Genomic DNA, 54,114 nt, shown 5'->3' on the forward strand with positions numbered 1-54,114 from the left:
GATGGGTGGCTTTTTTGTTGGCATTTCCCGGCTGGCTACTGATTGTTGCTCAGCCCAGTCAATGCTCAGTCCAGTCACTGCTCCCTCGATCCTGGACAGAGCTTCGGTGAGGTTGGCTTTGATCGCATCCGGCCATCCATCCTTTGTCTGCAGCTGCTTAAACTGCCAATCCGTCTGCTGAATCCGGCATGGATTCCTTTCCATGATTCGTTTCAGGCAATGGATTCGGACCGCTTGGCTGGCGTACCGCGTCTGGGACAGGCATGACTGCATTGATCTGAGTGCTGCCTTCGCTTATCACATGCTTCAGTCCATCTTTCCTGTTCTTTTGATTGCCCTTGCTCTGGCCAGCCGAATCCTGGGGCGGGATGAAGGCTTGATTGATCAGATTGCCTCTTTTGCAGATGAATTTCTGCCTGCAGCTGCCTCGCCATTCATTCAAACAACTCTGGTCAAGCTTTACAGCCAGCGTGGTGGGGCCGGTGCCTTCGGTGCCGTTGCCCTGTTGGTGACTGCGAGCAACACCTACCTCACTCTTCAGCGGGGCGCTGACCGCCTCTGGGGTTGGAGAGATGATCCATCCGGGTTAAAACGAAAGCCGGTCTCACGTGTTCAGGCCCTTCAACGTTTCGTGGCCTTGAGACTCAAAGCCTTCGCATTGGTGGCGGTGGCTGGTCTGCTGCTTGCCGTCTCCCAGTTGACCAGCAATCTTGCGGTCATCAACCCCCAGACCTGGGGTTCCTTGTTCCGAGTGCAGATCCCCTGGCTGTTTCGCCTCTCGATGCCGGTCGCTGGCTTCACAGACTTGTTGTTCTCGGTACTGGTGTCTGCAGCCGTTGGCTTTGTTCTGCTGAGAATCATTCCATCGAGGACTGTCCCAGTGCCTGCTTTGTGGCCTGGATCTCTGCTGATCGGTGTGGCCTATACCCTCTTGAACGTGGTTGTTGGCAGGAGCCTTGTTTCGCTCAGCAGCCGGTTTCAGGCCTACGGGGTTGTCAGTGGGGTGCTTGTGCTTACGCTCTGGGTCTGGTTGCTGGGCTTGATCCTGTATTACGGAATGGCCGTCAGCGTTGTGCTCAGCCGCCGAAGCTGGGGGGGGCGATCCACACCTGTAGCGGCGGTCCAGATCTCCCATCCCGGGGGCAGGATGAAGTCCGTTGAGGATTGAACAATGACCCGCTCCGGCCTTTCCCTTCGCCCCTTGCCAGCCAGCCTTCTTCTGCTCTGTACCGGGGTCGGCGCCGTTGCGGTGATCGGTTTTTTCACCTTTGCAGTGGTTCCGGTCGTGCTCGGAGCAGGTTTGCTGATCGCATTCCTGGCTGGAGCTGTTGTTTTTGGTTGGGCTGGCATCGAGGCACTGGCTGCCCTGGAGCGTTGGATGGAAAATGATCCGCACTTCAAGCGCTGATGCCAAAGCGGCTCCCCTGGGCCCTGATCGCTCTGGCTGGTCTGGCGCTGCTCGCCCCTGGTCCGGTTTCGCGGTTGATCCTGGATGTTGTCGGCGGATTGACCCTCACAATCCTCCTCCTGCCCTTTCTTGTGGTGGGAGGTGGCTGGTTGGCCTGGCGCCTCTTGCTCAGCAGAGTGCGAGCTGCCCTGCCTGCGGGATGCCCAGCCTGTCCACCGATGTCTGCCCTGCCTGCGGCACATCGCTCGGGACCCGGGACCGTTCTGGCTCCTCTGGTGAGGGGGAGTTCTCCGGCGCCAGCCGCAGGCGATGGGCTTCCGGCTTCACGATCCTTGGCGGCCCTTTGAACAGTTCCACGGATCCGGCGGAACAATTCCCAGGCCAGGAGATCAGCCCTGATGCCGATGCCCGTGATGCCACGGTTGATGTTCAGGCTCGACAGATTCCTTGAGCAAAGCAGCGATCCATCTCCATCCAGTGACTTGGCCGGGTGATGCTGTTCAGCTGGATGTTGCCTGCTTCCCCGATGAATCGTCGCTGGTTTCTGCCCCCTGGCCAGCCAGCTGAATTTCCCTGAGGCGACGCTCTCGCATCCAGAGAAACAGAGGGGCTCCACAGGCAAATGCCAGTGTTGCACTGCACAACAGTGCTACCCATAAGCCACGCATCTGCAGTCTGCCTGCTTCCACCACCATCCAGATCGTGATCGCGCTGGCTCCGATCAGCAGATCCCGGGAAAGCGACTGGGCCGCGGCATTGGCATTCGCCAAGGCAATGAAACGGCTGAGATCGAAGACGTTGCCGCTCGATTGGATGAAGTCCAGATTGGCCAGCCAGGGAAGGATGGCTCCCGCCACCGCCAGAGCCAGATAGATCCATTCGATCCAGGGATTCCTTGGGCTTGTCGTTCGGGTCATCGCTCCTCTTCCAGGTTGCTGGTGTCCAGCTGAATGATCTCCTGTTCGACCTGCTCAAGCACCTGTTCACATCGGCGGGCATAGCCGAGCGCCAGGCGGTAGAGATCAGCCATGGCTTCCACTTCGAGGTCTTCGGACTGGAGTTGTCCGAGGGCCAGCTCCAGGGCGATGCGGGCCTGGTTGTAGGAGAGTTCGGCGAGTTCGGTGGCCCAGCTTTCCCGGGCCATTTCCTCACTTGCGACACGACTGGCTCTTGGTTCTCTTTTCTTTGCCGCTGTCATGGATGGCTCACTGGTTTGATCATCAAGAGGCGCCACGGATGGGGGCTGGCTGGTGTTCAATCCTGCTGCCTGTGATCCGGGCCTTGGCCTTGCCATCGGCCCATTCCAGCTCCAACAGGCTGCCTGGTTCAATTTGGTTGACTGAGCGGATCACCTGCCCTGAATCCCCTCGCACAAGGCAGAATCCGCGTTTGAGCAGCTGCTGAGGCGAGAGAACTTCCAGCAACTGACCCAGCTGGGACAGATGTTGCCGTTTCCGTTGCAGCATCAAGGCCGGTCGGCACTGGTGGAGTTGCTGCCGGCTGGATTCGGTTCGCTCCTGCTCGAAGCGAAGGCGCCAGCGAAGCTGTTGGCTGATCTGTCGGCGGATCGCCTGGAGCTCCAGCTGTGCGGTGTGGCGATCCGGCAGCAGTGCCACCAGGGCTGCGGTGGGGGTTGCCGCCCGGCAGTCGGCCACCAGATCAGCAATGGTCGTGTCATCTTCATGACCCAGGCCGGTCACCACCGGCACCGGGCAGCGGGCCAGCTCCCGGGCCAGATTCTCGCCATCGAACACCGAGAGATCCTCCCGGCTGCCCCCTCCCCTGGCCAGGACGAGGGCTTCGATGCCGAGCGCTGCGGCTCGGGCACCGATGGCCCTCACGGCACGACAGATCTCGGCTTCCACAGGACCCTGCACCGGGATTGGCAACAGGATGATCCGGGTGGCGGGCCAACGCTCGGCAGCCGTGCAGAGCATGTCCGCCAAGGCAGAACTGGGCACGCTGGTAAGCAGAGCAATCACGGCTGGGCGCACTGGCAGGCTGCGTTTGCGTTCTGCCGCGAACAGCCCTGTTGGCTGAAGCAGCTCCCGCACCCGCTCGAAGCGGCGCAACACACTGCTGAGGCTTGGGCGGATGTCGAGGATCTGGACGCAGAGGGAACCTCGCGCAGCCCAGAAGTTGAGCTTCCCCACCACCGTGACGCCGTCACCATCATCAGGACTGAAGCTGAGCCTGGGCAGTGTGCTGGCCCAGGCCACGGCGGAGATCGAAGCGCCTGCGTCGGTCAGGGTCATCCAGAGATGGCCTTTCTTGATCTGGGGACGGGAAACCGTGGCTGCCAGCAGGAAGCGGGGAGCAAAGCCCCGCTCCAGAAGCTTGCCGATCGCCGTGTTCAGCTCAAGCACGCTGTAGTGGGGCAGCCCGTTGTCTGCGCTCAACGGGGCCGGGCCGGTGGTGAATTCAGCGTTCAAGGCGCCCGTAACACAAACCCCAATAGCCACTGAGGCTTCCGGCAACGATGGCGATCCACTGGCCCAGGCGGTGATCCGAGCGGATCAGCCCCACGGCACAGATAACGAGGGCTGTGCTCAGCAGGCGGGATCCATCCCTTCGATTTTTGACATAAAAGGGAGCCACGTGATCGCTTGGAACACAGAGTTCCCCCAGTCTTGCTGATCCTGATACGAGGCGGAGCAGCCCCAGGGTGATCAGCTGATCAGGTTGAGGAGCAGGGCCAGGAGCGCCGTGCTCAGCAGCCCGAGGGATGCCAGCAGGCGCACCAGTGGCCCCATCGACAGGCCCAGGGTGAACATGAAGAAAAACCGAAATCAGGATGGGCCTGTTTTAACGGCCTCGGCAAGGCCCATCTGTGGCCTCGGTCACCCTTTGTGGCGCATGGCCAGGGTCACCGCACATGGCGTGCCCCGTCGACCGGATGGTATGCCTCACCGGTGGTTTCCTCGTACACGATGGCGGGAAGACCGGTTTCGAACATGGTCTGGAGCGCTTCCTTGAGATAGGGATTCCAGCCACCGGTGGTCACTTTCCCGTGGCGGACCGTCCAGTCCCAGGTGCCTTGCAGATCCCTGGGGATGCGTCCCTCTCGATCGCGACGGGCGACGAGGTCCTGGGATTCGACCAGCCCCACCAGGATGGGATCCTTGCCATAAGCCGGAGTGATGCTGAGCTCCAGCCGCACCGGGTCTTCCTTGATCAGGTGCAGCCGAAAGCGGGGGGGCAGCTTCAGGGTGCGCAGCACAGCGGCCACGATTCGGGTTCTCTGGTCCAACGTTCGGCCTCCGCCGGGAATCTGCTCGTCGCCATGGTTTTACCAGTTGGCGGGACCCTCCCAGGCTATGCAGTGATGCGCCTGGTTTCTGGCAGAGCCAAAGCTGTCTGGTTCAACTGGCCCCTGGCGGCACTGGGGTGTCTTCGTTCCCGTTGCTGAAACGTACCGTCAGCAGGTCGTCATGAACAAGTTTCCCACTCGGATCAAGCAATTCCGGGTGAATGGTGAGGCGCCCGGTTCGATCGAGTTCGGCAGGATCGGCAGAGGCAGGGGAGCCGTCCAGGCTCGGATCAACGGGGCGTGGAACGGCCTTCAGGCCACGGGCCATGATCCGGAAGGCCTGCACAAGCAGGACAAGAAAACTGGCTCCGTACAGCAGGGGGAAGAGCTGAGCCATGGGTTGGTCGTCGGAGCGAATCAGCGGAAGTGAGCTGATCGCAGATCAACCCATCATTGCCTGGATGTGGCTGCCTGGGCGAGTTTCCAGGCCCAGAGGCTGCTGCAAGCGGCACCGAAGGCGAGAAAGACGAGCAAAAAACCGCTGGTGTCCATGTCAGTTCACAATTGTTCGCAAAGCTTAGGAGATTGGGGCAGCAGGTGGAGGCTGGGTCCCAGCTTCAGCGGCTGAACAGCTCCGCACTTCGTCACATCTTCGGGCTGTTGCAGGGGCTGGCCGCTGTCAATCCGCCGTTACGGTCAAGACAGAGCTGGAGTATCCCAATTTGTCTTTTCGATCCTTCCCCCGCCGTGTGCTTCTGCCTGCCCTTCCGCTGGCTCTGGTGCTGGCCTCGCCCGCACTGATCGAGCGGGCCGTCACGGCTCAAGCCCAGCCGGCGCCACGCAGTGGACTCTCACGCCAGTCGTTTGTTGCCGAAGCTGTCAACCGGGCCGGTCCGGCAGTGGTCACGATCGATACGGAGCGCACAGTGGCGCGCTCCGGTGGCTCCGGACTCCCATCCAGGCTGATGGCAGACCCTCTCTTCCGACAGTTCTTCGGCGCACCCCAGGCGCAGGTGCCGACCCAGCGCAAGGAAAGGGGGTTGGGCAGCGGAGTGATCTTCCAGTCCGACGGCCTGATCCTCACCAACGCCCACGTGGTGGAGAACAGTGACCGAGTCTTTGTCGGCCTCAGGGATGGTCGCCGGGCGGAGGCCCGGGTGGTGGGGCTCGACACGCTCACCGATCTGGCCTTGCTGCGGCTGCTTGGCACCGGTCCCTGGCCGGTTGCCACCCTTGGCAACTCCGATGCTCTGCAGGTGGGTGACTGGGCCATCGCCGTTGGCAATCCCTTTGGCCTCGACAACACCGTGACGATGGGAATCATCAGCAACCTGAACCGGAATGTCAGCAAACTCGGCATCACGGACAAGCGCCTTGATCTGATCCAGACCGATGCGGCGATCAATCCTGGCAACTCGGGAGGCCCCCTTCTGAATGCGGATGGCGAGGTGGTGGGTATCAACACCCTGGTGCGCTCAGGCCCGGGCGCCGGGCTTGGCTTCGCGATCCCGATCAACCGGGCCCGCAGCATCGCCAAACAGTTGCTGGCCACGGGCAGCGTCAGTCATCCGATGATCGGTGTCGGGCTCGACAATCTCCCCCAGGATCTCGGCCAGACAGCCCAGCAGGGAGCCCTGGTCCGCTCCGTGCTGCCAGGCAGTCCAGCGTCCCAGGCCGGACTGCGACCAGGAGATGTGATCGTGGCTGCATCTGGACGGCCTGTGGCCGGCCCGGCCCAGATGATTGCCGCCGTGGAGAACAACGGTGTCGGCAAGCCGATGGAGCTGCGGGTTCTCAGGACAGGCGCCATGCTTCAGCTCCAGGTGGTTCCGACGGCGATCGCTCAATCGGGGCAAGGCCGCTGAGCTGAACGCTGAGCTGAAATCGGTGAAATCGGGGTGGGCCTCAGAGCACGTCGTGGGAGCGGAACGGTGGTTCCGCTGAGCCAGCATCCGCCGGGAAGGGGAAGGAAGTCGGGCTGTCTTGGGCGCCGGCTCCAAAACTCGAAGGGGTCCCAAGTTGCTGGCGCATCATCCAGTCGGTGGCTGCTCTCTGGGCTTGCCAGGCATTCAGCAATTGCTTGGCCAGGCCCCGCAGCAACTGAGCATCGCCGGTGGAGTCGATGACGCGGGTCATGCGCTCCAGTTCAAACTTCTGGCCGAGGGTGAGGGCGATCGGTTCGGACATTCCAGGCAAGGCAGTGGGTCTTTGAAACCGCCTTAATGCTAAGAAGTGTTTCGATCGCCCACGTAACAACCGGTACACAGTTACCGCTGGGCTGTCAGCATGTCATCACCGCAGCGGGCTCAGTTGTGCTCCCGCAGCTCCTCCACGCAGTGGGTGACACATTCGCCATCGTCGAGCGAGCAGGTGGTGATGCATTCGAAATAGGCTTCCACTGAATCCCACTGCCGCTCCTCAGCAGGGCCATAGGAAGGGTTGTGGTTGCCGCCTGCCAACGCTTCGGCGGTGGCAGGCAGGTTCAGGGAGGTGGCAGCGGCGGGGATGGTGCTGGTCATGTGCCTGGCTCCAGAGGGGATACCGTCACGGTATGAACATCATTTACCCAGGGCAAGCGAAATGAGTCTTCTTGCCTACAGATGTGTGAAGTTGTTTGTGCTGCCGATCAGTTCCTGGCTTTGACCTTGGCGCCGCGGGCTTTTTGCCTGTCCCGGTTGGCGTTCTGCTTGGCTTCGCGCTGTCGAGTGGCCTCGGCTTCCAGTTCCTGCTCGGCTTCTTCCTGCTTTTTCGCCTCGTAATAGGCGTAGTCGCCCCGGTAGAGCACAAGCTCGCCATCCCGGATCTCGACGATCCGGTTAGCCACCCGCGAGATGAAGTAGCGATCGTGGGACACGAGCAGGGCTGCGCCCTCGTACTCCCGCAAGGCATCCTCCAGCATCTGCTTGGCGGGGATGTCGAGGTGGTTGGTGGGCTCATCGAGCACCAGCAGGTTGCACGGGGACAGAAGCATCAGGGCCAGAGCCAGCCGTGCCTTCTCGCCACCGCTGAGCTGGCCGACCGCTTTGAAAACGGCGTCGTTGCTGAAGCAGAAGCTACCCAGCAGGGAGCGCACCTGGGTCTGGGTCCAGTCGGGGACGGCTTCGAAGAGAGTGTCGATCACGGTTTTCTCAAGATCGAGAGCTTCGGCCTGGTTTTGCTCGAAATAGCCCGACACCACGTTGTGCTCTCCGAGTCTGGCGATCCCCCCATCCGGTTGCTCCAGGCCCATCACCAGCCGCAGCAGGGTGGATTTCCCGGCTCCATTCGGTCCGACGAAGGCGATTCGATCCCCCCTCTCCACCTCCAGGTCGGCACCCAGAAACAGAATCGAATCCCCGTAGCTGTGGCTGAGATCTTCGATCAGGGCGACCTGGCGCCCGGATCGCGGAGCATCAGGGAAGCGAAAGCGAGGCCCGGAGAGGCTTTCCACGGGAGCGTCGATCCGCTCCACCTTCTCAAGCAGTTTTTCCCGGCTTTTGGCCTGGGTGCTGCGGGTGGCACTGGCCCGGAAGCGGTCGATGTAGGCCTGCTGGCTGGCCAGGTCCTTCTGCTGGCGATCGAAGGCGGACTGGGTGGCCTCGCGCTCCAGGGCCTTCTGCTCCAGATGCTGGCTGTAATTTCCCAGATAGCTGCGGGAAATGCCGCGCTCTGTTTCGACGATCTGATTGCAGACCCGGTCCAGAAAGGTGCGGTCGTGGCTGACCACCACCAGGGGCACCGCCCGCTCCACCAGGTAGCCCTCCAGCCACTGGATGGTCTCCACGTCCAGATGGTTGGTGGGTTCGTCGAGGAGGAGCAGATCAGGATCCTGCAGAAGGATCTTGCCGAGGGCGATCCGCATCTGCCAGCCTCCGGAGTAGTCGCCGACCGGCAGGTCCGCTCCTGCGGGAGTGAAGCCGATCGTGGGCAGCAGTTTGTCGATGCGGGCCTCGAGCTCGTAGCCGTGCAGCGATTCGAACCGGCTGTGCAGACGTCCGAGTTCGTGGATCAGCTCATCGAGATGGTCGGGGTCCTGGGCTGCCTGATCGCCTGCCATGGCGTGCTCCACCTGGTGCTGGCGGATCAACACCTCGGCCGCTTCCCCGAAAGCCTGGAACAGCTCCTCACGCACGGTGCGGCCGGGGTCCACATCGAACTCCTGCTTCAGGTAGGCGATGCGGGGGTCGCCCTGGCGGACCACCTGCCCGCCGCTCGGCTCCTCCAGGCCGGCGATCAAGCGCAGTTGGGTGGACTTGCCCGCCCCGTTCACCCCCACCAGGCCAATGCGATCCCCGGGTTTCACCTCCCAGGTGACATCCCGCAGCACTTCGCCGGTGGGATAAAGCTTTGATACGCGTTCGAGACGAAGCACGGGGTGGGGGGTATGGCGTTTTTGGGAATCTCCATCATCCCTGGCTGGCGAGTCGCGGCAGTTCACGGGTCACGCCCTTCGCCAGACTGGCGCCCATTCACGCCGCGGCTGCTAGTGATGGTCAAACGGCTGGAGCAGGTGGCGGCGCTGGTGGTGGCGGCCGGTCTGGCCCTGGTGAGCTACTGGCTGTTCTTCAGCTGGGCCCAGGGGGATCGGTTGCCGAGTCCAGCTCATCAGCAGGCACCGGCACGGCTGGACCAGGCGCGGCCTCCAGCGCCGCCAACCCCCTAAAGCCCTCCCCTGGCCTTGATCAACCATTGCTTGCTGTCGTCATCGAGTGAGGCCAGATGCTCCCTCACGGCAACTTCGCTGACCGGCAGATCCCACTCGACGCCCAGGGCGAGGATCCTGTTCACCGTTCCCTTCGGATCCTGCAGAGCTTGCCGGAACAGGGATTGGGTGAGGGCTTCGTCGGCCCGGATTCGCTCGTAGAGGCGAGCGGAGTTGGTGTCTGCCATGGGCGGGCCCTGGGCCAGGCGCGAAAGGGGCACTGATGACCTTATGGGCTCGTGGCAGTTGCTGGCACCGTCCTTATGGGCTTGTGGGATTTTGGCAACAGCCTCTTCCCCCGGCTCGCTGCGCTGACTCAGGCGGCGCAGGGCGGCTCGGCCTCGATCTGCCCACAGGCTGAGGCATCTTCCATGGTGCGGGCGTCGAGGCAGAGCACCTTGCGCAGCTGGGCGTAGTTGGCGGCAAGCGGTTGGCGACCTTCCTGGACCGCGGCGAATTCTGCCCGCTGCAGAACGTGGTGCAGGTGGGTGAGCAGGTAGGTGCTGATCACTGCCGAAACCAGCACATCACTCTGATCGGCGCTCCGCTGCGTGGAGCTGGCCCTGGCTTTTCTGCCGGAAGGGTTGAAGGACTGGGTGGCGGACTGGCCCATGGCTGGCGTGCGGAGCCGAATAAGCATAGTGCTGGATAGTATCCAAGTGGATCTCTGTACACTTCTGGGTATCGCGTGCGATCTCAGGGGCCTGTGCCCACCCGTCAGAACTCCACAAGCGGACGGCCCAAGTCTCCGCGCATCCAGGTGGTGCTCCCCGAGGAGCTCTGTGATCGGCTCAGTGCCGCTGCTGAGAGCGAGTCCCGCACGGTCAGCAACATGGCCAAGGTGCTGATCCAGCAAGGACTGGAGCGGCTTGAGCAGAACCGGAGCGCCCTCCAGGAAACCCTGGAGATCCGCGGTTCCGCCCCGTCTGGCGAGGGGTTTCGCAAGGCCCTCGAACAGCAACAGCGGCAGCAGCCCCGCCGCCTGCGGGGCCTTCCCCGTCGTCTGAGGCTGCCAAGACCCAGCGGCTAGGGAGGCGTCGGGTCAGCCCGCACGCCAAGGATGGCCGGCCGCGACGCTCCCGTCACCGAGGGCAGGCAGCCGGGATGCCGCCGCTGATGCCACCAGGCCAGCAGGGCAAAAGCAAGGGCTTCGCGATCCGATTCGCCGATGCCGAGGTCGACCAGGGGGCGCACCCAGAGGCCTCGGCAGCGTTGACGGAGCTGGTCGACGAGGGCGGTGTTCCTGGCCCCGCCTCCGGCGATCACCAGCTCCAGCGGCCGGGGACCCCGGTCCAGGTCGGCGGCCACCACGGCGGCACTGAAGGCGGTGAGGCTGGCCAGGGCATCGGCCTGGGCCTGCTCGGAATCCGCTCCCCGGGAATCTGCCGCCGTCTTCAGATCGTTCAGGCGCCGCTCGAGATCGGCTTCACCAAAGTGTTCCCTTCCTGTCGATTTCGGTGGCAGGGCCTGGAAGTAGGGCTCTGCCAGCCAGCGACGAATCACCGCTTCATCGGCTGTTCCCCGCCGCGCCCACTGGCCATCGGCATCGAACCGTTTCGTCCCACGGCTGAACCGGCTGACTGCCAGGTCGATCAGGGTGTTGGCCGGGCCGCAGTCCCAGCCCCGCACCGGGGCCTGCCGTTCAGGGCCCTGGGCTGGGGGGAGCAGGGTGAGGTTGGCGATTCCGCCGAGGTTCAGCAGGGCACGCCATCCGCCGATCGCGGGCAGCAGGGCCGCATCGGCGAGCGGCACCAGCGGCGCGCCGTGGCCCCCGAGGGCCAGGTCGTGGGCCCGCAGATCGAACACCACGGGCCGCTCCAGCAGCTGGGCCAGCAAGGGGCCCTGCAGCAGCTGCCAACTGCATCCCCGCCGCTGCTCCTGGGGCGGCCGATGCCAGAGGGTCTGGCCATGGCAACCGACCAGACCGGCCTGACCGCCTGGGTCGCAGCGGCGAGCGCAGGCTGCCTGTTGCTCCGTCACCGCTTCGGCCAGGTCGAGCAGGGTCTCGGCTGTGGCCGGTTGCCCCTGGCCGATCGCGACCAACCGGCGGTGGAGCCCTTCGGGATAGGCAAGCGAGTGGCTGGCAAGCAGGCGCCAGCGGGGTCGGTTCACGGGGCCATCGAATCTGGCCAGCACGGCGTCGACCCCATCGGCGCTGGTGCCGCTCATCAGCCCCAGCACCGTGGAACCACTCACAGCGGGGGCAGGCCTTCGAGTGATTGCACCGAACCCATCACCACCAGCAGGTCCCCTTCGCTGAGAACGTGGGAGGCCGGGGGGTTCACCGACAGGTTGTTCACCGGACCGGCCGCCAGGATGCTGATCTCGTAGTTCTTGCGAAGGTTCAGCTCCCGCAGGGAACGGCCGATGAACGAACGGGGCACCTTGATCTCCTCGATGCTGTTGCGGTCGTCGAGCCGCAGCCGATCCAGCAGGTTGGGCCGCATCAGCTGACGCCCGAGCTCTTCTCCCTGCATGCGCGAAGGGAAAACCACCGTGTCGGCTCCGACCCGGCGAAGCATTTTCTCGTGAAGATCGGATGTGGCCCGGGCGATCACCTGTTTCACCCGGCTGCCCTCACTGTCCTTGACGATCAAGGTGGCTGTGATGCTGGCTTCGATCGGCTCACTGATCCCCACGACCACGGTGTCGAGGTCGAGCACACCGGCCGCTCGCAGGGCCTCCTCCTCCGTGCAATCCAGCACGCGACCTTCGATCGAGGGGTCGATCTGACGGAGTTCATCGATGGCCCGCTGGCTCCTGTCCACCACCAGCACATCGGCACCACAGCGAACCAGTTCCTTGCTCACGGCGGTGCCGAAGCGGCCGGCACCGATCACGGCAAAGCTGTTTGGCTGGCCGGATGAGGCCCCTTGCCACTGCCACCAGTTGGTCATCAAGCTCTGTCGAGGAGATCGCCATTCTGTGACCAGCGGCCCGGGACCACCGGCCGAAAAAAAATCCCGCCGGGGCGGGATGGGCTGAAGCGGCGGGATCCCCAGGCTCAAGGCTGGGAATCAGCGATTCGGCTGGGGGGTGAAGCGCAGGTAGGGCTTCACTTCCGTGACCCCCTTGGTGAACTTGGCGCGGGCATCCTCGGTGGAGATGGAGGGCACCACCACGCAGTCTTCACCGTCTTTCCAGTTCACCGGGGTGGCGACGGAATGGTGGTCGGTGAGCTGGAGTGAGTCGATCACCCGCAGAATCTCGTCGAAGTTGCGGCCTGTGCTGGCGGGGTAGGTGATCTGCAGCCTGAGCTTCTTGTTGGGGTCGATGATGAACACGGAGCGCACCGTCAGGTTGTTGAGGGCGTTCGGGTGGATCATCCCGTAGAGATCGCTGACGTTCTTGTCGGCATCAGCCAGGATCGGGTAATCCACGCTGGTGGACTGGGTTTCGTTGATGTCGCCGATCCAGCCCTTGTGGCTTTCGGCCGAATCCACACTCAGGGCGATCGTTTTGACGTTGCGCTTTTCCCATTCGGGGCGCAGCCGCGACACCTCGCCGAGTTCGGTGGTGCAGACCGGCGTGTAGTCGGCGGGATGGGAGAACAGCACGACCCAGCTGTCGCCAGCAAAGTCGTAGAGATTGATCGGTCCCAGCTGGGAGTCCTGGGTGAAATCGGGAACGGTGTCGCCGAGTTGAAGGGCCATGGGAGAAGGAGAGGTTGGCTTCGGCTTCGATGCTGCCACAGCAGCCACGATCAGAGGCTGAACTGTCTGCAGACCAGCCAGGGGACCAGAAGGGTCATCACCACGGTGAGGGGGAATCCGTAGCGGGCCACATCGAGGAAGCGATAGCGGCCCGGCCCGAACACCATCAGGTTGGTCTGATAGCCCACCGGGCTGAGGAAGTTCTGGCTGGCGCCGAACAGCACGGTGAAGATGAAGGCCATCGGCGGCATGCCGAGGCCGATCGCAACCTGGGCGGCGATCGGTATCACCATCGCCACCGTGGCCGCATTGCTCATCACCTCGGTGAGCAGGGTGGTGAACAGGAACACCGCGGCGAGGGCCCAGTAGATCGGCCAGTGCTGCAGGCCACTGAGCAACGACCTGGCCATCGCTTCGGCCAGCCCGGTTTTCTCCAGGGCGATGCTGAAACTTCCGAGCGATCCGAGCAGCAGGATCACATCCAGCCGGATCGAACGCAGCAGTTCACCGCTGCGAAGGCAACCGGTGGCCACCATCGCCACGGTGCCGAGCAGCACCGCTGCCACCAGGGGCAGCAGCTTGAAGCTGGGCAGCACGATCACCAGAACGGCGATGAGCATGGCGATTCCCTTGCGGCTCACGGTGGGCAGATCGTCTTCGATCTGCTCAAGCACCAACAGGTCATTGCTGGCCTGCAGGCCGCGGATGGCGTCCTGGGGTCCTTGCAGGAGCAGCACGTCGCCCTCCTTCAGGGTTGCCCTGCCAAGCCGCTCTCGCAGCACTGCGTTGCCGCGGCGCAGGGCCAGAACGGTGACGTTGTAACGCTGGCGGAAGCGCAGATCCCGCAGGCTGTCCCCGGCCAGGGTCGAGCCGGCCGGCAGCAGCACCTCCACCATCCGCAGGTTGGCCACCGTCTGGGAAGCCAGGTCGTTGGCTCCCGATTCAGGAACTGGGGCAAGCACGACGGTGTGGTCCTGCTGCAGGCGGAGCAGGTCGTCACGGGTGCAGCGAAGCATCAGGCGATCACCCTTCTGCAGGATGCGATCGGCCAGCGGTGGGGTGAAGCGCTCTTCGTTGCGGTGGAGCTCCAGCACGTCGACGTCGAAACGCCGTTGCAGGCGCGTGCCATGCAGGGATTGGCCCACCAGCTCGGAGCCGGCCGGGATCATCACTTCGGTGAGGTATCCGCTGTTGCTGAAGCTGCGGGAAAGGTCGGCATCGTCGCTGCCGCGATCCGGCAGAAAGCGGTCGGAGAGCAGCACCATCACCAGGCTGCCCACCAGCCACACCCCGATCCCGATCGGCGTGAAGCTGAACAGGTCGAAGGCGCCGTAACCCAGCTTGCTGCTGACTTCACTGGCCAGCAGGTTCACCGAGCTGCCGATCAGCGTGAGGGTGCCGCCCAGAACCGTGGCGAATGAGAGCGGCAGCAGCACCTTCGAGGGCGAGATGCGGCGGCGGCGGCACCAGCCCTCGACCACGGGCAGCAAGGAGGCCACGATCGGGGTGTTCGGCACGAAGGCGGAGACCGGTGCCACCAGGGTGGTGAGCAGCACGATCATCCGCTTCGGGGTTCGCACCGCATCGGAGCCGATCATCCCGCGCAGCCGATCGAGGCCGCCGGAGCGAAACAGACCGGCCGAGAGCGCGAACAGGCCGAGCACGGTGATCAGAGCCGGACTCCCAAAGCCCTCCAGGGCTTCGGAAGGCTTGAGCACACCGGTGGCCATCAGGACACCCACCACCAACAGGCCAGTGACTTCAGGGGCCAGCCAACCGGTGACGAACAGAACGATCGAGCCGGCCAGCGTGACCAGCGTGATCAGGGCAGCCGGCTTCAGGGCTGCGAGCAGTAAGGGGTCCAATCAAAGGAGGACGCTTTGGCGATCGATCATGGTGGGTTCACGGCGTGGGGTCGGAATGACAAAGCCACTCGCGCAGCTGGTTGAGCCCCAGCCCCGCTGTGGCGGAGATGAACAGCGCGCCTGGCATCCGCGCCCGGGCCTGCTCCAGTTCGCCGGCGGGGCAGCGGTCAATCTGGTTGCCGATCAGCTGGCGGTGTGCCTGGCAACCCATGGAATCGAGAATCGCCTGGACGGTGTCGAGTTGCTCAAGCCAGGCGGGATCGGAGAGATCAACCACGATCAGCAGGCCATCCGCTTCCAGGGTTTCCTCCAGGGTGGAGCGGAAGGCTTCCAGCAGGGGCGGCGGCAGCTCCCGGATGAAGCCCACCGTGTCGGTGAGCAGGAGCCTGGTGATCCGGCCATCCGGCTGGTGGCATTCCAGCCGCCGGGTGGTGGGATCCAGGGTGGCGAACAACTTGTTCTCCGCCAGCACCTCCTCACCAGCCACCGGTCTGGTCAGGGCATTGAGCAGGGAGCTCTTGCCGGCGTTGGTGTAGCCCACCAGGGCCAGGCGCCGCAGGCCCTGGCGCCCCTGGCGCAGCCTGGCCCGGTGCTCGCCAAGCTGCTGAACCTCGCCCTGCAACCGGTCGATGCGGCGGGCGATGGCGCGGCGATCTTTCTCCAGCTGGGTTTCGCCAGGCCCCCGGGTGCCGATGCCGCCCCCCTGTCGCGACAGGCTCTGACCACGGCCACTCAACCGGGGCAGCCGGTAGCGCAGCTGGGCCAGTTCCACCTGCAGCCGGCCGGCGCTGCTGGCGGCCCGTTGGGCAAAGATGTCAAGGATCAGTTCGCTCCGATCGCTGACCGGCAGGTCGAGCAGGCGCTCCAGATGGCGGGCCTGAAAGGGGCTGAGGTCCCTGTCAGTCACCACCAGGCTGGCTCCCACCCGCCGGGCTTCCAGAGCCGCCTCCCGCAGCTTCCCATCCCCCCAGAGCAACTGCCCCCCCGGGCGCCTTTTCTGCTGGATCAGTCCCACGGGAAGGGATCCGGCGCTGCGCACCAGGGCCTCCAGTTCGCCGATCTCGCGCTGGTTGGTGGTGGCGTCAGCCTGGATCAACGCCAGCAGCAGCACCCGCTCCGGTCCGGCGCTGGTGGGTGCGTCCCGGGCCTTGGCAGGGGAGCAGGCCGGCATTGCCAGGGGTTCGCACAGCTCGCCCAGTTCCCCATCCAGCTGGCAGTGCCAGGGCTGGGCTTCTTGCTGGCTGAGTCCGTAGATGGCAGCGGGCCAGAGCCCTCCAGCCGCGGCCTGATGGGGGAAGCGCAGCCAGAAGGTCGGGGCGAGATCAAGTCCCACCAGCGCTTCGCTCCCCTGGGGCTCCAGGCCGGGGCCGTGGCCGACGCAGCTGATCAATCGCCAGGCCTGGCCCTGACGCCTCGGTGCGCCGGCCAGCCGCTCCAGCAGAGGACCCGATTGCTCCAGCGGACCCACCCAGAGCAGGCGGCAGAGCCCGCGGCCATCCACCGCCAGGCTGAGCGGCAGCTCCAGTTCCCGGGCTTCGGCGGCCAGCCGCTGCAGACAGAGCAGCTCAGCCCCCCCAGCCTCTGGATGGCGGCGCTGGGACAGGCGCTCCAGCCTTCGTTTCTGGGAGGGGCGCAGGCCGCTGACACGGCCCACCAGAACAGCTTGTTTCAAGGGCGCCGGATTCGCAGGCAGGCCACGCCGGCGGCTGTGGCTCCGGCAACGTCCTCCGGGCTGTCACCCACATGCCAGACCTGATCAGCGCCCAGGGCGAGGGCGTTGAGCGCCAGCTGGAAAGGGATGGGGCTGGGTTTGGCGGCACCGGCCGCACTCGACACCACCACCGCCTGAAACACATCGCCGAGTCCGAGGCCCGCCAGGATCGCGATCAGCCGTTGGTCGAAGTTGCTCACCACCGCCAGCTTGATCCCGGCGGCCTGCCAGCGGCGCAGGGGGCCGAGCACATCCGGATAGATCCGCCACAGCTCGGCAGCGGCGAAACGCTCGAACAACTCCTCGCCCAGGGCTGGCGACGCCAGGGGGGCCCCGGCAGCGGCGAACACCGTCAGGATCCGTTCACCCCACCAGAGGCGCTCGGCGCTGGCCAATTCCTCGCCTTCCAGTCCAGGGAAGGCCAGGGGCGGCGCCTGGCGATAGACGGCCCCGAAGGCCTGATCGATCGCGGCGGCTTCGACCTCGATGCCATGGCTGGCGGCCAGCTCCGCATAGGTGGTGCCTACCGACCGGCGCAGTCCGATCAAGGTGCCCATCGCGTCGATCAGCAGGCCCTTGGGGGTCGGAAGCGCCGCGGCAGCCCGACTGATCAAGACCCTGGCGCGGTGTGGGGCTGAGCGCCGGAGGGGGTGCTGCCGAACAGGGGCCTGCCCAGGTCGCTCAGCCAGCCAGCCGCCACCCGCAGCTGGTGGGAGCGGCCCGGCAGCCGCGACAGGTAGGTGAGCTGGCGGAGTCGGTAGGCCGTCTGACCGGCCAGGGTGAGCCCCAGCCCGGTCAGGCTGGCTTCGCCGACGCCAAGGCTGATCATTTCGCCCAGGTCTTGCCAGAAGAATGGTTCCAGGGGATCACCCGCGAGCGAGCGCTGCAGGTTGCCGGCCAGATGGTCGGCCTGCTGGATGGCCACCTGGGCCGTGGCCGGCAGGGCGGCCCCGTCTGCATCGGTGATGTGGGCCAGATCGCCGATCGCGAACAGATCGGGGTGTTCCTGCAGCTGCAGCGAGGCGTGGCAGAGCAGGCGGCCGCGGCGATCCAGTGGAGCAGGTGGCGTCAGTTCCGGAGTGTTCGCCACCACCCCGGCGGTCCAGATCACCGCATCGACGGCAAGGCTTTCAGGGCTGGGGGTCTCCCCTGCCACAGGATCCCGTGCCAGTTCGATGCGGCCGGGTCCCACCGCCAGCACCCGGGTCTGGTTCCGCAGGCGCACATCGCGCCGCAACAGGGCTGAGCTGGCCTGCTCGCGGTTGAATGAACGGGCCTGGGGCAGCAACTCGCGCCCCTGCTCGATCAGCTCGATCACGGCGGCTCCCTGGAGCAGGTCGGCCAGTTTGCAGGCCAGTTCGACGCCGCTCGGGCCAGCGCCAACGATGGCCAGGCGCTGCAGGGGCAGCTGCCTGCGGCGCAGATGGCAGATCAGCCCATGCAGCCGCTCGACATCGGCCAGATTGTGAAATCCGATGGCATGTTCCTCAACGCCGGGCACCCCGAAACTGGTGGGGCGGCTGCCGGTGGCCAGGACAAGCCGCCTGTAGGTGAGTGTTCTGCCCTGCTTCGTGCACAGGGCATGGTTCTGGGTGTCGATGCCCTCCACCCGGTCGCGCAGCCAGGCCACGCCGCGGCCCGCCAGCAGACTGTCGTAGCGCGGGGCCACCTCCCAGCAGCGCAGCTCTTCGGAGAGCAGTTCATAGAGCAGGGGGAGGAAGAGGAACCGTTCGTTCGGCTCGATCAGCAGGATCGGTGGAGGATTGCGCCGCTCCGCCAGGGCCAGGGCGGTGTATAGGCCGGCAAAACCACCGCCGGCAATGATGACGGGAGCGCCAGATGTGCTCTGCTGATCTGGTCTGGGCTCCGTCATGCCGGGTTGATACCAGGTCGGATGGTGTGTTCAGCAACCCTAACCAGCGCCGCTGATCAGTCTTTAGGTGTCGGGAACGGGATGATGGGATCCATGCACAGCTTCAAGGCCGCCAGCCTCTCAGCCGATCGCCTGGATCGGGCGATCGATCCGGATGCCGCCAATGCGGCGCTTGGGTCGTTGGATCCGATCGGCCAGCTGGAATGGGGACTGACCACCTTTGAGGAGTGCTTTGCCCTCACCACCAGCTTCGGCATCCAGTCGGCTGTGCTGCTGCACATGGCCAGCCGCGTCAGCGCTTCGATCCCGGTGATCTGGGTGGATACGGGCTATCTGACCGCTGAAACCTATCGCTACGCCCAGCAGCTCTGCGAGCTTCTGCCGATCCGTTTGGAGGTGGCTCAGGCGGAGGTCGGGCCTGCCCGGATGGAGGCGCTGCATGGCCGCCTCTGGGAAACGGGCCAGCTTGCCGATATGGAGCGCTATCTCCAGCTTCGAAAGGTGCAACCGCTGGACCAGGCGTTCGAGCGACTCCGGGTTTCCTGCTGGGCCAGTGGCGTCCGCAGCAGCCAGACCGACCACCGCCGCACCATGCAGCACCTCCAGGATGTGAGGGGCCGCTGGTCGTTGCGCCCCCTTCTCGCCTGGACAGCTCGTGATGTCTTCTATTACATGGAAGAGCATTCCCTCCCCCAGCACCCCCTGTTCGCCGAGGGTTATTCGAGTGTCGGCGACTGGCACTCCAGCGGCCCTGATGGAGCTGGGGGCGACCAGAGTGAGGGTGAGGAAGGCAACCGCAGCAGCCGTTTCGGCGGCCTCAAACAGGAGTGCGGCATCCATCTCCCCGGGGTCATGGGCGAGGGTATCTAGGTGGATGGCACCGGAGAGGCTGCTGGCCCGTTCTCCGGCCGTTGGCTGCTGATCGGCAACAGCCGTTGGCACTGGGGTGAGCCCCAGCAGACGGCCAGCCTGCGTTGCTGGCATACGGCGATGCCCGCCGCCGCATCCGTCATCGACCTGGGCCGCCTGCGCTCCTGGGCCTGTGTTGGATCCTTGCCGCCATCGATTCAGCTCCCCTCCGAGCGACGACTGAGCCTGGATCAGATTCCCCTGAAAGCGATGCCTGTCTGGCTGGGGGTGGACCGGGCCCTGGCCGGCTGGCAGGCCTGGCACCGGCAGCAGGCAGGGGCCGGAGGCGCCGTGCTGGTGGCCGACGCCGGCACGGCGCTCAGCCTGACTCTTGTGGACGGGAGCGGGGCCTTTGCCGGTGGCCGGCTGATGGCCGGGCTCCGGCTTCAGCTCTCGGCGCTGGCATCGGCCACCGCCCAGTTGCCCAGCCTGACGCCTCCCGCTGCCTCGGCTGATCTCCAATCCTGGCCGGTGGCCACCGATGCGGCGATGATGACTGGCTGCCTCTGGGGGCTGACCGCTGCGATCGCCCAGGCGGTGGCGGCCGTGCCCGCTGATGCCCCAACCAGGCTCTGGCTCACTGGTGGTGACGCTGACCACCTGGCACCACTTCTGAGCCAGCTGGGAGAGCGGTTTGAGCTGGCGCCCCACCTCTGCCTTGAGGCACTGGCGGCACTCAGGCCAGCTGAAGATCGCTGAGGATCTGCTCGGCCATCTCTTCGGCCTTGACCTTCAGGTAGACGTGCTCCAGCAGCCCCTCGGGATCCACCACGAAGGTGTGGCGAAACATCCCCATCGACTCGCGACCCATGAATTTCTTCAGCCCATAGCTGCCGTAGGAAGCCGCAACGGGACAGGGGTCCGGGTCGCTGAGCAGGGTGAAGGGCAGGGTGTACTTGCTGATGAATTTGCCGTGGCTGCTGGCGCCGTCCTTGCTGATGCCGAGAACCTGGATGCCGAGCTGGCTGTAGCGGTCCCACTGGTCGCGGAAACCGCAGGCCTCCTTGGTGCAGCCGGGCGTGTCGTCTTTTGGATAGAAATAGATCACGACCCGCTGGCCGCGAAGCGAAGACAGGCTCACTGGAGTTCCGCTCTGGTCAGGGAGAGTGAAGTCCGGGGCGGGATCACCGATGCTCAGGGCCATGGAGATTGAGACTTGGCTGGGGCGAGCCTAAGAGGCTTATGGTCGCTGCTCACCCGTGCCACCCATGCCTGTTTCAGCGCGTCTGAGTCTGCTTGGGGTGCTCAGCGTGATCGGCGTGGCCGGCTTGGTGCAGTGGCCGATCAGACCCCTGATGCTCAGCCGCACAGGTGGCGCCACGGCCGAGCTGCTGGTTGCCCTTGAAACCCAGGAAGTTCTGCAGCACCAACGCCAGGAGGCCTCGGTGCTGCTCAACCGCTTTGTCGGTGCCGAGATCACCCGCTTTTTCTGGGGTGGGTTCAGCGGCTATCTCGACGTGCTCGGGATTGAAGAGCCCGATGGGATGAAGGCCCGGGTGAGCCTGGAGGATCAGGCGGTGCAGCTGTTGCTGAGTTCCCGGGGCGCTGCTGAAACCTACGTGGGCCGGGTGGAGGCGATCGATGGGGTCCCCCGCGGGGTGGTCTGCCGAGGAACCGGGACCCCAGGGGCGTTCCCGCTGCGCGGCTCGCGCCTGCAATGCCCACAGGGTTGGCGCTCTCTGCCGAATCTGAACAACCAGGCCAAGGCTATCGCTGGTTGAGTTTCCTGAAGATTTTCTCAGGAAGCGAAGGGTTTTGATGCGCTCAGATCCGAACAAACAGCTCGAGTTATTGGCAAATGCAACTCAAACGTCTATGTTTAAAAAGTTGTTGTAATCGTCAGCTGTGCTCAAGCGTTTTGCCGCCAGTCTTCTTGTGGGAGCCGCCGTTGCGGCTTCCGCGCTGCCCGCTGCCGCCGCCGTCGACAACGATCTGCCCGTTCGCTGGAACACCGGTGGCGCCGTCTGGTCGACCGGCTTCGACAAGTTCGGCACCTTCCTGGAATCCGGCGCCGTGACCGACCGTGGTCTGGCTGATGGGATCTCCCGCTCCGGCTGGACCGCCGATGAAATCCGCTCGGGCCTTTCCAAGACCTACACCGTCGACCTGGTCGGGGTCTCCCGGTTCCTCTACTCCGATGCCGGGGTGAAGTTCCTCAAGGATCAGACCCGCAGCTACTTCCCCTACTGGAGCATGACCACCTACGCGGTGCCAGCACTGCGCAGCGCAATCATTGCCGATGCGGCTGATGGAACGATCTCTTCGGCCGGGATCATGGCGGCCCTGCCCACCGATTTCCGCCTGGCTGACACCTGCAACACCTACGACGGCAAACAGAACATCTGTGCGGAAGGCAAGTGCCAGGAGGGAACGGCTCAGTGCACTTCCCTGCTGTCCTGGTATGTCTTCCTGCCTGCCTGCATCCAGGCCAACCAGATGACCGACCCGGTCGCCCAGGTGCGCACGGCTCCAGCTCCTGCTCCCGCTCCTCAGCCCTTCACCCCCGAGCCGATCCGCGGCCTCTGGTGATCCGCCCAGGCTCATTCTGATCGGTCCTCCCCGGACCTGATCCAGACCCAAGCCCCGGTTTTCCCGGGGCTTTTTCATGTCAACCCAGCCCAGCCATCGAGTCGCCGAAACGTCATCGCATCGAGCCTTTGCGTCTGGCGATCAGCAGGCTGTGCACGATGCGTTGGGGCAGCTTCGCGTCGAGGCTGGCTTCAAAGCAGGTCCGCAGAGCCGTGATCTCGTCGTCTGAGAATCCCTGGCTGATGATCTTTCGATAGCTGGCTTCGGCTGCGAACCAGCGTTCCACCAGGCCGGGGCTGAGGGCCAGGGGCAAGCACTCCTGCCAGCCCTCCTCACTCACCCGCCAGCCGAGGCGCTCCAGTTCGCCACGGACTGTCGCCAGGGTCGAGGTGGCCGCCTGCTGCAGCCATGGCTGCTCCAGCGGCAGGCAGGCCTCCAGCCGTTGCTGGTTCTGGCTGGGTTCGGCAGCAGCCCGGTTCTGACTGCCCAGCCAGGCGAGCAGGCTTTCGGCGGGGCCGATCGAGGGAGCACTGAACAGCAGACGCAGTTCAGCGCTGTCGCTGCTCAGGGCGGTCAGGGTCTCCATCCAGTGCTGAACGACGGTGGGTCCGAGCCCCTGGAAGGGCTGGCGAGCAGCCAGCCACTCGAAGCGCTCGCCAGGGTCGAGCTGGGTGAGCAACAGCTCAGGCTGATCCGGTGAGATCAGCCTCAACCTCGGTTGGCGGAGGGCATCAAGCAGCTGCAGATGGGCCTGAAGCCGCTCCAGATCCTCGGGCTGGGCCACGCCGATCACCATCCCCCCCTCCGGTGTGGCTTCGAGCGGATCGATCGCCCAGAGCAGGGAGCGGGCCTCAAGGATCAGCACCCGGTCGTGACGTTGCCAGCCGGCGCCCTGCCAGAAACGCTGACGCAACTGGTCGAGCCGCTCTCCTTCGGCGGCCCCTTGCCGCTGCAGCCAAAGCTCCAGCTGGGGATCAGCTGGGCTGCTGCTGAGCAGTTCCCCTTGCCATGATCCCGGCGCGAGCATGGTTTCCGCCGCTGCAGCGAGCTGGGCAGCCCGGCGCTGCTGCACGCGTCCCTTCAGGCTGCCCTCCCAGCCCAGTCCGCCGGGCTGCCAGAACACCTGCCCCTGCAGGGCACCTGGCAAGTAGGTCTGGGCGACCCAGTGGTCGGCGTAGGCGTGGGGGTAGCGGTAGCCCTTGCCATCGCCGAAGGCCTGGCCATCGCGGTTGCCATCCCGCAGGGGGGATGGCACCGATTGGCTGGCGGCGCTCCGCACACTCTTGAGGGCATCGAAGAACCCCAGCACGCTGTTGCTCTTTTCAGTGGAGGCCAGGTAGAGCGCTGCCTGGGCCAGCGGGTACAGCCCTTCGGGCAGCCCCACCCGTTCGAAGGCGGCCGCGCAGGCCTCCACCACCACCACGGCCTGCGGGTCCGCCAGCCCCACGTCTTCGCCGGCGGCGATCAGCATGCGGCGGAAGATGAAGCGGGGGTTTTCGCCTGCCTCCACCATGCGGGCCAGCCAGAACAGGGCGGCATCGGGATCGGAGCCCCGCAGCGACTTGATGAAGGCGCTGATCGTGTCGAAGTGGGCATCGCCCTGCTTGTCGTAGAGCACGGCCCGCTGCTGGATCGACTCCTCGGCGATGGCGAGATCGATCGTGATGGCGCCGTTTGCATCAGGCTCCGTGGTTTCCACCGCCAGTTCCAGGGCATTGAGCAGGCAACGGGCGTCACCGCCGGCCACGTCCAGCAGATGGGCGCTGGCGCGCTGCTCGATTTTGATCGGCCTCCCGCCGTAGCCATGTTCGGGATCCGCCAGGGCGCGCACCAGCAGCTGGCGCAGATCTGCCGGCTCGAGCGGCTGCAGGCGGAACAGGCGGGAACGGCTCACCAGCGCCTTGTTCACCTCGAAGAACGGGTTTTCGGTGGTGGCGCCGATCAGGGTGATCGTGCCGTTCTCCACCCAGGGCAGCAGGGCGTCCTGCTGGGCGGCGTTGAAGCGGTGCACCTCATCGATGAACAGGAAGCTGCGCAGACCGTGGCGACCCAGCCGTTCGCGGGCGGCCTCCACCTCGGCCCGCAACTCCTTCACCCCCGCCAGCACAGCGTTGAGGCTGGCGAAGTGGGAGCGGGTGGTCGCCGCGATGATGCGGGCGAGTGTGGTCTTCCCCACACCGGGCGGCCCGTGCAGGATCAGGTTGCCCACCCGGTCGGCGGTGATGGCCCGGCGCAGCAGGCGGCCCGGGCCCAGGATCGCCGCCTGGCCGACGAAATCATCGAGCCGGCGCGGCCGCATCCGATCGGCCAGCGGGGCGATCCGCTGGCGCTGGCGGGAGGCTTCGAAGTCGAACAGATCGCTCATGTCCTTTTATCCCGCCGACATGGGTGACACGCTGGCGGAATGGGTGACAATCCTGTGATCAGAGCGCATCGCCCCGCATTCTTGAGCCTTTCCAGCAGAATCCATCCAACAAGAGTCAACCGCTTGAGCGCTTCTCCCCGCTTCATGCCCCTGGGTACAGGTGCCTCGTTGGCGGCGGTGCTGCTGGTGGTCACCGGCTGTGGCGGCAGCCCGCCGCCGCCGCCCCAGCGCCAGGTGCAGGTGTCCACCCAGCCGGTGGCGCTCGGCCGCTTCAGCAACGACGTGGACACGATCAGCACCCTGGAGGCGATCGAGGAGGTGCAGCTCGCCGCCCAGACCGCCGGCCGCATCGAGCGCCTGCTGGTGCGACAGGGCGATGTGGTGCGGCAGGGCCAGCTTCTGCTGGTGCTCGACCAGGCCCAGGTGCGCGCCGATCTGGCCAGCCTGATCGCCCAGAGAGAAAAGGACAGGCTCAATTACGAACGTTTCGAGTTTCTGGTGCGCCAGGGTGCTGCCAGCGCCCTGCAACGCGACGAATTCCGGGCGCAGTACATCCAGGCGCGGGAAGCGGTGGTGGCCCGCCAGGCCGACCTTGCCTTCAGCAACCTCACGGCTCCGATCAGCGGCGTGATCAGTGATCTGCAGGTGAAGCAGGGCGATGTGATCGCCGCCGGGGCCCCCTTCACCAAGGTGGTGCGCAACGATCGCCTGATGGCCCGCGTCGATGTGCCCGGCATCTTCACCGACCGGGTGCGGCCTGGCCTGCAGGTGGTGCTTCAGGAGCCCCTGGGCAATCGGGTGCTGGCCACCGGGGTGGTGAGCTCGGTGGACCCGGCCGTGAATCCCGGCACCCAGTCGCTGCTGCTGAAGGCGGAGTTCCCCAACCCCACCGGTGCCCTGCGCACGGGCCTGCGGCTGCGCACCCGCGTGCAACTGGCGGCTGGTGAGGTGCCCTCGGTGCCATTCGTGGCGGTCACCCAGTCGGCGGGTCAGAGCTTCGTCTTCGCAGTGGGGAGCTTGCAGGATCTTGAGCGCAACCCGGGCAAGGCGAATCTCGAAGCGCTCCGCCAGCTGCCGCCAGGCACCAGCTTCGCCCTTCAGGTGCCGGTCCAGCTGGGGGCCCTGCAGAGCAATCGCTATCCGGTGCTCAAAGGCGTGGATCTCAACAGTCGGGTGATCACCTCCAATCTGCTCACCCTGCGTCACGGCACGCCCGTGACGGTGCAGTAGGGAGCGCCGGATGTCTCCCTCCAACAACTTCATCGTCCGGCCGGTGCTCACCGTGGTGTGCAGCCTGCTGATCGTGTTCGCCGGTCTGATCGCCATCCCGCTGCTGCCGATCGAGAACCTGCCGGACATCGCCCCGCCCACCGTGCGGGTCACCTCCAGGTACAACGGCGCCGATGCCCTCAGCGTCGAGCAGGGGGTCACCGCCGTGCTGGAGCAGCAGATCAACGGTGTCCAGAACATGGAGTTCATCAGCTCCAACTCCTCCGCCGACGGCACCAGCGCGATCACGGTGTCGTTCGCCAGCGGCACCGACGGTGACATCAACCAGGTGAACGTGCAGAACCGGGTGGCCCTGGCCCAGCCCCAGTTGCCCGAAGAAGTGCGTCAGTCGGGGGTGGTGGTCAACCAGGCCTCCACCTCGATCCTGCTGGTGGCCAACTTCGTGAGCGAGGACCCAGCCAACCCCTTCAGCATCGAGACGATCAGCGGCCTGCTCGATCAGGGACTCACCGATGCGCTGCGCCGGGTGCGGGGGGTCGGAGACATCGCCTATTTCGGCAACCGCCAACTGGCGATCCGTCTCTGGCTTGACCCCGACCGGCTGGCCGCCAACAAGCTCACCTCCGCCGACGTGGTGGCCGCCCTCAGTTCCCAGAATCGCCTGGTGCCGGCCGGCCGGGTGGGCGGGGCGCCCGCGCCCGATGGCCAGCTGTTCACCTTCACGGTGCAGTTGCAGGGAAGGTTGCGCACCAGCCAGGAATTCGAGCGGTTGATTCTGAGCACCACCCCGGATGGGGGGCTGATCCGTCTGAGCGACGTGGGCCGGGTGGAACTGGGCGGTGAAAGCTTTGATGTGGGAGCCACCGACCTGCGTGGCGTCCCTTCGGTGGGCCTGGCGGTTTATCAGCTCAGCGGCAGCAATGCCCTGGAGGTGTCTGACGGGGTCAAGGAGGTGATCGACACCTTCGTGGCCACCCTGCCGCCTGGGATTCGCAAGGAGATCATCTATGACAACACCGACTTCATCAATGCTTCGATCGAGGGGGTGACGGGTTCCTTGCGGGACGCCGTTCTGCTGGTGGTGCTCATCCTCTTTCTGTTCCTGCAGGACTGGAAGGCCACCCTGGTTCCCGGTATCGCCATCCCCGTGGCCCTGGTGGGCACCTTCGCCTTCGTGAAGGCCTTCGGTTTCTCCCTCAACCAGCTCACCCTGTTCGGGCTGGTGCTGGCCACGGGCCTGGTGGTGGATGACGCCATCACCGTGATCGAGGACACCTCAACCAAAAAGAAGGAGGGGCTCTCGGCCGTGGCGGCCGCCAAGGCCACCATGAATGAACTGTTCGGTGCTGTGATCGCCACCTCCCTGGTGCTGTTTGCGGTGTTTCTGCCGGTGCTGTTCTTCCCGGGTGCCACCGGCACGATCTACCAGCAGTTCGCCGCCACGATCATCTTTTCGGTGGCGATCTCCACCTTCAACGCTCTCACGTTCTCGCCGATGCTCTCGGCCCTGCTGCTGGCCCGCGAGAGTCCACCCCCCACCCGCCGGGTCTACGCCATCTCCGGTGCGGTGATCGGCGCCATCTACGGGCTCCTGGTGAGCGGAGGCTTTGCCAACCCCCTGCCGATTCTGCTGTTCGGCCTGCTCGGGCTCGTGCTCGGCTGGTTCACGCCCACCATCTTTGTGAGCTTCAACCGCTTCTACGCCGGCTTCGAGCAGCGCTACAGCGGTGCGCTCAGTTGGGTGCTGGGCCGCCGCAAGCTGGTGATGGCCCTGTTGCTGGGGGGGGTGGTGCTCACCGGCGTGGCCTTCAATGCCATCCCTTCGGGCTTCGTGCCGGTGGAGGATCAGGGCTATGCCATCGGCTTCGTGCAGGCTCCCGATGGAGTCTCGGTGCAGAGAACGAAACAGGTCAATGCCCAGGTCGCCGAAATCCTGCGCAGTGAAAAAGACATCACCGCGGCGGCGATCTTCAGCGGCGCCAGCCTCGATGGCAATGCCCCCAACCGTGGGCTGTTCTTTTTCGGCACCAAGAACTGGGACGACCGCGGAAATCAGAGCCAGTCGGTGAACGCGATCGTGGAGCGGCTGAACAGCAAGCTCACGGTCATCGACGGGGCCCGGGTGTTCGTGGTGGAGCCCCCCTCGATTCCCGGCTATGGCGCCTCGGGGGGCTTTGAGTTCCAGCTGCTGGATCAGAGCGGTGGCGCCCTCAACCTGCCCCAGTTCGCCGGGGTGACAGGCCAGCTGATTGGCGAGGCCAACCAGGCACGGCCGGATGGCCGGCCCCTGTTCAGCCGCGTGTTCACCCAGTTCAGCGCCGAGTCACCCCAGCTGGCCGTCACGGTTGACCGTGACCGGCTCGCCACCCTCGGCATCGACTACGGCCAGGCGATGCGGGTGTTCAGCTTCTATTTCGGTGGCGCCTACGTCAACGACACCTTCCAGGAGGGACGGGTGCGGCGGGTGTATGTCCAGGCGGACGGACCCTTCCGCGCCACCCCACAGCGGCTGAAGGCCATCTTCGTCACCAATGCCAAGGGTGAGTCTGTGCCGCTGGCCGAGGTGATCACCGTGGAGCCGGTCACCGGCCCTTCGATCATTCCCCGCTTCAACCTCTTCCGCTCGATCCGGGTGGAGGGCTCGGCGGCGCCGGGGCGCAGTTCGGGGCAGGCGATCAAGGGAATCCTGGGGCTGTTCAAGGGCCTCGATGTGCCCGGCATCGGCTACGACTGGACAGGCATCGCCCGGGAGGAGGTGAGCGCGGGGGCCCTGGCTGTGGTGATCTTCGCCCTCGGCATCCTGGTGGTTTATCTGGTGCTCGCGGCGCAGTACGAGAGCTACAGCGATCCGCTGATCATCCTGATGACGGTGCCCACCGCCATGCTCGGGGCGCTGATCTTCCTGGGGGCCCGTGGCTATGAGCTCAACATCTACGCCCAGGTGGGGCTGGTGATGCTGATCGGCCTGGCGGCCAAGAACGGCATCCTGATCGTGGATCTCGCCAACCAGCGCATGGCCGCCGGCGCCAGCGCCCTGGAAGCGGCAAAGGAGGCCTCCCGCTCTCGCCTGCGGCCGATCATCATGACGGCCATCTCCTCCCTGTTCGGCTTCCTGCCGCTGGTGCTGGCCGATGGGGCCGGCGCCCGCAGCCAGGCCTCCCTCGGCACGGTGGTGTTCGGCGGCCTGTTGGTGGCCACGGTGCTGTCCCTGCTGGTGGTGCCGGTGTTCTACGTGGTGGTCAAGCAGCTGGTGCCTCCGGCCACCGCTCCGCCCCCCGGCGCTGAAGCAGGGACCCCAATCGAGGGAGCCCCCCCCTGATGGCCGCTCAGGCACCACTGCGGGGGAGAGGCATTCTGCTGGCCGGGCTGATCGGAGCTGGGCTGGGGGCCTTCCTGGCCGTGATGCTGCATGCGGTGGTGACCCACACGCCGGTGGAGGTTAGCCCGCGCACCTTTGCCCTCTTCTTCGGGATCTTCTGTGCCTTCGGGGCCTTTGCCGGCCTCACCCTGGAGACGGTGCGCCAGCTGCAGGCCAGCAACCCCGATCCTGCCTACCACCAGACCTTTTCCCGAGGCAGACGTGACCCTGATCGGCCCTGATCGCCGCAGCAGCTCCCCACCTCAGCCAACTGGTGCCCTGGCAGACGTGGACACCGCTGCAGTTGTGCGCCAGCCTGGATCGCACTCGTGACCAGCCCGTTGCGGCAACCCATTCCCGTTCTGGCGGCCTCCTCCCTGCTGGCTCTGGTCTCCCTGGCTGCCTGTGCTCCGGCGCCCCCGCCTCAGCAGCCGCCTGCTGCCGTCAGGCTGGTGAATCCCCGTAGCGCACTGTTTTCCGATTCGGCCGACTACCAGAGCACGCTGGAGGCCATTCGCGAAGTGAGGCTGGCCGCCGAAATCGCTGGACGAATCGTGCTCATGCCGATGCAGGAGGGGCAGGCGGTGCAGCGCGGGCAACTGCTCTTCCGGCTCGACCAGGTGCAGCAGCAGGCAAGCACCGACTCCGACAGGGCGGAGGCGCGCAAGGATGTGATCAATGCGGAGCGTTATATTTTTCTGAATGATCAGGGCGCTGTATCCACCAAGGAGCGCGACTTCTACATCACCCAGGCGTTGCAGAGCCGCGACATGCTGAAATCTTCGCAGGCTACCCTGGGATATAAAAATATTACGGCTCCGATCGCCGGGCAGGTGGGCAGTATTCAGGCCAAGATCGGTGATGTGGTGCCGGCCGGAGGTGTCGTCACCAGCGTGGTGGACAATTCAATTCTCTGGGTAAGGTTGGATGTTCCCGGCAGCGATGCGGCTCGCGTCAGAGTGGGTCTACCGGTGTTGCTCAGAGCCCCGGATCGCCCGGAACTGAGTGCCAGGGGCGCTGTGAGTTTCGTGGCACCTTCGCTCGACAAGCAGCGCCAGACCCTGCTCGTCAAGGCCACCTTCGCCAATGGGAATGGCGCCCTGCGCAACAATCAGCGGGTCAACGCCACCTTGATCTATTCCCAGGAGAACCTGCTCTCCATCCCGGAGCAGGCGGTGCTGCTCCAGGCCGGCAAATCCTTCGTTTTTCTGGCCGTGAGCCCCCAGGAAGCCCGGCAGCGACTGGGCAGGGAGATTGAGCCGCCGCCGCCGCCGGACTCTCTTGTGGCTGTTCAGGTGCCGGTGAGTCTTGGCACCCTTCAGAACGGCGTTTTCCCGCTCAGGTCCGGCCTGCAATCCACCGATTCGGTCATTCTGGGCAACCTCGCCCAACTGCGCAGTGGCCTGGCCGTGCGGTCCTCCTCCCCGGGTTCGGTGCCTGCTGCCGTTTCCCCCGGGCCTGCCCGATGAGCCTGTCGGACACCTTCATCCGCCGCCCCGTGCTCAGCACGGTGTGCAGTGTGCTCATCCTGCTGGCCGGGGTGATCAGCCTGCCGCTGCTGCCGATCGAAAATCTGCCCAATATCGCCCCGCCCACGATCCAGGTGAACGCCAGCCTGCCCGGTGCCGACGCGCTCACGGTGGAGAGTGCCGTGACCGGCCCGCTCGAGGAGCAGATCAACGGCGCGCCTGGGATGGACTACATCACCTCCACCAGCACCGGTGAGGGCAGCAGCCAGATCAACGTCTATTTCAAGCCCGGCACCAATCCTGATATCGATCAGGTGAATGTGCTCAATCGGGTCCAGACCGCTACGCCGCAGCTGCCGCCACAGGTGAATGCCCAGGGGGTGACGGTTCAGCAGACCTCCGGCAGCTATCTTCTGGTGTACAACATCACGTCGAGTGAGGGGCAGTTCGACCGGAATTATCTCAATGGTCTGCTGCAACTCAATCTTCTCTATCCGCTCACTCGCGCCGATGGGGTGGGTCAGGTCAATGTCTTCGGGGCCAGTGATCCGGCTTTCCGTTTATGGGTGGATCCACTGCGGCTCTCCCGTTTCAATCTTTCTGTCACCGATGTGGTGAATGCACTGAAAGCTCAGAACGTGGTGGTGGTTGCCGGCAGCATCGGTGGGCCGCCATCTCTGCCGAGCAACCGCTCCACATTTCCCATTCTGGTGAATGGCAATCTGGAAACAGTGGCTGAGTTTGAAAAGCTCATCCTTTCAAAGGGGCCCGATGGTGGGCTGATTCGTCTGGGTGATGTTGGCCGAGCTGAATACGCTTTTCAGAATTTCAATCAGGCGGCCATCAACGCCATCAGTGGCTATCCATCCGTCGGCTTTGGTGTGATCCAGCTGCCTGGCAGTAATGCGATCACCACGGCCAAGTCGGTGGATGAAGTGCTCACCCAGTTCCGTAACTCCCTGCCACCTGGCGTGCTGCTGGAGAAGGTGTTTGACCAGACTGACTTCATCAACGCTTCGATTGAAGGTGCCCTCGATGCCCTCCGCGATGCGGTGGTGCTGGTGCTGCTGATCATCTTCCTGTTTCTGCAGGACTGGAAGGCCACGGCTGTGCCGGCCCTCGCCCTGCCGATCGCCCTGCTGGGCGCAATGGTGTTCGTGAAGGCCTTCGGTTTTTCAATCAACGAGCTCACCCTGCTCGGCATCATCCTGGCCACCGGCCTGGTGGTGGATGACGCGATTGTGGTGGTGGAGGCCGTTTCGGCGCGGATCGAAGCGGGTGATCCGCCTTTTGTGGCCGCCTCCAATGCCATGAAGGAGCTCACCGGGGCGATCCTGGCCACGGCGCTGGTGCTGCTGGCTGTGTTCGTGCCGGTGGCCTTCTTCCCGGGAGCCACCGGGGTGATCTATCGCCAGTTCGCGCTCACGATCGTGTTCTCGATCATTGTTTCCACCTTCAACGCCATCACCGGCAAGCCGCTGCAATCAGCGCTGCTGCTGGGCGGCGGCAAGACCGAGCCCAGGGGCTGGCGCTGGACCGCGATCGGTGGGGCGTTCGGCGCCCTTTACGGCACCCTGGCCGGTGGCTGGATGCTGGCCCTGCTGCTCGGGGTGGTAGGTGCGGTGGTGGGCAGCTTCCTGATGCCCATCTTCACGGCGTTCAACAAGGCTTTCGAGCAGGTGGCCCGCGGCTATGCCGCCCTGCTCCAGCAGGTGATTCGGCTGAGGAAGCTTGTGGTGGTGGCGCTGCTGGGGGGGGTGCTTCTCACCGGCGTCGCCTTCGTGCTCATTCCCACCGGCTTCGTTCCCACCGAAGACCAGGGCTACGGCCTGGGCATCATCCAATTGCCGGCCCAGGCTTCGATCGAGGCCACCATGGCGGTGGCGGATGAAGCACGCAAGATCATCGCCAAGGAGCCGGATGTGGTGTCCGGGGAGCTGGTGGGCGGGGCCGGCTTCAACGGGGGCTCGTTGAACCAGGGCATCTTCTTTTTCGGCTTCAAGCCGATCGAGCAGCGAACCCGCCCCCAGCAATCGGCTAACGCGATCATCGCCCGGATGAACAAGGGCTTCGCCACGATCCCCGGCGCGATCGTGCTGGCCCAGCCCCCGGCGGCGGTACCGGGCTTCGGTGCCCAGGGGGGGCTCTCCTTCCAGTTCAACGACCTCAGCAACGGTGGCTACAGCCCCACCGAACTGGCCGGCCTGGCGAAGGAACTGATCGCCAAGGCCCGCTCCACCGGCACCTTCGGCAACCTCTACACCCAGTTCGTCAGTGATGCCCCGGTGTGGCGGCTGGATGTCGACCGCGACCGCATGGCCTCGCTCGACATCGATTACAGCGCCGCGATGGAGGCCCTGGGCACCCTCACCGGCGGCAGCTTCGTGAATCAGACCTACGAGCAGCAGCAATACCGCCAGGTGGTTGTGCAGGCCGATGCCAGCCATCGCGGCATGATCCAGGACCTGAACAATCTCAACATCAGCAACCGCGCCGGCGCGCTGGTGCCGCTCTCCAATGTGGTGAAGGCGCGCCTCGACAGCGCCCCGCCGATCATCAGCCACTTCGACCTCTACCGCTCCGTGCTGATCCAGGGGGTGGAAGCTGCCGGCAAGAGCAGCGGCCAGGCGATCGACACCATCGCCGCGGTGTTCCGTCGCTTCAATTTCGCCAACATCGGCTCGGCCTGGTCGGCTCTGACCCGCTCGGAAGTGCAGGCCGGCGCCCTGGCGATCCTGGTGTTCGCGCTCGGGATCGTGGTGGTGTATCTGGTGCTCTCGGCCCAGTACGGCAGCTACATCGATCCGCTGATCATTCTGATGACGGTGCCCCTGGCCATGCTCGGGGCGTTGATGTTCCTGGTGTTGCGCGGCCAGGTGAACAACGTGTATGCCCAGGTGGGCCTGGTCACCCTGATCGGCCTGGCGGCCAAGAACGGCATCCTGATCGTGGATCTGGCCAACCAGCGCATGGAGCAGGGAATGAGCGCCACCGAAGCGGCGATGGCGGCAGCCTGCTCCCGCCTGCGGCCGATCCTGATGACGGCGATGGCGGCCCTGGCGGGATTCTTCCCCCTGCTGGTGGCCTCAGGGGCCGGGGCCCTCAGCCAGCAGTCGCTGGGGGCGGTGATCTTCGGCGGGCTGCTGGTGGCCACCGGGCTCAGCCTGTTCGTGGTGCCGTCGTTCTATGTGCTGATGAAGCAGCTGGAAGCCAACTGGTTCCCGGCCAGCCAGGCCACCGAGCCGGTGCTGCCGGCAGGGCCGGCCGCCTGAGATGCCCCTGCCCCGGCCCGCCGGTTACATTCCGCAGCGCCAGTTGCGGGTCGATCGCCGCCGCGTCGTGCTGGCAGGAGCCATCAACGTCCTTGCAGCCCTGGTGCTGTTGACGCTCGCCCACCGCGTGTCGCGAACGCCCGGCGAGTTGCTGCCAGCGATTCATCCCCGCTTCTGGGTGGTGGTGGTGGGGATGGCAGGGTTCTGCGGCGTCTGGGGGGAAACGCTGCGTCAGATCAGCCTCACCCGCCGCGGCGAGCCAGGTGCCCCCCTCGATCAGCGGGGCGGCTGAGCCAGGGCGAAGGTGTCAGGTGATCACAGTGGGCCGCTCCATGCCGGTGCGGCTACGGATTTCGGCCAGTTGGTCGGCGGCGGTGATCAGATCCCCGAGCGCCTGCTGTGGATCCTGATCCAGGTTGCCGCCGATGCCCACATAGCTCTCCAGGTAGAGGCGCAGGGTGGCCCCCTGGGTGCCCGTGCCGGAGAGGCGGAACACCACCCGGCTGCCGTCATCGAGCAGCAGGCGCAGACCCTGGCCGCTGGTGAGTGAGCCGTCCACCGGATCGACGTAGCTGAAGTCGTCGGCGGTGGTGATGCTGCGGCCGGCGAAGCCGGCCCCAACCAGGGCAGGCAGCAGCCCCTTCAGGCGGTCGTAGAGGCCATGGGCCCGGTCGCTGGCGATGGCTTCGTAGTCGTGGCGGGAGTAGTAGTGGCGGCCGTAGCGGCTCCAGTGGCTGGTCATCACCTCGGCTACCGAGCAGCGGCGCATGGCAAGAATCTGCAGCCAGAACAGCACGGCCCAGAGGCCATCTTTCTCGCGGATGTGGTCGCTGCCGGTGCCGAAGCTCTCCTCACCACAGAGAGTGATGCGGCCGGCATCAAGCAGGTTGCCGAAGAACTTCCAGCCCGTGGGCGTTTCGAAACAGGGAATGTCCAGATCCTTGGCTACCACATCCACAGCCGCGCTGGTGGGCATGGAGCGGGCCACTCCGGCGAGCCCGCCCACATAGCCGGGAGCCAGACCGGCATTGGCGGTGAGCACCGCCAGGCTGTCGCTGGGGTTCACGAAGCAGCGCTGGCCCAGGATCATGTTGCGGTCGCCGTCGCCGTCGCAGGCCGCCCCGAAGCGGAAGGCGTCCGAGCCCATCAGCAGCTCGGCCAGCTCATGGGCATAGGTGAGGTTGGGGTCGGGGTGGCCCCCACCGAAATCCTCCAGGGGGATGCCGTTGCGCACCGTGCCGGCCGGTGCCCCCAGCAGCCCCTCCAGCAGGCGGCTGGCGTAGGGACCGGTGACGGCATGCATGGCATCAAAGGCGATCGGAAAGTCGCCCCGCAGCATCTGGCTGATCGCGTCGAAATCGAACAGGCCCTGCAGCAGTGACACGTAGTCGTCGACTCCATCGATCACCTCGATGCTCAGCCCGCCCAGGGTGTAGGTGCCCGGCGCCTCCAGGGAGGGCGTCGCTGCGTCAACGATCCGGTAGCCATCCAGCTGGGTGGTGGCGCTGTAGATCGCATCGGTGATCGATTCGGGGGCCGGCCCGCCATTGGCGCCGTTCACCTTGACGCCGAAATCGCCCTCGGGGCCGCCGGGGTTGTGGCTGGCCGAGAGGATGATGCCGCCGATGGCCTGGTGCTTGTGGATCAGATTCGAGGCGGCGGGGGTGGAGAGGATCCCGCCGGTGGTGGTGATCAATCGGGCCACCCCATGGGCGGCGGCCATGCGTGTGATCACATCGATGGCGCGGCGATTGCCGTAGCGGCCGTCGCCGCCGAGGATCAGCGTGCCCCCCGCCACGCCGGGCACCACCCGGAACACCGCCTCCACGAAGCTCTCCAGGTAGTGGGGCTGCTCGAACTGTCGGCTGCTCTTGCGCAGGCCGGACGTGCCGGGTTTCTGGTCGGTGAAGGGGGCGCTCAGCTCCACATGATTCACTGCTTCGGCAGTGAGGCTGTCGGATGCGCTGCTGGCCATACCACCGAAGACGGGGAATCGCAGGCTAACCCTGCTGTTTGATCGGCACGGATTGGCTACGTTGAGACGGTGCGCTGAGCTGGAACAGATGCGGCTGCTGATGCTTTTCCATGCCATGGGCTCTCTTCTTCCGGCCAGTCTGCTGATTGCCGCCGCCGTTTCAGCCGCCCCCCCCGTCAACGCCGGGTCCGGGTCCGGCGGGCTCGCGGAGGCCGTTCAATCCACCCGCACAGCGGCGGAAGCTGTGCTGTCCCAATCCGGGACGGAGCACTGTCTGCGGGGCAAGCTGACCAACGCCCTGCTTGGCTTGTCGGCCAGTTGCGAGGCCCATGGCCAGCGCTCGGAACTCTGCGCGTTCACGGACCGGGTGGTCGTCACAACCGGATGGACGGTGGCGTTCATGGAAGCCACGTCCCGCCAGCTCCTGGAACTCTCGAGCCAGCCGCTCTCCAGCACCGGCAGCGGGGTGGTTGCCTCCCCCCGACCCTGATCCAGCGGCCGGGTCTCAGTTCCTGCTGGGGCCGATCCCAAATCCTGATCCGCCGCCCGGGCCGGAGGGACCCTGGCCTGCTGGCGGCTTGGTCGCCGGTCTGGCTTTTTCGCGGGCCTGGCAGCGACTGACCAGCCGCTCTCCGGCCTGGTCGAGGGCATCGCGTCGTTCGAAGGAGTTGGCCGCCGCCGGCTGGGCTTTCTGGAGGATCTCCCAGACTCCGTCCTTGCAGAACGACGGCAGAAGCGGGTTGTCCATCAGGGGATTGGCCAGGGAGCGGGCACGGCTGCAATCAGCCTCCGCGTTGCTACGGGAACAGGCGAATGTGGCCAGCTGCACCTCCCGCAGGGTGCTGCTGCTCGGGTAGGTGGGCAGCTCCCTGGTCTGGGCCGCGGAGAAGCAGCCCAGGATCATCAGGCCGAACCAGGGGGCGAACAGCGGCAGGGCGACAAGGCGTATTCGACCCATGGATGATCCGATGGCACGGTATCCATCATCGCTGCCGCTCAGACGCCGAGGCGCACGGGTCCGAGCCCTTCGCGCAGACTGCGTTGTCGCGCGATCCAGGACCGTCTGATCCAGGGGCCGATCCAGGGGCTCAGCCTGGCGACCAGCTGGCGCAACTGGGGGCTGCGGGCCAGCAGCTCTCCCTGCCGCGCTTCAGCGCGTTGGAGTGCCTGGGCCTGGAGGATCTCCGGCTCCCGCTCGGCCTGGATGGCGGCGAAGGCCTGGTCGATGGATTGGGGCGTGGGATGGCTTCGCAGCAGGGGCACCAGGTGATTGGCCGCCACCACGGCATCCCGCAGGGCCATGTTGAGGCCCTGGGCCCGGATCGGGCTCATCGGATGGGCGGCGTCGCCGAGCAGCAGCAGACCGCTCCGATGCCACTGGGGCGCAAACCCCACCTGCACGGAAAGCTTCTGGGGTGCCTCGATCGCTGCGGCCTGGGCCCGGAAGTGGGTCGCCAGCCAGTCCGGAGAGAGCAGGGCGAAGGCTTCCGCCCAGGCGGAAGCACTCCGCTCGATCGATGCACCCTTGGTGAGCAGCCAGCCGAGCTGAAGTTCCCCGGCTGCGGTGCCGTGGAAAACACTGAAGCCGCCGCCCTCACCCAGCTGAACCATGAACAGGTTGTCGGCTTCGAAGCGCGGGTGAGCCGGCAGCCTGAACCAGAGCAGGTCGATCGGGCTCTCGCTTCGCTCCAGCACCAGCCCCGTCTTGCCACGCAGCAGCGAGGAACGCCCATCGGCGGCGATCACCAGGCTGGCGGCCAGGACCCGCCCGTCGGCGAGGCGCACCCCGGCCACCCGTTCCTTGTCCATCACCGGGGCCAGAACGCTCTGGCCCGGCAGCCAGCGGAAACCGCCACAAACTGTGGCTCTGGCGATCACGGCCTCCAGCAGAGCCGGCTGGGAGATCAGGGTGCAGGGTCGTTCGGAGCCGATCGGCTCGTCGACGCGGAACAGCTCCCGCCCGTTGACCCGGAAGGACCAGCCATCCAACGGGCGCACCGGGAGGGTGTCCAGCAACGGCGTCAGCCCGATCTGTTCAAGTGCCTCGAGGCCTGAGGGCATCAGAGCCTCGCCGCGGAAACGACCGCCCGGATTCCTGGCGGCCTCGATCAGGGTGACGGACAGGCCGCGCTCGGCCAGCAGCAGAGCCAGGCAGGCGCCGGCAGGGCCGGCACCGACAATCACCACCGGCTGCCCCATCGGTGGCCTCAGCTTCGCTGCGCGGCGAGTGGCCGTTGGCTGCCGCTGCCGCAGGCCCGGCGCATCTTGTCCAGCTTGCGTTGCATCCTTGCGGTGATGCCCAGCTCCGCACCTTGCCACATCCGATCCATCTCCCGTGAGAAGTGGGCAGCCAGCGCCGGTGAATGCAGGATCAGCAGGGTTTCATCGTTGGCATGGGCCGCTGCCGGACTCCAGTTGAAGGAGCCCGTGATCACCTGGTGGGCATCGATCACCGCGATCTTGTGGTGCATCTTGTCGCCCCGCGCCAGCTGCGGAGTTCCCACCCCCTCGATCGGCTGCTGCCAGGGGGTGTTGCCTGCCTCCAGCTTGCAGAACCGATCGGGCAGGGCCACGCCGAGCAGGTCGAGAACCTCGGAGAAGGAGCGGCTGGCGAAACCTGGATCGGCCAGCAGGCGGATCCTGACGCCGCGCTGCTGCAGCTCGGCCAGCCGGTCGGCAAGGATCTGGGCGGAGAAGACGAACAGCCCCATGTCCAGGCTGGTCTGGGCCTGGGACATGCGCTCCGCCAGCAGGGACAGCCCATTGGCGGGATCGCGCCGTCGCTGGGGGGCGAACAACACCTCCACCCGGGTCGGCCCCACCATCACAGCCTGAACCGGGCCGGCCTCCTTGCCGATGCCGAAGCGGCTGTCGGGGCTTCCGCCCGGACCATCGCCCCACATCCGCTCGAACTCGGCGTCGAACAGGGCGCTGAGCGCCGGGCTCTCGATGCGGAGCAGGTGATTGACATTGCCCAGGGTTCGCGAGTCACCGGCATCGCCATGAATGCAGGACGGCGTGAAGTTGGCTGAGCCGGTGACCAGCCAGCGGCCATCGACGACCAGAAACTTGTGGTGCATGAGGCCGCTGCCAGCGCTGCCGTCCGCCGTGTCATCGATCAGGGGCACCCCGCCCCGCTCCAGGATGGCCACCGCATCCCCGGCTCGCCGCTCATCGCTGCTGAGCAACCCATCGTGATTGCGATCGGCCAGGGCGGAGAGCTGGGTGTGGCGGAGGCGTTTGTGGGGGTTCAGCTCACTCTGGTGCTGGAGGCTCCAGGGGGTGCTGTAGGTGTTCTCCAGCACAACCCGCACCTTGATTCCCGCCCGGTGCTTGGCCACCAGGGCCTCGGCCACCCTGGGCAGGGAGAGCTCCTGAACCGCCATCTGGATGTCGGTTTCGGCCCGCTGGATCGTCCCGAGCACCAGGGCCTCCAGATCGTCGCCGCTGCGCCGACGGCCGTTGATCGGGCTGTGGTAATGGTGGTCGCTGCGGTGGTTGAAGGCCACCTCCATGCCTGGCGGCAACGGCAGATCGGCTGGAGCCTGGCCGATGATCCGTGCTGTGGCGCTGCATCCGGCCAGGCCGAGGGCCAGGCCCATCAGGGCCGCAGTGCCAGCTGGGGCATGGCGGCCTGGGCGGGGCGAAGGGGATCGATTCAAGGGGGGAGCAGGGCTGGCTTCCCTCAGCGTTCCCCGTCGTCCGGGATTTGAGCTCTCTCCCGACTCGGCTCAGGAGTGGCCGGGCATTTCGGCGGTGCGAAGCATCAACGTGAACCAGAGGCAACTGGCCACCACAGCAACTGCAACTCCAGCAGCGACGCTGAAGCGAACCATCAGGATCGGTACAAGGATCGGCAGGACCAGGCTCCCGGCCAGGGGGGTCAAGGCCACCAGGGCACGCATCAGCTCAGAACCATTCAGGGGAAGCCTGGCTGGCTGGATTGGTTCTGTCTTCCGGAGTGGTGCGACCGAACTGGAGGGTGATGTTGCGTTTCTGCTCGCCATCGGCGGCGATCGCTTCGATCGGGTAGATCTGCTCGCCATCGCGGAACGGCACCTGGATCCGGAAGGTTCCCTCGGCCGAGAGGGGGACGCTTTCGCTGCCGATCAACAGGGTGGCGGAAGGATCGGTTGATCCGTAGACGATCAATTCAGCGTCAGCGACCAGCCAGAAGGAGCGCTCGCGGGCTGGCACTCCACCGATCCCCGATTGATGGCGGCCACTGGCCCACACTCCGATGCCTGAATCCGAGAGGCTGCGGTGGTCGGGACCGACCCCACGCTCGCCGAGCTCATGAAAGGCTTCGGAACCCCTGCCGAAACGGATGCCCGGGCTCACGCCGCCCATGCTCTGCAGGGAGGCTTTCCGGTAGAGCCGTTCGTGCAGATCGTTGTAAGGGGCGTCGACCGGACTGGGCAACGAGCCTGGGCTGGGGGGGGTTTCAAGCGAGAAGGGCACGAACTGATCGAGAATCTGTTCGCTTGGATGGAGAGCAGGGACGCGGGCGGCAGCAGAGAAACCCAGGGAGATCCAGCCTCCGCCCGCTTTGCGGCAGCCCAGCTCAACGCGGTAATCCCGATCACTCATCGGCACCGGCAGGTACCACTCAGTGGCATGGCTGTCGACCGGCACCTCCTGGAGGGTCTGGGAGTGGGCTGCACCGCCGCTGAGCCCTGTGACATCGGCCAACCGCAGACAAAGCTGGCTGGCGCCTGAGCTGAAGGCCTGCTGGCGATCTGCGTCGGCGATTTCCCAGAACACATACGCCCACTGAGGATCGCGGGGGAGAAACACCACCTTGGTCTGGGCGGCTGGCCGGGGGGCTGGAGGAAGGCCTGCTTCCATCTCGGCAAGGCTCGCGGTAGCAACAGTGGCCGTTGCGCCACCAGGCGGGCCAGCAGCCGGAGAATCGCCAGGCTGGTTGTCGGCGATCGCTTCGGTGAGCTCCTGCTTCGACTGGCGGCTGTAAAGGCCGACACCAAGACCGTTGGCAACCTGCCGGAGCTGCCTCAGGGTCATTTTCGCCAGAGAAGAAAATGCCTGAGTCACTCGCTACGCCTCTTTTTAATCACTCTGCAGGAGATTGCCAGAGAGGAACGTTCTTGGGTCCGGGGCGTCAGCAACCACTGACGCCTGAGAGGGTGCCACAGAACATGAAAAAACGGCGCTGAGAATCCGCCGTTTTCAGGAAGGGCAAGGGTTTTCAGCGAGCCCTGCTCAGCGCCCGATGCTCCGGTAGGGCACCTTGGCGAGGTAGTCCATGCCGACACTGCCGGATGAGGCGGCACCGCTGCGGAGAGCAGGGAGCTGCCGGACCCAGGGCAGATAATCTTCGGGGAAGCCGCCGCGGCGCTGGCGAGCCCGAGCAGGCAGGGAACGGGTGCTGCCTGTGTAGATGATCTGGGGGAAGCCGAGCACGCCGCGGTGGTATGCCTCGTAGCGCGGCGAAGTGATGTTGAAGGGGGTTTCGCCCACCTCTCTCGATCCGACCACCCGGTTGCGGTGGAAAGGAACGGTGTCGTAGCCGAAGTTGTCCAGATACTCGGCGCTGTCGAGGATCTGGTCAACGGCCCCGGCGACACCCTTGGTCATGATCACGGCAGACCAGGCGATCTCCTCGGCCTTGCCGTAGACAGGCCTGCCGAGCAGCTTCTCCACCAGGTGGCGGGCGACCCGGTAGTTGTTGTTGAGGTTGTAGAAGCTGCGGGTGAAGGTGTCGGAAAGACAGAGAGCGCGGATGAAATCCCGCACGGTGATCTGTCCATCGCGCAATTGCGATTCGAGAATCGTGTCGCGGTCGACCTTGAAGGCGTGGAAGAAGATCTGTCGGTAGGCCGTTTCGATCACGAAGTTCTGGGCTTCCCGATCGATGGCCTTGTCGATGGACACCGTTTTCGGATCCTCGTCGGAACCGACGCGATACGGCTCCACGCGGGAGTTCTGGGTTGTCGGCGCGTACTTCAGAAGCGGGATAGCCACACGTGCATCGTCAACCGTCGCTGTGGATCGTAGAAGTAGGGCTCGGGTCAACCCAGGCGCTCCAGGCCAGGGCTCACAGTCCGTAATGATTGGCTCTCACCAGCCGAAGGCGGAAACCGCGTCGGCGGCCACTCCGTTGCCGGCTCCCTGGCCTGCTGGCGGGGTCCCATCCAGGCAACGGCTCTCCACACAGAACGAGGCGGTGTTCGAAAGCCCCTCCACGGTGCTGGTGCGCAGCCGCAGGTTCGGCGTGGGGAACCAGAAGCGCTCAAGCGAGTTCATCGTTTCGTAGCCCGTGGTGAGCAGCAGCCCGTCGCGGTCGTCCATCTGGAAGTGGCCGGCCACCGGGGCGGTTTCGGCGTAGCCCCGATCCCGCAGCAGCAGCCCCTGCCGGCCCAGAGCATCGGTGGGAATCAGGCCGAACACCGATTCGCCCTGATGGTCTTCCCCGGCCTTGTCCCAGGCCATCGAACCGCTCCAGCGCACCTGGCAGCCACCCACGAGTGCGGTCGGCTCCTGGCCATGCAGCACGGCGATCGCTGCCAGGCGTGGATCCTCGGCGGCCACTTCCACCACCTCGATCAGCGAGCCGCCGGCTTCCGCGCGGCGGTGCAGCAGGTGATGGCTGGTGCGCTGGGAGCGCCAGCGGCCGCAGCTGAGTCTGAAGAAGCTGATGGCATCGGCGATCGGAACACTCACGGCAGGGTCACGGCTGTAGCGATGATCGCAAGGCCCACACCCCTCCCGTCACTGGTGGCCTCCACGGGAGTCCTGGCCGCCCTGGCGGCGGCGCTCTGCTGGGCCCTGGCCAGCAGCCTGTGGCGGCGCCTGCCGACCTCCCTGTCGTCGGCCCAGTTGAATCTGCTCAAGAATCTGCTGGCCCTGGCTGTTCAGCTGCCGCTGGTGCTGCTGGGCCTCTGGCACGTCCAGCCCGGCGCCGTTGCCCTGCTGCTGGCCAGCGGCGTGGTCGGAATCGCCCTGGGGGACAGCTTTTATTTCGCCGCCCTGCGCCGGCTCGGCACCCGCCGCACCCTCACGATCGAGGCTGGCGGTCCTGTGGTGACGGTGTTGGGTGGGGCCCTTTTCCTCAGCGAGCTGCCTGCTCCCGAGCAGTGGCTGGGGGTGGGGCTGATCGGTCTGGCGGTGCTGGTGGTGGCGCGTCAGCCGCCGCCGGCAGCCCAGCGGCCCGGGGGGCAGCGACTGGGTCTGCTGCTGGCCCTTGCGGCCCTGCTCTGCGGCAGCGGCGGTGCGCTGCTCTCCCGAACCGCGCTGCTGGCTTCTGATCTGAGCCCCTTGCAATCGGCCACGTTGCGGTTGGCGGCGGCGACGCTGGTGATGGTGCCCCTGCTGCGGCACTGGCCACCCCAGGGGGCAGGTCCCCGTCTGGCCTGGCGCCGCTGGCCCCTGGTGCTGCTCGCCACCCTGCTCGGCACCACCTTCGGGATCCTGCTGCAGCAGACGGCGTTGCAGCACCTGCCGGCGGGGATGGCAGTGGCTCTGCTCTCCACTGCTCCGGTGATGGCCCTTCCCCTGGCCCATTGGGAGGGGGACAGCCCCGGCTGGACCGGTCTGGTGGCAGCTCTACTCGCCATAGCTGGAGTCAGCCTGGTGGTGTGAGCCTTGTGCGGGCCTGGGCGTCAGCCCAGCGACACAGGTCGCTGAGATCCAGGGTCAGGGCCCCCTTCCCCAGCGAAGCGGCAATGCCTTCCAGCTGGCGGGCCGCCTTTTCGAGCTGCCGCCGGAAATCCTGCTGAAAAACAGGCTCCGCCTTGAGCTGGGGTTGCTCGGCCAGCCAGCTCTCCAGTTGCGGCCCGGAGGGAATCTCTCCCTGCGAGGGACCGGCGATCTGTTGCAGGGTGCGAAGGCTGTGGGCCAGCAGGCGCAGGTGGTGGCGCTCCAGGGAAGGAAGCAGGCTGGATTCCAGCAACACCATGTCCTGACTGCTGAGGGGCCCCGCCTCAGCCATCGCTTTCTCGGTCGACGGGACTGGCGGTGGCGGAGCGGGGGGTGAGGCGGAACCCGCAGGAATGCCCCCCTTCCAGCCGCCAGTGGACCCTCTCCACGCTGCAATCCGGGAAGGTGTGGCGGATCTGTTGCAACTCCTGATCGCAGATCTGGGGGAATTGATCGGCGAGCCTGGCGACGGAACAACGAAACTCCCGCATGCACCAGGAGCCACCCTCGGCCTCTCGGCTGCATTCGGACACATAGCCCTCCTGGCGGCGCAGTTCCACCAGACGGCCGAGCCGCTCGGCCAGGCTGCCGGTGCCGATCAGGAGCCGATCCGATGCGCCCTTGACCACGGCCTGCTGCCGCAGCAGCCTGGTGAGCATGTCGGGAGGCAGGCTGGCGGCCATCGACTGCAGCAGGCCGAGGGCGAACTGTTCGCCACCATCGGGAAACTGATGGCGGCCGATGCTGGTCAGGCGCCAGTGATTGCTGGGCCGTCCAGGCCCTTCGGCGCTCGGGCTGGCTTCGACCAGGCCTTCTTCCTCGAGGCCGCGCAGGTGACGTCGCATCGCCTGCACGGAAACAGCGAGCTGTTCGGAGAGATCCGCAGCCGTGGCCTCGCCCTGACGCAGCAGGAGTGTGAGGGCCGCCTCACGGGTTGGGGTCTGGGTGGTGGAACTCATCAGGGGGTGAGGATGGTCTGGCGAGACACGGTCCTGGCCACACCCTGCCACGCCTGGCGGGTGGCTGTGGGGCCGCTCGGTCAGGCCCCCAGCACCGACATCGGTGCCTTAGGCTGTCCAGATAACGAAACTACAGTGTTTCGTTATCTGCGGCCTGCCGGCATCACCGATTTTGACGGTTCTCCGGTGGCGCCGTCATCCTGACAATGGCAGCGGTTTCCTCTCCCAAGTTCAACCCATGTCCGATGCTCCCTCCGCTGCGGCGGCTCCATCCACCGAAAGCCTGGAGGTCATCCGGAAATTCGCTGAAACCTATGCCCAGCGCACAGGCACTTTTTTCTGCAGTGATCCAGGGGTGACGGCCGTGGTGCTTGAAGGTCTGGCCCGCCACAAGGAGCAACTGGGCGGTGCCCTCTGCCCTTGCCGCCACTACGAAGACAAGGAAGCTGAGGTTTCACAGGCCTTCTGGAACTGCCCCTGTGTTCCGATGCGCGAGCGCAAGGAATGTCACTGCATGCTCTTCCTCACCGAAGACAATCCCTTCCGGGGTGATACCCAGAGCATCAGCCTCGATGAGATTCGCACCCACACCGCCGGTTCCACCCCCTGAGGCCCATGAGCACCACCTCCACTGTCAGTGATCTTGTCAGCAAGCCTTATCAATACGGCTTCGTTACCGATATTGAAACCGAGAAGATTGACAAGGGCCTCAGTGAAGATGTTGTGCGTCTGATTTCAGCCAAGAAGAACGAACCAGCTTTTCTGCTGGCATTTCGCCTCAAGGCTTTCAGGCAATGGCTGCGGATGGAGGAACCCCAGTGGGCTGCGGTGAACCACCCGGAAATCGATTATCAGAACATCATCTATTACGCCGCACCCAAGCAGCAGGAGAAGAAAGCCAGCCTCGATGAGGTGGATCCCAAGCTGCTCGAAACCTTCGAAAAGTTAGGGATTCCCCTGAGTGAGCAGAAGCGACTCAGCAATGTGGCGGTGGACGCAGTCTTCGACAGTGTTTCGATTGCCACCACCTATCGCGAAAAGCTGGCTGAGCACGGCGTGGTGTTCTGCTCGATCAGTGAAGCGGTGAAGGACCACCCCGAGTTGATCGAGCGCTATCTCGGCTCGGTTGTACCCGCCAGCGACAATTATTTCACGGCTCTTAATTCTGCTGTGTTCAGTGATGGCTCCTTTGTATTCATTCCAAAGGGTGTCGAATGCCCGATGGAACTTTCCACCTATTTTCGAATCAATTCCGGTGATACCGGACAATTTGAACGCACCTTGATCATTGCCGAAGAAGGGGCCTCGGTCAGTTATCTGGAGGGATGCACCGCCCCGATGTTCGACACCAACCAGCTCCATGCGGCCGTGGTGGAACTGGTGGCGCTTGATGATGCCTCAATCAAGTATTCAACTGTTCAGAACTGGTACGCCGGTGATGAATCCGGTAAGGGTGGGATCTACAATTTCGTGACCAAGCGCGGCCACTGTCGTGGCGATCGCAGCAAGATCAGCTGGACCCAGGTGGAAACCGGCTCGGCGATCACCTGGAAATATCCAAGCTGTGTTCTGCAGGGAGCCGACTCGGTCGGGGAATTTTATTCAGTTGCTCTCACGAACAATCGCCAACAGGCTGATACCGGCACCAAGATGATTCATGTGGGCCCCCGCACGCGCTCCACGATCGTGAGCAAGGGGATCAGCGCCGGCCATTCTTCCAACAGCTACCGAGGCCTTGTCCAGATCGGCCCGAAGGCCGTGGGAGCGAAGAATTACAGCCAGTGTGATTCGATGTTGATCGGTGATCAGGCCGCTGCCAACACCTATCCCTACATCCGCTCCCAACAGCCCGAGTCCACGGTTGAGCATGAAGCCAGCACCTGCCGGATCTCCGCCGACCAGCTTTTCTACCTCCAGAGTCGCGGTATCGGTTTCGAGGAGGCAGTATCGATGATGGTGAGTGGTTTCTGCCGCGATGTCTTCAACCAACTGCCGATGGAGTTCGCCGCCGAGGCCGACAAGTTGCTGGCACTGAAGCTTGAAGGCTCGGTGGGCTGAGCGTCCTGGATCTCCGTTTCTTTTTCTCTCTGAGTTTTTTCGTTCCTCTTCCCGTTTTCCTGTGATCCGCCCCGACGCCGACCTGCTGCTCGACATTGTTGATCTCCATGCCACGGTTGCCGACCAGCCGATTCTCAAAGGGGTGAATCTCAGCATCCGTGCCGGCGAGATCCACGCCGTCATGGGGCGCAACGGCAGTGGTAAGAGCACTCTCTCGAAGGTGCTCGCCGGCCATCCCGCCTACAGCGTCACTGCCGGCAGCGTTCGTTACAGGGGCAGCGATCTGCTGGATCTGGATCCGGAGCAACGGGCCCGCATCGGTCTGTTCCTCGGCTTTCAGTATCCGGTCGAAATTCCTGGTGTGAGCAATCTGGAGTTTCTGCGGGTGGCCACCAACGCCCGCCGTGGCGAGCTGGGCAAGGAGGAGCTCGACACCTTCGCTTTTGAGGATGTTGTGCGCGATCGCCTCAAGGTGGTTCAGATGGATGCCGCTTTTCTGGAGCGCAGTGTCAATGAGGGTTTCTCCGGTGGAGAGAAAAAGCGAAACGAAATTCTCCAGATGGCTCTGCTGGAGCCGGTGGTGGCGATCCTTGACGAAACCGATTCCGGTCTTGATATCGATGCTCTGCGGATCGTGGCCGGTGGCGTGAACCAGCTGGCCACGCCTGACAATGCCACCCTGTTGATCACCCACTATCAACGGCTGCTGGATGTGATCACCCCTGATTTCGTCCACGTGATGGCGGCGGGACGGATCCTGCGCACCGGTGGCAAGGAGCTGGCCCTGGAACTTGAAGAACGCGGTTACGACTGGGTGGACCAGGAGTTGGCCGTTCTCGAGGTGGCTTGATGGTGGTCTCATCCAGACTTGCGGACAGGGCCGTCGACGACGCCTGGGCCAGGCGCCTGCTGAGCCATCTGCCTGTCCCCAGCGGTGAGCTTGAGGCCGTCCAGGTGCGGGGGCGGGAGGCGCTGATCCGCCAGTCGCTCCCATCCCGCCGCCAGGAAGATTGGCGATTCACCGATCTGACCCCTCTCAAAGCTCTCGATCCGCTCAGCCTCAACCCGCTCACAGCCGCGGTCGGCTCCTCCTTGCCGTCGGCTGGCTGGCCGGCGCCGGCGCCGGGAAGCCTGCGGCTCTGGCTCGATGGCCGTAGCGACCCTCTGGCCGGTCAGACCCTTCCCCCCGGGCTGAGTCGGCTCAGCTCCGACGAACTGCATCAGGCCCTGGGCCGCAGCCTGGCCGGCTGCGATTGCGAGCAGCACTGGCCGGTGGAGCTCAATCAGGCCACCGTCAGCCATTGCCTGGCCCTGCGGGTCAGCGGAGTGATCGCCGAAACGCTGGAGCTGGTCTGCGTGGCCGATGCCCAGCACACCCTTCGACCGGTGCGGGTGCTGCTGCTGCTCGAGGAGAAGGCCAGCCTGGAGGTGCTTCAGGTTCAGCTTGGCTCCGGGGCCAGCCTGAGCAGCCTGGTGGTGGAGGCCCAGCTCGGCAGGCAGGCCCACTTGCTCCATGGCCTGCTGGCCCTCGGCGAGGCGGAAGCCTGTTTTCTGGGGCACCTGGCGGTGGAGCAGGCCAGTGAAAGCCGGTTCCGCTCGGTCATGGCCAGCCGGGGTTGGGCTCTGTCACGCTTCGAGCCCCGCATCACCCAGCGCGATGGTGCAGCCCACACCGAGCTGAAGGCGCTGCAGCTGGCTGAGCGGGATCAGTTGGCCGATACCCACAGCCAGGTGAGGTTTCTCGGCCCGGATGGCGCTCTGGAGCAGCTGCACAAGGCCATCGCCGCTGATCAGGGCCACAGTGTGTTCAACGGTGCCGTGGCTGTACCGCGGCAGGCCCAGCGCACCAATGCCAATCAGCTCAGTCGCAACCTGCTGCTCTCCGATCAGGCCCGCATCGACACCAAGCCGCAGCTGGAGATCGTTGCCGACGACGTGCGCTGCACCCACGGCGCCACCGTGAGCCGGCTGCAGGCCGATCAGCTCTTCTACCTTCAGAGTCGGGGCATCGACGCGGCGACGGCCTCCCGCCTGCTGAGGCGGGGCTTTTGCCAGGAGGTGTTGCGGGATTTTCCCGCTGCTGCCGCCGTCTGGAATCCCCTGCAACGCTTGATGGTGGAGGCTTGATCACCGATGACAACCGCTCTCCCCAGCCAGCCGCCCACGGCACCTCGGTTGGAGCAGTGCCTGGAGGCCGAGACCAGACGGCCCGCTGAGCCGGTGGGCTCCCTGGCCGCCCAGACCCGGCCGGATTTTCCCTTGCTCGCCCAGCAGGGATGCCTCGGTCAGCCGCTGATCTATCTCGATCACGCCGCCACCAGCCAGAAGCCCCGTCAGGTGCTGGAAGCCCTGCACACCTACTACAGCCGGGACAACGCCAACGTGCACCGCGGCGCCCACCAGCTCAGTGCCCGCGCCACCGACGCCTTCGAAGGGGCCCGCGCCAAGGCGGCCAGCTTCATCGGTGCCGCCACGCCGCGCGAGATCGTGTTCACCCGCAACGCCAGCGAGGCGATCAACCTCGTGGCCCGCAGCTGGGGTGATGCGGTCATCCGTCCTGGCGACGAGATCCTGCTTTCGGTGATGGAGCACCACAGCAATCTGGTTCCCTGGCAACTGCTGGCGGCCCGCACCGGGGCGGTGCTTCGCCATGTCGGTCTGATTGAATCCGGAGAGCTCGATCTGGCCGACCTTGAAGCCAAGCTCGGCAAGCGCACCCGGTTGGTGAGCCTTGTTCAGATCAGCAACACCCTGGGTTGCCTCAATCCGATCGCGGCGGTGGCGAAGCTGGCCCACGACGCTGGCGCCCTGCTGCTGGTGGACGCCTGCCAGAGCCTGCCCCATCTGCCGGTGAATGTGGCCCAGCTGGGCGCTGATTTTCTGGTGGGCTCCTCCCACAAGCTCTGTGGCCCCACCGGCATGGGCTTCCTCTGGGCCCGGGAAGCGTTGCTGGAGGCGATGCCGCCCTTTCTCGGTGGCGGTGAAATGATCCAGGACGTTTTTCTCGAGACCAGCACCTGGGCTGAACTCCCCCACAAGTTCGAGGCAGGCACCCCGGCGATCGGTGAGGCCGTCGGCATGGGCGCGGCGCTCGACTATCTCAGCGCCCTGGGCCTGGAGCGGATCCACGCCTGGGAGCAGCAACTCACTGGCCGCCTGTTCGAGCGTCTGCAGGCGATCGAAGGCCTGCGTCTGCTGGGCCCCAGCCCTGAGCAGCAGCCCGACCGTGGCGCCCTGGCGGCCTTCACCGTCGATGGACTCCATGCCAATGATCTGGCGGCACTGCTTGATGCCAGTGGCATCTGCATCCGCAGTGGTCATCACTGCACCCAACCGCTTCATCGCCATTACGGCATCAGCGCTTCGGCCCGCGCCAGCCTCAGTTTCACCACCACGTTCGAGGAGATCGATCGCTTCGCCGATGAGCTGGAGAGCAGTGTGGCCTTCCTGCGGCAACACGCCTGAGGGTCACCGCAGGTGCGGCTGTTTCTGGTGGTTTTGGGCGGTCGCACGGCCGGTTGCAACATCGAGCTCCACGACGTGCGTTTTGTGGTGGGCGAGGCGATCGAGGCCACTTTCCCGGCCCTGCGGGAGCAGTGGTTCGGACGGCGCCGGGGCCTGCACCTCGACAGATATGTGGCGGTGGAGCGGGCGGATGGCCACCGGGTGAGCCTCCGGCGGGAGCCCTTTGCGGGGTCCGAGCGGCTCTGGTTCGTGAACATGGGGGCCTATGACCCCAGGCAGATGGCGGAACTCCATGCCTTTGGCCTCATCGTGGCCGGCAGCCCCCGGGCCGCCAGGGCACGGGCGAAGCGTCAATGGCTGCTGGGGGCTGATCAGGCCCACACGGATTATCTTCGTGCCGTTGATGACTGCCTGGCCCTGGAGTCGGTGGCGGGCTGGCACCTGCATCTGAGTGCTGATTCCAGCGCCGCTGCGGAGCCTCTGGTGCCGGATTGGTACGGGTACCGGCTGATCGATCGCGCCTGAGAGGGGCCTGTTCAGGTTTTTCTGCTCAGGTTGCTGAGCGAAGCGGAATCGGCTGGATGAGCTTCAAAGGCTCACTAACCGATCACAGGTGTGCGCAACGCCACGGGGGTGCTGGCGGAGCTGGCCAGATCGAGCGGGAAGTTGTGAACGTTGCGCTCGTGCATCGCTTCGATGCCCAGGCCGCCGCGGTTGAGCACATCGGCCCAGGTGTTGATCACCCGACCCTGGTGATCCATCACCGAATGGTTGAAGTTGAGGCCGTTGAGGTTGAACGAGAAGCTGGCCACCGCCAGGGCCGCGAACCAGATCCCCACCACCGGCCAGGCAGCCAGCAGGAAGTGGAGGCTGCGGCTGTTGTTGAAGGAGGCGTACTGGAAGATCAGGCGACCGAAGTAGCCATGGGCGGCCACGATGTTGTAGGTCTCCTCTTCCTGGCCGAACTTGTAGCCGTTGTTCAGTGATTCGGTTTCGGTGCTCTCCCGCACCAGGGAGCTCGTTACCAGGGAACCATGCATCGCGGCGAACAGGGCGCCGCCGAACACACCGGTCACGCCGAGCATGTGGAAGGGGTGCATCAGCACATTGTGCTCTGCCTGCAGCACCAGCATGAAGTTGAAGGTGCCGGAGATGCCCAGCGGCATGCCGTCGGAGAAGGAGCCCTGGCCGACTGAATACACCAGCAGCACAGCGGTGGTGGCGGCTACCGGCGCGGAGTAGGCGACGGCGATCCAGGGGCGCATTCCCAGGCGATAGCTCAGCTCCCATTCACGTCCCATCCAGCAGAAGATGCCGATCAGGAAGTGAAAGATGATCAATTGATAGGGGCCGCCGTTGTAGAGCCATTCATCCAGGCTGGAAGCGGCCCAGATCGGGTAGAAGTGGAGGCCGATGGCATTGCTGGAGGGCACCACGGCTGCGGTGATGATGTTGTTGCCGTAGAGCAGGCCGCCGGAGACAGGTTCGCGGATGCCATCGATGTCGACGGGAGGAGCGCCGATGAAGGCGATCAGGAAGCAGGTCGTTGCCGCCAGCAGGGTGGGGATCATCAGCACGCCGAACCAGCCCACGTAGAGGCGGTTCTCGGTGCTGGTCACCCAACCTTTGAAGGCATCCCACGGGTTGCTCCTGGAGAGAGCGAGGGAACGAGTCGTCATGACAGGGAGAGCATGGAACGGTGGGATCGGGGAAGGACGGAGCCGCTGGAACGATCAGCGAAATGTCTTGTCGCCTATCCCGATACAACGCTAACGGAATACAAGCTTAATGGGTTGTCCGGTTCGTAGGCAATTCTGCCCAAAGCTTGCCAGGCCAGCTTCGCTGCCCGTGAGCCTGAGTGTTAAGGGGAATTGAGCTGGGCGCCCTCCAGTTGGGCTCCCTCCAGCTGGGCCCCGTCGAGCTGGGTGTCGCGCAGGTCGCAACCACGCAGGTCGCTCTGGCGCAGATCGGCTTGGCGCAGGTCGGCCCCGTAGAGGCAGGCTCCGTTCAGTTTGGCTCCATGCAGCTGGGTGCCGCCGAAGCTGGCGAAGCTCAGATCGGCGCGACTGAAGTCGGCTCCTCCGAGGTCGGTGAGCTGGTCGAGGCCGGAGCGGAAGTCGGCTTCCACCAGGCAGGCTCCCTGCCAGTGGCTGCCGGCTGCCACCACGCCCCGGAGGCAACAGCGGTGCATCAGCGCGCCGCCGAAATCGGCCTGCTGCAGCCGGGAGCCGGAGAGGTCGGCCTCGTGCCAGAAGGACCAGGCAGCACGCACCCCGGAGAGGTCCGCACCCCAGACCAGGGCCCGCTGAAAGCGGCAGCCCGCCAGCAGGGCGCCGCTGAGGTTGGCGTGGCCGAAGCGGGATTCCTGAAACGAGCCACAGCTGAGGTCGCAGTCGGCAAGATTCAGACCGCCAACATCGATCCCATTCATCAAGAGGGCTGGGAAGGAGCGCTCACCCGCTGCCAGGGCCTGCCGCAGCTCGGCGAGAGAAGCCGTAGACACTCAGAGAATGGCAACGAGAGCGTCTAGCTGCTGGCGACGGGTGGCCAGCAGCAGCTTGTCGCCTTGCAGGATCAGCCGGAACACCCCTTTGTCGATCACCTCGTAGAACACCAGGCTGCCTTCGGGGCGCCGTCTCACCACTCCAGCGATCGTGAGGAGCTTCAGATGCTTGGAGACAAGCGCCTGGCTCAGCCCGGTGCGCTCCACCACGGCGGTGACGTTGAGAGCGCCGCCGCGCAGGGCATCAAGGACAGCCAGGCGGTTTGGCTCTGAGAAGACCTTGAAATAGTCGGCGAGGGCCTCCATGGGCAAGGGCGATCAGAATCGATGAAATCAGATGCCGATACTAACCTGCTATCGCGTTACAGAGATGGCATTGAGCAAAACGGATACTCTTCAACACCAGGTCGGACATCCGGATTGCAGCAGAAGCTACATGGCATCGTTGCCTGCTAACATCATGATGTCGTTATAGCGTTGATCAATGTTTCTGATGTCGGTGCCCTGCCCGCCGGTCGGGCCGACCTTTGTGGCGCCAGACCCAGGGCCGATCGAAGCCCTGCTCAGGCGGCTGATCGACGCCCGCGTCCATGCCGCCGGCCCTTCCTTCACCCTGAGCGCCCCCCGATGACCGCCACCATCAGCCAGTCGGCCCCCGCCACCCACGCCGCCCCGCACCTGCGCGAAGACCTGCTCACGCCCCGCTTCTACACCACCGAGATCGACAAGGCCGCCCGCACCGACCTGGAGCAGCAGCGGCCCGCCTTCGAGGCGATGCTCGCCGAGATGGAGGCCGACCACAACCGCGACCACTTCGACCGCAAGGCCCCGCTCGACCGCCTGGGCGATCTGAGCCCCGACGCCAAGACCGCCTACGAGAGCTATCTGGTGCGCTCGTGCGTGTCGGAGTTCTCCGGCTTCCTGCTGTTCAAGGAGCTCTCCCGCCGCCTGTTTCAGGCCGAACGCCAGGAGCTTGGCCAGCTGTTCCAGCTGATGGCCCGCGACGAGGCCCGCCATGCCGGTTTCCTCAACCGGGCGCTGGTGGCGGAGGGCATCGAGCTCGATCTGCCCAAGCTGAGCACCAAGCGGCCGATCACCTGGTTCCCGCTCAGCTGGGTGCTGTATTCGGTGTTTCTGTCCGAGAAGATCGGCTACTGGCGTTACATCCTGATCGACCGGCACCTCAAGGCCCATCCCGACAATGCCTTCGCGCCGCTGTTCGATTTCTTCGAGCCCTGGTGCCAGGACGAGAACCGTCACGGCGACATCTTCAACCTGCTGATTCGCTGCTGGCCCGCTCTCAAACAGGGCCTGCGCGGCCGGCTGCTCAGCCGTTTCTTTCTCTGGTCGGTGTTTCTCACCCATAGCCTCACTGTGTGTGAGCGGGGCGATTTCTACCGCCTGCTGGGGATGGATCCACGTTGCTTCGATGCCGAGGTGATGCGCCAGACCAACCGCACCGCCCGCCGCGCCTTCCCCTGGGTGTTCGACCTCGAGCAGGGCTATTTCCTGGAGCTGCGCGATCAGCTGGTGAGCTGCTTCCAGCAGATCCAGGCGGCCAAGGCGGAGCGGGGCGCGCTGCTGCGGCAGCTGGGCCTGAAGCTGCGCTTTGCCGGGCTGCTGGTGCGTCAGTTCTGCCAGCCGATGGTGCCGGCGGAGGGGGGATGACCAGCGCGTCCGTTTCCCCTTCGATCCCGGCAGCCGTGCCTGTGATTCCAGCGGATCTGCCCACCAGCCTGGCCACGGTGGCCTTCATGGTGGCGATTCACGCCCTGGCGCTGGTGGCACTCCTGCCGGGCTTCTGGAGCCCCATGGCGGTGCTGGTGTTGGTTGTTCTCTACTGGCTCACCGCCTGCGTGGGCGTCACGCTGGGTTATCACCGTCTGCTGGCTCACCGCGCCTTTCGGGTGCCGGCCTGGCTGGAG

At 65.2% G+C, this 54,114-nt stretch carries 59 protein-coding genes and 1 pseudogene; 27 read left to right on the plus strand and 33 right to left on the minus strand.

Annotated elements, in window-relative coordinates; all coding sequences use genetic code 11:
* A partial coding sequence (locus tag ACXMDY_RS15100) for a hypothetical protein (protein ID WP_457767671.1) occupies positions 1-204 on the minus strand: 204 nt, incomplete at its 3' end.
* Here ACXMDY_RS15100 and ACXMDY_RS15105 point away from each other — a divergent pair.
* The 3 genes from ACXMDY_RS15105 to ACXMDY_RS15115 all read left to right on the plus strand — a co-directional run bounded on the left by ACXMDY_RS15105 (position 203) and on the right by ACXMDY_RS15115 (position 1,859).
* On the plus strand, positions 203-1,168 hold the full coding sequence (locus ACXMDY_RS15105) for a YihY/virulence factor BrkB family protein (RefSeq protein ID WP_259702756.1): 966 nt from the start codon (positions 203-205) through the stop codon (positions 1,166-1,168). The two genes, ACXMDY_RS15100 and ACXMDY_RS15105, sit on opposite strands and share 2 nt — an antisense overlap.
* Before the next feature lie 3 nt (positions 1,169-1,171).
* Entirely contained in the window at positions 1,172-1,408 is a 237-nt protein-coding gene (locus ACXMDY_RS15110) for a glypican (protein ID WP_259702757.1), read from the plus strand.
* Between the two features lie 199 nt (positions 1,409-1,607).
* On the plus strand, positions 1,608-1,859 hold the full coding sequence (locus ACXMDY_RS15115; protein WP_259702758.1) for a hypothetical protein: 252 nt from the start codon (positions 1,608-1,610) through the stop codon (positions 1,857-1,859).
* A gap of 49 nt (positions 1,860-1,908) precedes the next feature.
* Here the strand turns inward: ACXMDY_RS15115 and ACXMDY_RS15120 are convergent, their stop codons facing one another.
* The 5 genes from ACXMDY_RS15120 to ACXMDY_RS15140 all read right to left on the minus strand — a co-directional run bounded on the left by ACXMDY_RS15120 (position 1,909) and on the right by ACXMDY_RS15140 (position 5,055).
* Positions 1,909-2,325 carry a DUF2834 domain-containing protein gene (locus ACXMDY_RS15120; RefSeq protein ID WP_259702759.1) on the minus strand — a complete coding sequence of 139 codons (417 nt, stop codon included), beginning with the start codon at positions 2,323-2,325 and terminating at the stop codon, positions 1,909-1,911.
* Positions 2,322-2,552 carry an exodeoxyribonuclease VII small subunit gene (gene xseB / locus ACXMDY_RS15125; RefSeq protein ID WP_259702760.1) on the minus strand — a complete coding sequence of 77 codons (231 nt, stop codon included), beginning with the start codon at positions 2,550-2,552 and terminating at the stop codon, positions 2,322-2,324. Before xseB ends, ACXMDY_RS15120 begins: the two co-directional genes overlap by 4 nt.
* Positions 2,553-2,628: 76 nt before the next feature.
* Entirely contained in the window at positions 2,629-3,807 is a 1,179-nt protein-coding gene (xseA, locus tag ACXMDY_RS15130) for an exodeoxyribonuclease VII large subunit (RefSeq protein WP_259702952.1), read from the minus strand.
* Between the two features lie 467 nt (positions 3,808-4,274).
* Complete coding sequence (locus tag ACXMDY_RS15135; RefSeq protein ID WP_255088930.1) at positions 4,275-4,658, minus strand: hypothetical protein; 384 nt, start codon at positions 4,656-4,658, stop codon at positions 4,275-4,277.
* A 112-nt stretch (positions 4,659-4,770) separates the two neighbouring features.
* A complete protein-coding gene (locus ACXMDY_RS15140) occupies positions 4,771-5,055 on the minus strand; it encodes a DUF2973 domain-containing protein (RefSeq protein ID WP_259702761.1) in 285 nt (94 codons plus the stop codon).
* A gap of 352 nt (positions 5,056-5,407) precedes the next feature.
* On the opposite strand from ACXMDY_RS15140, the gene ACXMDY_RS15145 reads away from it, so the two are divergent.
* Positions 5,408-6,523, plus strand: coding sequence for a trypsin-like peptidase domain-containing protein (locus ACXMDY_RS15145; protein WP_399235530.1), 1,116 nt, complete (start codon positions 5,408-5,410; stop codon positions 6,521-6,523).
* Positions 6,524-6,563: 40 nt separating this feature from the next.
* Here ACXMDY_RS15145 and ACXMDY_RS15150 read toward each other — a convergent pair whose 3' ends face one another.
* From ACXMDY_RS15150 to ACXMDY_RS15160, 3 genes are all read right to left on the minus strand, one after another.
* Positions 6,564-6,845: a hypothetical protein gene (locus ACXMDY_RS15150; protein ID WP_259702762.1), complete on the minus strand. Its 282-nt coding sequence runs from the start codon at positions 6,843-6,845 to the stop codon at positions 6,564-6,566.
* 119 nt (positions 6,846-6,964) lie between these two features.
* Complete coding sequence (locus ACXMDY_RS15155; protein ID WP_259702763.1) at positions 6,965-7,177, minus strand: hypothetical protein; 213 nt, start codon at positions 7,175-7,177, stop codon at positions 6,965-6,967.
* A gap of 107 nt (positions 7,178-7,284) precedes the next feature.
* Positions 7,285-9,009, minus strand: coding sequence for an ABC transporter ATP-binding protein (locus ACXMDY_RS15160; RefSeq protein ID WP_259702764.1), 1,725 nt, complete (start codon positions 9,007-9,009; stop codon positions 7,285-7,287).
* Positions 9,010-9,126: 117 nt separating this feature from the next.
* Here ACXMDY_RS15160 and ACXMDY_RS15165 point away from each other — a divergent pair, with 117 nt between their 5' ends.
* Complete coding sequence (locus tag ACXMDY_RS15165; RefSeq protein WP_259702765.1) at positions 9,127-9,300, plus strand: hypothetical protein; 174 nt, start codon at positions 9,127-9,129, stop codon at positions 9,298-9,300.
* On the opposite strand, the gene ACXMDY_RS15170 is transcribed toward ACXMDY_RS15165, so the two are convergent.
* Positions 9,297-9,527 (minus strand): hypothetical protein, encoded by a 231-nt coding sequence (locus ACXMDY_RS15170; protein WP_259702766.1) that lies wholly within the window; start codon positions 9,525-9,527, stop codon positions 9,297-9,299. The genes ACXMDY_RS15165 and ACXMDY_RS15170 overlap by 4 nt on opposite strands.
* 128 nt (positions 9,528-9,655) lie before the next feature.
* Positions 9,656-9,952, minus strand: coding sequence for a hypothetical protein (locus ACXMDY_RS15175; protein WP_259702767.1), 297 nt, complete (start codon positions 9,950-9,952; stop codon positions 9,656-9,658).
* Between the two features lie 93 nt (positions 9,953-10,045).
* Between ACXMDY_RS15175 and ACXMDY_RS15180 the strand changes: the two genes are divergently transcribed.
* Entirely contained in the window at positions 10,046-10,369 is a 324-nt protein-coding gene (locus tag ACXMDY_RS15180; protein ID WP_259702768.1) for a ribbon-helix-helix domain-containing protein, read from the plus strand.
* On the opposite strand, the gene ACXMDY_RS15185 is transcribed toward ACXMDY_RS15180, so the two are convergent.
* The 7 genes from ACXMDY_RS15185 to ACXMDY_RS15215 all read right to left on the minus strand — a co-directional run bounded on the left by ACXMDY_RS15185 (position 10,366) and on the right by ACXMDY_RS15215 (position 18,441).
* Positions 10,366-11,535, minus strand: coding sequence for an anhydro-N-acetylmuramic acid kinase (locus tag ACXMDY_RS15185; protein ID WP_259702769.1), 1,170 nt, complete (start codon positions 11,533-11,535; stop codon positions 10,366-10,368). The genes ACXMDY_RS15180 and ACXMDY_RS15185 overlap by 4 nt on opposite strands.
* The gene (locus ACXMDY_RS15190; protein WP_259702770.1) at positions 11,532-12,236 is read right to left on the minus strand and encodes a potassium channel family protein; all 705 of its coding nucleotides are present in this window, start codon (positions 12,234-12,236) and stop codon (positions 11,532-11,534) included. The genes ACXMDY_RS15185 and ACXMDY_RS15190 overlap by 4 nt, the downstream gene beginning before the upstream one ends.
* Positions 12,237-12,356: 120 nt before the next feature.
* Positions 12,357-12,992, minus strand: coding sequence for a peroxiredoxin (locus ACXMDY_RS15195; protein WP_259702771.1), 636 nt, complete (start codon positions 12,990-12,992; stop codon positions 12,357-12,359).
* 50 nt (positions 12,993-13,042) lie between these two features.
* Positions 13,043-14,857 carry an SLC13 family permease gene (locus ACXMDY_RS15200; RefSeq protein WP_457767672.1) on the minus strand — a complete coding sequence of 605 codons (1,815 nt, stop codon included), beginning with the start codon at positions 14,855-14,857 and terminating at the stop codon, positions 13,043-13,045.
* A 37-nt stretch (positions 14,858-14,894) separates the two neighbouring features.
* A complete protein-coding gene (gene hflX / locus ACXMDY_RS15205) occupies positions 14,895-16,529 on the minus strand; it encodes a GTPase HflX (RefSeq protein ID WP_259702773.1) in 1,635 nt (544 codons plus the stop codon).
* Positions 16,526-17,182: an HAD-IA family hydrolase gene (locus tag ACXMDY_RS15210; RefSeq protein ID WP_259702774.1), complete on the minus strand. Its 657-nt coding sequence runs from the start codon at positions 17,180-17,182 to the stop codon at positions 16,526-16,528. The genes hflX and ACXMDY_RS15210 overlap by 4 nt, the downstream gene beginning before the upstream one ends.
* Entirely contained in the window at positions 17,179-18,441 is a 1,263-nt protein-coding gene (locus ACXMDY_RS15215; RefSeq protein ID WP_259702775.1) for an NAD(P)/FAD-dependent oxidoreductase, read from the minus strand. Before ACXMDY_RS15215 ends, ACXMDY_RS15210 begins: the two co-directional genes overlap by 4 nt.
* Before the next feature lie 93 nt (positions 18,442-18,534).
* On the opposite strand from ACXMDY_RS15215, the gene ACXMDY_RS15220 reads away from it, so the two are divergent.
* Positions 18,535-19,311 carry a phosphoadenylyl-sulfate reductase gene (locus ACXMDY_RS15220; protein ID WP_259702776.1) on the plus strand — a complete coding sequence of 259 codons (777 nt, stop codon included), beginning with the start codon at positions 18,535-18,537 and terminating at the stop codon, positions 19,309-19,311.
* A complete protein-coding gene (locus ACXMDY_RS15225; RefSeq protein WP_259702777.1) occupies positions 19,312-20,049 on the plus strand; it encodes a type III pantothenate kinase in 738 nt (245 codons plus the stop codon). It begins immediately after the preceding gene.
* Here ACXMDY_RS15225 and bcp read toward each other — a convergent pair.
* Positions 20,027-20,494, minus strand: coding sequence for a thioredoxin-dependent thiol peroxidase (gene bcp / locus ACXMDY_RS15230; protein ID WP_259702778.1), 468 nt, complete (start codon positions 20,492-20,494; stop codon positions 20,027-20,029). The two genes, ACXMDY_RS15225 and bcp, sit on opposite strands and share 23 nt — an antisense overlap.
* A gap of 64 nt (positions 20,495-20,558) precedes the next feature.
* Between bcp and ACXMDY_RS15235 the strand changes: the two genes are divergently transcribed.
* Positions 20,559-21,071, plus strand: a complete 513-nt coding sequence (locus ACXMDY_RS15235) for a hypothetical protein (protein ID WP_259702779.1) — start codon at positions 20,559-20,561, stop codon at positions 21,069-21,071.
* A gap of 124 nt (positions 21,072-21,195) precedes the next feature.
* Positions 21,196-21,879 carry an alpha/beta hydrolase gene (locus ACXMDY_RS15240; RefSeq protein WP_259702780.1) on the plus strand — a complete coding sequence of 228 codons (684 nt, stop codon included), beginning with the start codon at positions 21,196-21,198 and terminating at the stop codon, positions 21,877-21,879.
* 112 nt (positions 21,880-21,991) lie between these two features.
* Here the strand turns inward: ACXMDY_RS15240 and ACXMDY_RS15245 are convergent, their stop codons facing one another.
* Positions 21,992-24,244 (minus strand): AAA family ATPase, encoded by a 2,253-nt coding sequence (locus tag ACXMDY_RS15245; protein ID WP_259702781.1) that lies wholly within the window; start codon positions 24,242-24,244, stop codon positions 21,992-21,994.
* A 123-nt stretch (positions 24,245-24,367) separates the two neighbouring features.
* On the opposite strand from ACXMDY_RS15245, the gene ACXMDY_RS15250 reads away from it, so the two are divergent.
* The 6 genes from ACXMDY_RS15250 to ACXMDY_RS15275 all read left to right on the plus strand — a co-directional run bounded on the left by ACXMDY_RS15250 (position 24,368) and on the right by ACXMDY_RS15275 (position 33,865).
* On the plus strand, positions 24,368-25,474 hold the full coding sequence (locus tag ACXMDY_RS15250) for an efflux RND transporter periplasmic adaptor subunit (RefSeq protein ID WP_259702782.1): 1,107 nt from the start codon (positions 24,368-24,370) through the stop codon (positions 25,472-25,474).
* Positions 25,475-25,484: 10 nt separating this feature from the next.
* Positions 25,485-28,793 (plus strand): efflux RND transporter permease subunit, encoded by a 3,309-nt coding sequence (locus tag ACXMDY_RS15255; protein ID WP_259702783.1) that lies wholly within the window; start codon positions 25,485-25,487, stop codon positions 28,791-28,793.
* Positions 28,793-29,074: a hypothetical protein gene (locus ACXMDY_RS15260; protein ID WP_259702784.1), complete on the plus strand. Its 282-nt coding sequence runs from the start codon at positions 28,793-28,795 to the stop codon at positions 29,072-29,074. Before ACXMDY_RS15255 ends, ACXMDY_RS15260 begins: the two co-directional genes overlap by 1 nt.
* Before the next feature lie 87 nt (positions 29,075-29,161).
* Positions 29,162-30,301 (plus strand): efflux RND transporter periplasmic adaptor subunit, encoded by a 1,140-nt coding sequence (locus ACXMDY_RS15265; protein WP_259702785.1) that lies wholly within the window; start codon positions 29,162-29,164, stop codon positions 30,299-30,301.
* The gene (locus tag ACXMDY_RS15270) at positions 30,298-33,573 is read left to right on the plus strand and encodes an efflux RND transporter permease subunit (protein WP_259702786.1); all 3,276 of its coding nucleotides are present in this window, start codon (positions 30,298-30,300) and stop codon (positions 33,571-33,573) included. The genes ACXMDY_RS15265 and ACXMDY_RS15270 overlap by 4 nt, the downstream gene beginning before the upstream one ends.
* A gap of 1 nt (position 33,574) precedes the next feature.
* Positions 33,575-33,865 carry a hypothetical protein gene (locus tag ACXMDY_RS15275; protein WP_259702787.1) on the plus strand — a complete coding sequence of 97 codons (291 nt, stop codon included), beginning with the start codon at positions 33,575-33,577 and terminating at the stop codon, positions 33,863-33,865.
* A 15-nt stretch (positions 33,866-33,880) separates the two neighbouring features.
* On the opposite strand, the gene ACXMDY_RS15280 is transcribed toward ACXMDY_RS15275, so the two are convergent.
* Positions 33,881-35,548 (minus strand): alpha-D-glucose phosphate-specific phosphoglucomutase, encoded by a 1,668-nt coding sequence (locus tag ACXMDY_RS15280; protein ID WP_259702788.1) that lies wholly within the window; start codon positions 35,546-35,548, stop codon positions 33,881-33,883.
* Between the two features lie 115 nt (positions 35,549-35,663).
* On the opposite strand from ACXMDY_RS15280, the gene ACXMDY_RS15285 reads away from it, so the two are divergent.
* Positions 35,664-36,038 carry a hypothetical protein gene (locus tag ACXMDY_RS15285; protein ID WP_259702789.1) on the plus strand — a complete coding sequence of 125 codons (375 nt, stop codon included), beginning with the start codon at positions 35,664-35,666 and terminating at the stop codon, positions 36,036-36,038.
* 15 nt (positions 36,039-36,053) lie between these two features.
* On the opposite strand, the gene ACXMDY_RS15290 is transcribed toward ACXMDY_RS15285, so the two are convergent.
* The 7 genes from ACXMDY_RS15290 to ACXMDY_RS15320 all read right to left on the minus strand — a co-directional run bounded on the left by ACXMDY_RS15290 (position 36,054) and on the right by ACXMDY_RS15320 (position 42,229).
* Entirely contained in the window at positions 36,054-36,506 is a 453-nt protein-coding gene (locus tag ACXMDY_RS15290; RefSeq protein ID WP_259702790.1) for a hypothetical protein, read from the minus strand.
* 38 nt (positions 36,507-36,544) lie between these two features.
* Complete coding sequence (locus ACXMDY_RS15295; protein WP_259702791.1) at positions 36,545-37,747, minus strand: FAD-dependent oxidoreductase; 1,203 nt, start codon at positions 37,745-37,747, stop codon at positions 36,545-36,547.
* Between the two features lie 8 nt (positions 37,748-37,755).
* Positions 37,756-39,210, minus strand: a complete 1,455-nt coding sequence (locus ACXMDY_RS15300) for a phosphatidylserine/phosphatidylglycerophosphate/cardiolipin synthase family protein (protein ID WP_399244350.1) — start codon at positions 39,208-39,210, stop codon at positions 37,756-37,758.
* 69 nt (positions 39,211-39,279) lie between these two features.
* Positions 39,280-39,441 (minus strand): hypothetical protein, encoded by a 162-nt coding sequence (locus ACXMDY_RS15305; RefSeq protein ID WP_259702971.1) that lies wholly within the window; start codon positions 39,439-39,441, stop codon positions 39,280-39,282.
* A 16-nt stretch (positions 39,442-39,457) separates the two neighbouring features.
* Positions 39,458-40,570 (minus strand): DUF4912 domain-containing protein, encoded by a 1,113-nt coding sequence (locus tag ACXMDY_RS15310; RefSeq protein WP_259702792.1) that lies wholly within the window; start codon positions 40,568-40,570, stop codon positions 39,458-39,460.
* A gap of 198 nt (positions 40,571-40,768) precedes the next feature.
* Positions 40,769-41,530, minus strand: a complete 762-nt coding sequence (locus ACXMDY_RS15315) for a phycobilisome rod-core linker polypeptide (RefSeq protein ID WP_259702793.1) — start codon at positions 41,528-41,530, stop codon at positions 40,769-40,771.
* Between the two features lie 96 nt (positions 41,531-41,626).
* A complete protein-coding gene (locus ACXMDY_RS15320) occupies positions 41,627-42,229 on the minus strand; it encodes a phycobiliprotein lyase (RefSeq protein ID WP_259702794.1) in 603 nt (200 codons plus the stop codon).
* A 21-nt stretch (positions 42,230-42,250) separates the two neighbouring features.
* Between ACXMDY_RS15320 and ACXMDY_RS15325 the strand changes: the two genes are divergently transcribed.
* The gene (locus ACXMDY_RS15325; protein ID WP_399244354.1) at positions 42,251-43,147 is read left to right on the plus strand and encodes a DMT family transporter; all 897 of its coding nucleotides are present in this window, start codon (positions 42,251-42,253) and stop codon (positions 43,145-43,147) included.
* On the opposite strand, the gene ACXMDY_RS15330 is transcribed toward ACXMDY_RS15325, so the two are convergent.
* Together ACXMDY_RS15330 and sufR are read right to left on the minus strand one after the other, a co-directional pair.
* Positions 43,131-43,496, minus strand: coding sequence for a hypothetical protein (locus ACXMDY_RS15330; RefSeq protein WP_259702796.1), 366 nt, complete (start codon positions 43,494-43,496; stop codon positions 43,131-43,133). The genes ACXMDY_RS15325 and ACXMDY_RS15330 overlap by 17 nt on opposite strands.
* Positions 43,489-44,163, minus strand: coding sequence for an iron-sulfur cluster biosynthesis transcriptional regulator SufR (gene sufR, locus ACXMDY_RS15335; protein ID WP_259702797.1), 675 nt, complete (start codon positions 44,161-44,163; stop codon positions 43,489-43,491). Before sufR ends, ACXMDY_RS15330 begins: the two co-directional genes overlap by 8 nt.
* A 238-nt stretch (positions 44,164-44,401) precedes the next feature.
* Here sufR and ACXMDY_RS15340 point away from each other — a divergent pair, with 238 nt between their 5' ends.
* The 6 genes from ACXMDY_RS15340 to ACXMDY_RS15365 all read left to right on the plus strand — a co-directional run bounded on the left by ACXMDY_RS15340 (position 44,402) and on the right by ACXMDY_RS15365 (position 50,211).
* Positions 44,402-44,773 carry a ferredoxin-thioredoxin reductase catalytic domain-containing protein gene (locus ACXMDY_RS15340; RefSeq protein ID WP_259702798.1) on the plus strand — a complete coding sequence of 124 codons (372 nt, stop codon included), beginning with the start codon at positions 44,402-44,404 and terminating at the stop codon, positions 44,771-44,773.
* 5 nt (positions 44,774-44,778) lie between these two features.
* The gene (gene sufB / locus ACXMDY_RS15345; protein WP_259702799.1) at positions 44,779-46,221 is read left to right on the plus strand and encodes a Fe-S cluster assembly protein SufB; all 1,443 of its coding nucleotides are present in this window, start codon (positions 44,779-44,781) and stop codon (positions 46,219-46,221) included.
* 61 nt (positions 46,222-46,282) lie between these two features.
* Positions 46,283-47,071, plus strand: a complete 789-nt coding sequence (gene sufC / locus ACXMDY_RS15350; protein ID WP_259702800.1) for a Fe-S cluster assembly ATPase SufC — start codon at positions 46,283-46,285, stop codon at positions 47,069-47,071.
* A 2-nt stretch (positions 47,072-47,073) separates the two neighbouring features.
* On the plus strand, positions 47,074-48,348 hold the full coding sequence (gene sufD, locus ACXMDY_RS15355; RefSeq protein ID WP_399244413.1) for a Fe-S cluster assembly protein SufD: 1,275 nt from the start codon (positions 47,074-47,076) through the stop codon (positions 48,346-48,348).
* Between the two features lie 6 nt (positions 48,349-48,354).
* Positions 48,355-49,686, plus strand: coding sequence for a SufS family cysteine desulfurase (locus ACXMDY_RS15360; RefSeq protein ID WP_259702802.1), 1,332 nt, complete (start codon positions 48,355-48,357; stop codon positions 49,684-49,686).
* A gap of 12 nt (positions 49,687-49,698) precedes the next feature.
* Positions 49,699-50,211, plus strand: coding sequence for a DUF1543 domain-containing protein (locus tag ACXMDY_RS15365; protein WP_259702803.1), 513 nt, complete (start codon positions 49,699-49,701; stop codon positions 50,209-50,211).
* Between the two features lie 74 nt (positions 50,212-50,285).
* Here the strand turns inward: ACXMDY_RS15365 and psbA are convergent, their stop codons facing one another.
* From psbA to ACXMDY_RS15380, 3 genes are all read right to left on the minus strand, one after another.
* The gene (gene psbA, locus ACXMDY_RS15370; RefSeq protein WP_259702804.1) at positions 50,286-51,365 is read right to left on the minus strand and encodes a photosystem II q(b) protein; all 1,080 of its coding nucleotides are present in this window, start codon (positions 51,363-51,365) and stop codon (positions 50,286-50,288) included.
* Between the two features lie 182 nt (positions 51,366-51,547).
* Positions 51,548-52,189 carry a pentapeptide repeat-containing protein gene (locus tag ACXMDY_RS15375; protein WP_259702805.1) on the minus strand — a complete coding sequence of 214 codons (642 nt, stop codon included), beginning with the start codon at positions 52,187-52,189 and terminating at the stop codon, positions 51,548-51,550.
* Positions 52,190-52,495 (minus strand): ArsR/SmtB family transcription factor, encoded by a 306-nt coding sequence (locus ACXMDY_RS15380; RefSeq protein ID WP_259702806.1) that lies wholly within the window; start codon positions 52,493-52,495, stop codon positions 52,190-52,192.
* Between the two features lie 187 nt (positions 52,496-52,682).
* Between ACXMDY_RS15380 and ACXMDY_RS15385 the strand changes: the two genes are divergently transcribed.
* The 3 genes and pseudogenes from ACXMDY_RS15385 to ACXMDY_RS15395 form a co-directional block, all read left to right on the plus strand.
* Positions 52,683-52,820 carry a hypothetical protein gene (locus ACXMDY_RS15385; protein WP_259702807.1) on the plus strand — a complete coding sequence of 46 codons (138 nt, stop codon included), beginning with the start codon at positions 52,683-52,685 and terminating at the stop codon, positions 52,818-52,820.
* Positions 52,817-53,857, plus strand: coding sequence for a magnesium-protoporphyrin IX monomethyl ester (oxidative) cyclase (gene acsF, locus ACXMDY_RS15390; RefSeq protein WP_259702808.1), 1,041 nt, complete (start codon positions 52,817-52,819; stop codon positions 53,855-53,857). The genes ACXMDY_RS15385 and acsF overlap by 4 nt, the downstream gene beginning before the upstream one ends.
* Positions 53,854-54,114 (plus strand): annotated as a pseudogene (locus tag ACXMDY_RS15395) (acyl-CoA desaturase); the annotation flags it as partial. The gene acsF and the pseudogene ACXMDY_RS15395, both read left to right, overlap by 4 nt.

This window comes from Cyanobium sp. ULC082 (assembly GCF_977927535.1).

Coding starts and splice junctions, on each gene's coding strand:
- ACXMDY_RS15385 (WP_259702807.1), top strand. CDS start 52,683: ATGTCGGTGCCCTGCCCGCCGGTCGGGCCGACCTTTGTGGCGCCAGAC.
- ACXMDY_RS15115 (WP_259702758.1), top strand. CDS start 1,608: ATGCCCAGCCTGTCCACCGATGTCTGCCCTGCCTGCGGCACATCGCTC.
- xseB (WP_259702760.1), bottom strand. CDS start 2,552: ATGGCCCGGGAAAGCTGGGCCACCGAACTCGCCGAACTCTCCTACAAC.
- ACXMDY_RS15245 (WP_259702781.1), bottom strand. CDS start 24,244: ATGAGCGATCTGTTCGACTTCGAAGCCTCCCGCCAGCGCCAGCGGATC.
- sufR (WP_259702797.1), bottom strand. CDS start 44,163: ATGAGTTCCACCACCCAGACCCCAACCCGTGAGGCGGCCCTCACACTC.
- ACXMDY_RS15175 (WP_259702767.1), bottom strand. CDS start 9,952: ATGGGCCAGTCCGCCACCCAGTCCTTCAACCCTTCCGGCAGAAAAGCC.
- ACXMDY_RS15220 (WP_259702776.1), top strand. CDS start 18,535: ATGCACAGCTTCAAGGCCGCCAGCCTCTCAGCCGATCGCCTGGATCGG.
- ACXMDY_RS15380 (WP_259702806.1), bottom strand. CDS start 52,495: ATGGAGGCCCTCGCCGACTATTTCAAGGTCTTCTCAGAGCCAAACCGC.
- ACXMDY_RS15120 (WP_259702759.1), bottom strand. CDS start 2,325: ATGACCCGAACGACAAGCCCAAGGAATCCCTGGATCGAATGGATCTAT.
- ACXMDY_RS15280 (WP_259702788.1), bottom strand. CDS start 35,548: ATGGCCAGCAGCGCATCCGACAGCCTCACTGCCGAAGCAGTGAATCAT.
- acsF (WP_259702808.1), top strand. CDS start 52,817: ATGACCGCCACCATCAGCCAGTCGGCCCCCGCCACCCACGCCGCCCCG.
- psbA (WP_259702804.1), bottom strand. CDS start 51,365: ATGACGACTCGTTCCCTCGCTCTCTCCAGGAGCAACCCGTGGGATGCC.
- ACXMDY_RS15235 (WP_259702779.1), top strand. CDS start 20,559: ATGCCTGTTTCAGCGCGTCTGAGTCTGCTTGGGGTGCTCAGCGTGATC.
- ACXMDY_RS15295 (WP_259702791.1), bottom strand. CDS start 37,747: ATGGGGCAGCCGGTGGTGATTGTCGGTGCCGGCCCTGCCGGCGCCTGC.
- ACXMDY_RS15310 (WP_259702792.1), bottom strand. CDS start 40,570: ATGACCCTGAGGCAGCTCCGGCAGGTTGCCAACGGTCTTGGTGTCGGC.
- ACXMDY_RS15270 (WP_259702786.1), top strand. CDS start 30,298: ATGAGCCTGTCGGACACCTTCATCCGCCGCCCCGTGCTCAGCACGGTG.
- ACXMDY_RS15150 (WP_259702762.1), bottom strand. CDS start 6,845: ATGTCCGAACCGATCGCCCTCACCCTCGGCCAGAAGTTTGAACTGGAG.
- sufB (WP_259702799.1), top strand. CDS start 44,779: ATGAGCACCACCTCCACTGTCAGTGATCTTGTCAGCAAGCCTTATCAA.
- ACXMDY_RS15340 (WP_259702798.1), top strand. CDS start 44,402: ATGTCCGATGCTCCCTCCGCTGCGGCGGCTCCATCCACCGAAAGCCTG.
- ACXMDY_RS15215 (WP_259702775.1), bottom strand. CDS start 18,441: ATGACGGAGCCCAGACCAGATCAGCAGAGCACATCTGGCGCTCCCGTC.
- ACXMDY_RS15195 (WP_259702771.1), bottom strand. CDS start 12,992: ATGGCCCTTCAACTCGGCGACACCGTTCCCGATTTCACCCAGGACTCC.
- ACXMDY_RS15275 (WP_259702787.1), top strand. CDS start 33,575: ATGCCCCTGCCCCGGCCCGCCGGTTACATTCCGCAGCGCCAGTTGCGG.
- ACXMDY_RS15330 (WP_259702796.1), bottom strand. CDS start 43,496: ATGGCTGAGGCGGGGCCCCTCAGCAGTCAGGACATGGTGTTGCTGGAA.
- ACXMDY_RS15105 (WP_259702756.1), top strand. CDS start 203: ATGATTCGTTTCAGGCAATGGATTCGGACCGCTTGGCTGGCGTACCGC.
- ACXMDY_RS15110 (WP_259702757.1), top strand. CDS start 1,172: ATGACCCGCTCCGGCCTTTCCCTTCGCCCCTTGCCAGCCAGCCTTCTT.
- ACXMDY_RS15190 (WP_259702770.1), bottom strand. CDS start 12,236: ATGACCAACTGGTGGCAGTGGCAAGGGGCCTCATCCGGCCAGCCAAAC.
- ACXMDY_RS15290 (WP_259702790.1), bottom strand. CDS start 36,506: ATGGGTCGAATACGCCTTGTCGCCCTGCCGCTGTTCGCCCCCTGGTTC.
- ACXMDY_RS15155 (WP_259702763.1), bottom strand. CDS start 7,177: ATGACCAGCACCATCCCCGCCGCTGCCACCTCCCTGAACCTGCCTGCC.
- ACXMDY_RS15285 (WP_259702789.1), top strand. CDS start 35,664: ATGGGCTCTCTTCTTCCGGCCAGTCTGCTGATTGCCGCCGCCGTTTCA.
- ACXMDY_RS15140 (WP_259702761.1), bottom strand. CDS start 5,055: ATGGCTCAGCTCTTCCCCCTGCTGTACGGAGCCAGTTTTCTTGTCCTG.
- ACXMDY_RS15325 (WP_399244354.1), top strand. CDS start 42,251: ATGATCGCAAGGCCCACACCCCTCCCGTCACTGGTGGCCTCCACGGGA.
- ACXMDY_RS15255 (WP_259702783.1), top strand. CDS start 25,485: ATGTCTCCCTCCAACAACTTCATCGTCCGGCCGGTGCTCACCGTGGTG.
- ACXMDY_RS15360 (WP_259702802.1), top strand. CDS start 48,355: ATGACAACCGCTCTCCCCAGCCAGCCGCCCACGGCACCTCGGTTGGAG.
- ACXMDY_RS15170 (WP_259702766.1), bottom strand. CDS start 9,527: ATGGCAGACACCAACTCCGCTCGCCTCTACGAGCGAATCCGGGCCGAC.
- ACXMDY_RS15165 (WP_259702765.1), top strand. CDS start 9,127: ATGGTCAAACGGCTGGAGCAGGTGGCGGCGCTGGTGGTGGCGGCCGGT.
- ACXMDY_RS15260 (WP_259702784.1), top strand. CDS start 28,793: ATGGCCGCTCAGGCACCACTGCGGGGGAGAGGCATTCTGCTGGCCGGG.
- bcp (WP_259702778.1), bottom strand. CDS start 20,494: ATGGCCCTGAGCATCGGTGATCCCGCCCCGGACTTCACTCTCCCTGAC.